Source organism: Sphingobacterium sp. InxBP1 (genome assembly GCF_026191775.1).
In the GTDB taxonomy this organism is placed as follows: domain Bacteria; phylum Bacteroidota; class Bacteroidia; order Sphingobacteriales; family Sphingobacteriaceae; genus Sphingobacterium; species Sphingobacterium thalpophilum.
On record NZ_JAINDX010000040.1, the window covers coordinates 230,686 to 287,290 of the forward strand.

The window sequence follows — 56,605 nt, forward strand, 5'->3', positions numbered from 1 at the left end:
TTCCCCGCTTTTTAGCGAGAGAGGTGTGTTTCCCCGACCGTAGCTCAGATCTTCAAATAGGAGCTGATGATCCACCTCATCGCTGTTCATACAGCTGAAGATTAATTTACCCGTGAAGGTTTTGGTATTTTTATCTATTTCGTAGCGGCAGATGATTTTAATTTTTGGATGTGTGGGGCCGCCCTTAAACTCGCGATAAAAGCCATTAGGACCATGTACTTCAAACTGATACTTTCCATTTTCGAAAGATTGTATATTCCATTGGTCGGTGATGCGGTCACCGGGACACACCGCATAGCAGCGGGAGGTTCCGGTTTCACCGTTATAAGGGGCAGCATGATATACAGTGAAGGGAGAGCCCGCGGCTCGATCACCGAACATATCATTTCGTACTTCGAACGCAATCTGATAGTTTCCTTCTGGGCGGTATTCACCATCCGCATACAATTCGTAAGGGAGCAAGCAGGAGTCACGAAGCCCCGGTTCCTGTCTTGGAAAATAAGGCGAACTGGTAGGGTTTTTCTCTATTTGCTGGACCTCCGCTGAGGATAAAGGTTTGAAGCCCATTGGAAGTCCTTTATATTTGGCTTGGTGGATTCCTCTTATAAAATGTTCGCGGTCCAATACTAATGGTTTGTTGATCAGCTCGCCGTGGTAAGGTCTGAAGGCTGAGGTGAGGTCGCCGCAGACTGCCCTTCGCCAGGCGCTGATGTTGGTCTCCCTGACTTCTTTCTTGATTTTATGGCTAATGAATTTTTCGAGAAATTGTAAGCTGGAGGTGTGATCGAATACCTGAGAATTGACCCAGCCACCTCTTGTCCAAGGTGATGCAATAATCATCGGAACCCGATACCCCAGGCCGATCACGCTCTCACGTCCACTTTCCGGATAATATTGTTCATTACGGCGGACAAATTCGACGGTCGGGTCAATCCCCGCGGAGACTTTGCCACTTTCTGGCCGGTACGGATTTGGCGGCGTGAAAGGTGCGAAATGGTCGAAATAGCCATCGTTCTCATCGTAGGTGAGAATAAAGATCGTTTTTTTCCAAATCTCTGGGTTCTGCGTTAGGATATCCATGATTTCACTAACGTACCAGGCGCCAAACCAAGGGGAGTCGGGATGATCTGAGAAAAGCTGGGGTGGCGCCAGCCAGGAGACCATCGGAAGCTTTCCCTCTTCAACATCTTTTCGAAACTGATAAAGGATATCTCCTTTGGGTATCTGTAGCTCCCGCTGCTGATCGCCTTCCTGATAGCGCATGGTCTCCAATTGCATATAATCAGGTTGTGCACTATTGTTGACAAATGCCCGCCGATGGATATCCCTTGTCCGTGCATCGAGTTTTTCGAAGTTGTCCATGCTGTACTGCTCGATTTCAGCAAGTAGCTGTCCCAGTTGCTGCTGTAGTTTTTGCTTCATATCTGCAGTCGTGGCAGTACTTATTTTTTCTTTCAGCTGTTTCTTTTTTTCGTGCAGCAGCTGACGATAGCGTGGGCTGTATTTTACCTCATATTGCGGAAAGTATTCCATAGGATTACATCCAAAATTGGCCAGCCAGCTATTGGCCTCACCGCTATAACCGGCGCTGCTGGATGAAATTTCGTTCTGATAGATTTTCCAGTCCACTCCGAGCTCAGACAGGCGTTCGGGAAAGGTTTTCCAGTTGGCTTTTCCACTAAATTCAGAATCACCATTCCATACCAGCGCCTTTCCGTTTAAATTTTCGCGGATATTTGCTGTCCAGAAATACAATCTGTTGGGGTTGGTACCTGTGATGCTGGAACAAAAATGCTGATCGCAGATGGTGAAAGAATCGGCAAGTGAATAGTAGAAGGGTATATCTTCCCGGGTATAATAGCCCATCGTTAAGGGGAGGTCTGCAAACTCTTTAAAGCCAGAATGTTTGACATCTAACCATTTATCCATTTTACCCTCATTGCGGGCGTCGGTCTGATCCGTCCAGTTATGAGGAAGACATCCCATCCAGGTGATTTTTGAATCTTTGATATCTAGCCGGAAGGGGGCGTATGTTTCACCAGTTTTTTGCGTCTGGAACCAGACTTTATTGCGGTTTGGCTGCCGGATGGCTCTGGGATCGTTGAATCCACGAACTCCCCGGAGGGTACCAAAAGCATGATCAAAAGATCTGTTTTCCTGCATCAGCAGTACAACATGTTCGGCATCATAAAAGGAGCTTCCTAAGGCAGGGTTGATTGCCATTGCCTTGGCAACGGCCGGCGGAATGACATGAGAAAGCGAGGCTCCCCCGGCAAGCATCGCCGCTTTCTTTAAAAAATCTCTTCTGGTATCCATGTTATTTGCTTGTTAATCCTCGTTCAGGCCTGTATCCGACAATTAGTGTCTGGGTATAAGGCTTAATAGTTGACCTATCCCAGACGCTAACCGGAATCATTTTGGAGTCGTTAGTCCTTGATAGACTTTATGAAGTCAGGAATCTGATCCATGTAGTCCTGTTCTTTTAACTTTTTAACAAATGCAGTGCCGATGATCGCTCCGGCAGTATAGGTACTAGCCTTTTGGAATGTCGCTTTATCCGAAATACCGAATCCGACAATTAGCGGGCTTTTGAGCTGCAGATCATGTATACGCTTAAAGTAGGCATGGGTATCTTCACCTACATCCAGGGTTTTGCCAGTCGTGGCATTGGCCGAGAGCAGATAGATAAAACTACGGGAAAGACTGTCTATTTTTTTGATACGTTCGGTTGAAGTCTGCGGCGTGACAATAAAGATATTGGCAATGCCATTTTTTTCGAAAGTCTCTTTATACAGTTCCTCATATTCATACATGGGCAGATCAGGAATAATAACGCCGTCCACACCGACGTTCTTGCATTCTGCGCAAAAATTGTCCATTCCGAACTGCAGCACAGGGTTTACATACCCCATCAAAAAGACGGGGATGTGTACGTGCTGACGGAGCTCGCGCAGTTCTTCAAATAGCCTTTTAAGTGTCATGCCATTTTCCAGCGCCACCTGTGAACTGTGCTGGATGACGGGGCCGTCTGCGACCGGATCAGAGTAAGGAAATCCAATTTCCAAAAAATCTGCCCCAGCTTCCTCCAGTTTTTTAGCTATACGGACTGTACTTCCCAGCTCGGGGTAGCCTGCGGTAAAATATATCGATAATAAGGGGTTGCCCGCTTTTTTTTCAATCGTTCTCATGCGTTTAAAAATCAAAGTATTTCATATAGTTGTCCAGATCCTTGTCACCTCGTCCTGACAGGCATATGACCACCGTCTCGTCTCCTTTGAACGGAATCTTCGCCAGATAAGCCAGCGCGTGGGCGCTTTCAATCGCAGGGATGATACCTTCCAGTCGCGTAAGTTCGAGACCTGCCTGCATGGCTTCGTCGTCGGTGATGCTGACGTAATTCCCCCTGCCCGAGCGGAATAACCAGGCATGTTGTGGACCGATGCCCGGATAATCCAGTCCTGCAGAAATGGAATAGGGCTCAACGACCTGGCCATCTTCAGTCTGCATCAATATGGACCTGCTTCCATGGAGCACACCTTCTTTTCCCAGTGCGGTTGTCGCAGCAGATTCTCCCGAATGAACACCGTGACCAGCGGCTTCAACGGCGTAAAGCTGAACAGATTCCTCATCCAAAAAATGGTAGAACATACCCGCAGCATTGGATCCACCACCGACGCAGGCCAGCACCATATCGGGAGTTGCCTTTCCCGTTTTTTCAAGCAGTTGCTTTTTTGTTTCCTCAGAAATGATGGACTGAAAGCGAGCGACCATATCCGGATAGGGGTGTGGTCCGACGACCGACCCGATGATGTAATGGGTATCAATAGGATTGTTTATCCAGTCGCGCAGCGCTTCGTTGGTTGCATCTTTCAGCGTTTTCGAACCGGAGGTTGCTGCGATAACTTCTGCGCCCATCATCTTCATGCGCGCAACGTTGGGCGCCTGGCGCTGTATGTCAATTTCACCCATATAGACAGCACATTGGATGCCTTTGAGCGCACATACCGTTGCGGTGGCTACACCATGCTGTCCTGCTCCTGTCTCCGCAATAATGCGTTTTTTGCCCAAACGCTCAGCCAGAAGAATCTGGCCAATGGTATTGTTGATCTTATGTGCTCCGGTATGGTTGAGGTCCTCGCGCTTTAAATAAATAGTCGTCCCATATTTTTCAGACAGGCGCTTGGCATGATATAATGGTGAAGGGCGACCAACGTAATCGCGGAGCAATTGGTTAAATTCTTCCTGAAAGCTTTTCTCTTCGATAATCTTGAGATATTCTTCGCGAAGCTCCTCCACATTCGGGTAGAGCATCTCAGGGATATAGGCACCTCCAAATGGCCCATAATATCCTTTCTCATTAACTTGATATATACTCATCTTTTAATATTGTTTATGCTTTGGGTTAATAGATTGATATCTTTTAATCCGGGTTCTACTTCGAATTTTGAATTGAGATCCAGGGCGTACAGACGTGGATCGTCGACTTGTAAGGCTTCTCCGATATTGTCTGGTCCTAATCCGCCACTGAGGAAATAGGGACAGTCTAATTTATACTGGTTTAACAGCGACCAGTCGAAGGGTATACCCGTGCCACCATAGGCGCTGCTTTTTGTGTCAAATAAAAAATAATCCACGACATCGCGGTAGGATTCCAGCTGATTCCAGTCAAAGCTATGATCGACTCCGAATGCTTTTATGACAATGGCCGATGTCTCCGCTTTCAGGGCCTGGCAGAACTCTGCTGTTTCATTCCCGTGTAGCTGAACGGCATCCAGCTTGAAATTATGAATTGTATCAACGAGCTCCGGCAGATCAGTGTTCACAAAGACCCCCACTTTCGCGGGCTGCACGAGGTTGCGGATATATTCCCTTTGTGCTGTGCCGACATAACGTTTGGACTTCTCGTAAAATATAAAGCCGATATAATCAACCCCAAGTGCGGTTACTTCTGCAATGTTGTCCGGATATTTCATCCCACACACTTTTACTTTAACTGCCATGCTTATTGCTTAATGATTTTTTGAAAACTTCGGAGCGCTTTTCCGGACATCAGGGCTTCTTCCGCTTCGTAAAAGCAGTCGCCAAACGTCTTTTCGGGGTGAAATGTTTTAATGGCAAATGCGGCATTGGTCAATACCACATTGTTTTGCACATCCGTACCTTGATTATTCAGTATGGACAAAAATATCTGTGCTGCATCCGCAACGCTGTCACCTCCAGCCAGATCCTCTGGGAGGATTGGTGAAAAACCGAGTTCTTCCATACTGTAATAATTTTCACCTTGGTTGGTGATGACTTTAAAATCACCGGTCATGGATATCTCGTCATAGCCATCCAGGGCATGTATAATTGCGTATTGCTTGTCGGTATGCTGGTACAGATAACCATATAGGCGTGCAAGCTCTAAGCTGAATACGCCAACAGACTGAAATTTTGGATTGGCTGGGTTGGTTAAGGGTCCTAACATATTAAAAAACGTCTTCACCCCCAAGGCCCGGCGGATGGGAGCAACGGTTTTCATGGCGGGGTGAAACAGCGGAGCATGGAGGAAGCATATATTGGCTTCGTCGAGCTGGCGGGTCAGTTCTTCCTTGTCGTTGCTGAACTGATAACCCAGATGTTCCATGACATTTGATGAGCCACAGCTGGATGATACACCGATATTTCCATGTTTGGCAACCTTATAACCTGCACCGGCTGTAACGAAAGAAGCGATTGTAGAGATATTGAACGTATTTTTGCCGTCGCCGCCAGTACCGCAGAGGTCAATCAGATCGTAACCGTCAAAGTCCAGTTTGAGACATAAGTCGTACATCGCGTCTCGAAATCCAGCGAGTTCTTCCACGCGGATACTGCGCATACCATATGCGGTCATGAATGCTGCAATCTGATGACTGTCATATTTACCTCTGGCAATGTTGGTCAGGATTTCGTAAGCTTCCTGCCGCGAAAAAGTTTTGTATTCAAACAAATGGGCTAAAATTTCTTTCATATTTATTTTAAATAAAAAGGGCTTACCTTATTCAGGCAAGCCCACCATATCTTGATGTATATCAAATAATGCAATAGGAGTTTGCCACAACGTTATTCGTCGTGCCACCACCAAGCTTTATTCAATACGGTCAGTATCATTTTTCTTTTTTTGTTTTTACAAATATGGTTGATACAATTGTAAAATGCAAGTCTTTTTATTGAAAAAAAACTAAAAAATCAGCATTCGACTTAAAATTGTTGTTAAAACATTCTAAAGGACACGGGGGCACAAGGTTATCGAACGGTAAATTTGTGCTGAGGGTCCGTGTAAATGCGGTCAATAAAAAACGAAATGGGCTCTATTGTCACCTTTGGACACCAGGGTGAAAGAAGCTATTTTTTTATCTTGGACAACCGCTGCGAAAACAAAGCGTTTCAGATACCGGACAAAATAAACTTGTCGTGGGTCTATTCCTTCGAGGTCGATATCATTGGTTTCCTTACGTCCAGCCCGGGTAAAGCTGATATATTCCAGTTTACTGTTATCTTTACTCTGTATATTGATCCGAATCTCGTCTATGCTGGCCAAGAGATACTCCTGCATGTCCGCATCCATATTTTTGGAGGTTAACAGATCTTGGCTCAAAATGATGTCGCTTGCGACATCTTGGTCATTTAGGCGATGTACAAAGTTCTTCAGCACAGCTACATTGGGATCCTTATCCGCACTTTGCTGTGCAAATAATGAGCAGCAGAACAGGGTTATACAGGCTAAAAGCCATGCCTTTATCTTGAATTTCATGCATATAAGACTTGTATGCCATCCAATGGATTAATCAGCAGACAAGGATTTGTGTTTGTATTAATCGACAATGGCTCTTTCGAATGGGTATTTTTACATCTGAGCAATAAAAAACGCCTTTTACTAAAGGCGTTTTTTATTGCTTAATATTCATCTTCATTGAAGAAGAAATCATCTTTTGTTGGATAGTCGGGCCAAATTTCTTCAATATTTTCATATGGCTCACCGTCATCCTCAAGAGATTGTAAGTTTTCAATCACCTCAACTGGTGCACCCGAACGAATAGCGTAATCGATTAATTCATCTTTTGTTGCTGGCCATGGTGCATCTTCTAGATGCGAAGCTAATTCTAATGTCCAATACATATAAAAACAATTTAAGTTCTCTATTTTCGCAAAGCTATCAATTAATTTAACTTAAGCAAGTAAATCAGCTGTTATTTTTCTGTAAATAATGTAAATTGTTGGATATTAGATAGATAATATTTTAAATATTCTCAAAGTCACTACCTTTTTCCTTTAAGGCATTCAGTCGTGGCGAGACGGATTTGATATCCGGATTGGCGTAATCATTCTCTATTAGCCCGTCGCGCATGCGTACAATACGGTGGGCATGAAGTGCGATATCCTCCTCATGTGTAACCAGAATAATGGTGTTTCCTTTGGAGTGGATTTCTTCGAGCAGCCCCATAATTTCGATGGATGTCTTCGTGTCAAGGTTTCCGGTAGGCTCGTCAGCCAATATAATGGATGGATCGTTGATCAGTGCACGCGCAACGGCCACGCGCTGCCGCTGGCCACCCGACAGTTCATTGGGTCTATGGTCCATACGATGTCCCAAACCTACGCTCTCTAAGGCCGCCGTGGCTTTTTGCTCACGGTTAATTTTGTTATATCCGGCATAGATCAGCGGCAAGGCAACATTCTCCAATGCCGTGCTTTTGGGCAGCAAATTGAAGGTTTGAAAAACAAAGCCTATTTCTTTGTTTCTGACCTCGGCGAGCTCATCGTCTGACATATCGCTTACGTTTATACCGTTGAGGATATACTCTCCTCTGCTAGGCGTGTCCAGACAGCCCAATATATTCATAAGTGTGGATTTCCCTGATCCTGATGGGCCCATTAATGCAACAAATTCTCCCTTGTGAATATTGAGCGTCACGGAGCTAAGTGCATGGATGGTTTCTGAACCTATCTGATATTCACGTGCAATATCCTTGATTTCGATTAATATCTTTCCTGACATATTTTTTGGACGTTCTCTGGTTTTTGAAAATACGATTTATTCTTCATAATCCAATAAGAATGCATTTTGTCGTAAACAATTTTCTCGAGTTCGGAGGCATTGTTGTCATCAAAATCTTTGGTCTCGATGGGACTGAAAACATGAACGTTGACAATTCCGGGACGCGAACCTCGTTCGGCTCCGTCATCGAAGAAAATATCCCAGGCATTTTCGATAATAATCGGTACTATGGGCACATCATTTTGGATGGCGATGCGAAATGCACCAGATTTAAACGCATGTAGCTGAGGTGGAAATCCGTCATCAATCTTTCCTTCAGGAAATATGACCACGCTACGGCCCTGTTGAACCAGTTCATTAGCGCGCTGAAAGGCCTTAAATGAGGAGACTTTGCTTCTTCGGGTAACCGGAATATCGATGGTTTTGAAGAAGATGCGTGTAACTGGATTTTTGAGCAGTGAAGCTTTGCCAATAAATGAAAACGGAATCGGGCACAAGTAGGTTAAGGCGGTGATATCCAGAACTGATGTATGATTCGGGCAGAGTACCATGGACCTGTCCCAGCTAAACTGCGATTCGTAGGTGACTTTAAAAAATACTCCTGCTAATGCAGAACCGCTGATCGAGATCCAGCGGCGCATACGTGCTATCGCGGCGTAATTTTTTTTTGGTTCCAGCGCTAAAAAATAGAGGTACGGGAAAAATAGGATAAAAACAAGCAGAACGGCTATAAAATACCAGTAACGATGGAGTTTTTTAAGCAATAGAACCATACAATTCGACTAATTTTGACCTAAAGTAAAAAAAGAAAATGGATATTAATACCCATTTTCTTTTTTTAGTCGATTGTAAAGCCGTATTTTTTGTAAATCTGTTTGGCCACGGAGGAGGCCATAAATTTAAGGAAGTCGTCTGCTGCCTGCTTATGAGGGGCATTTTTGAGTTTTGCCGCCACATAGGTTGCTGTTGTATTTTGCGCATCAGGGATGGTAATACCCTCGACAGGATGACCAATGAGTTTTTGATAGACAACCTCGGAGGTCCACACGGGGGCTACGTCTGCCTGATTGTATAGGATGCGCATGGGGCTTTCCCGATGGTGAATTTTTGTCAGATAAGTGCGACCATCCTGAACTTTGTCCTCCATGATTTTCTTTACGAGTTGTTCGCCGCCCGCTTTTTTGTAGGATGCTTTGATCTGTTCTCCTATACCTTCCCATAAGGGATTTGGCATGCTGATTCGCACATTAGGCTTACCTAGATCGTTCAATGTTTGGATATTTGCGGGGTTGCCCCGGGGGACCATCAGGCAGATGTTGTTGTAACAGTATATCTGCGTATGGCTGAAATAGTCGGCCATTTCCTGTATGGCCCTCTTACTGGCGGTATAGATGTCAGGCTTATGGGTAATGCGTAGATTACCGATGGTAACTGAGCCGCCTTTGATCTGTTTGGCAAGGATTCCCGGAGGCAGGGTTTCGACAAATATACGCTCATACTTCGGATATTCTTTTCTAAAAGCGGTTAGGAGATCATCCACTACCATAAATTGGTTGCCGGCAAAAAAGATCGTGAGCTGTGGATTTTCAATATCACCATAGAGATCGGGAACATTATCGATTCCCGGCACAGTAAAGTTGAGTGCGGATTTGGGAGGATTGTTCCATGGTGGATCAAAACGATGTTCCTGTGCACGCAACTGGAGGCTGGCCAAGAGGGCCAGAAGCAGGCTGGATAGTACAAATTTTCTCATGCTATTATGGTTTAACAATGATCCAACCCTCATTTGCACGGAGAATAAGTTCGCCATTGCCACTGGGGACATATGCAATAAAATCAAATAATTCCTCCTTTGCGATATGTTTCTCTTGCAATGTGTTCAGGCATTGCGCTACGATGACGCCTTTTCTGACCAGTTCCTTTAGGGGCTGTTCGTATTGGCTATTCTTTTTTAGGTAGGCTTCTGTTCCTCCCGAAAAGGCAACCAGTTCAATCTGCAACCGACCTTTCAAACGAGGATCTTTCAAAACGTTGTTGATGTTACGAATAGCTTTCTCAATGGTTTTGGGGTCATTGCTGTCCAGCTGATAAATTGCTTTGTATATTTGTTCCTTGGCAACAGCGCCGGTATATTGCTGATTAGCAATCAGTAATTTGTCACTTTGGGCTTTTGCCCTGAAGGTTGTTATCGCCAGCAGGATACAGGCAATGGTGAAGTGTTTTTTCATTTTCTTAAAAATTATAAGGTCCATGTTTATGTTGTTCTAAACTAATGTTATCGGCATAGGGAGGGTAGGGGCTATCCTTTGGTTTTTTGCCGAGGTCAGGATAATCCAGTTCTTTATTCGTTTTTTTTGGACGGTCAAAGGAATTGATGTAGGCGGCTACATCATAAGCTTCGGCATCGCTGAGCTGGGGAGCGTCGTAGGTGGCTCCCAAAGGCATATTGGCTTTAATAAAACGTGCAGCGGTGAGCAGTCTCGCCATTCCTGCGCCGTCATTATAGCTGTCTTTTCCCCAAAGCGGGGGATATATATATCCTTTTCCCCCAGCTTGCGGAACTCCTTGTCCGTCCTTTCCATGGCAGCTGATGCATTTTCCTTCAAATACGAGTTTTCCGTGTTTGAGGTCGGCTGCCCGATCTGGAATATCGAGCTGCACAAATCCCTGTCCGGGCAATCTGCCTTTATTGAGTGTATTGGCACTGATGTTTTTGATATAGGTAACAATTGCGCGCATTTCCCTGCTGTTTTCCGGGATTGCGCGGCCATTCATGCTGCGTTCAAAACAGCCATTGATACGTTCCTCCAGGGATTCAACTTTATTTTCGCGGCCAATATAAGTCGGAAATACGTTGGTCAGCCCTACATAAGGTGCTGCAAAGGCTTTTGTTCCGCCATTGAGATGGCAGCTCGCACAAGCCAGTTTGTTTCCGATCTTCACTTGGCCATCATAAAAATAGTCATAAGTATTTTTTATTAACTTTTCGCCATACTTGGCCATTTCACCTTCCGGATTGTCTTTGAATGTTATCTCTTTGAATTGGGATACATGAGTGATCAGCGAGTCATTGGAAACTGCTGGCGAGTCGATCTTCCTGCTATTGGTGTCATGTTTGAGGGGAAATACACAGAGTGTGGTGCAAGTGATACACAATGCGACAATAATCCAGCTCAACGCCTTTAAGTAATTTGTTAGTTTTTTGTATTCCATTTCATCTGTTCGTTTGTACAAATCTACCGGCATGCCGGCATTGGATAAAGCGAACTTTACTTATGAGATATAACCAAATGTTATACCTTGAAATTCTGACGCAGGCAGAACTGAAGAAACTGGTTGGGCGTACCTGCCAGTCCGCCATAGAGGTGGGTAAAATAGAAATAGCGATCTATGGTCAACTCGGGGATGTCGACGATACACAATTGATTGTTCAATACCTCCTTCTGCACCGTGTGTATGGAAAGAAAAGCGAAGCTATTGCGACGCAGCAGGTAAGCTTTGATGCTCTCTGTTGAGGGCAATATCATCTCGATCTGAATTTCAGACAAGTTTATATGCTTATCCTTTAATGCATTTTCAATAATTGTTCTGGTGCCTGATCCTTGTTCACGTAGTACCAGTGGCAGCTGTGTTATGTCAACGAGTGTCGGATCTTTTAGCTGTTTTAACAGGGGATTGCCGCTATTTGTGACCAGCACGAGCTCATCTTTCATAAAAGGGATATACTTTAGGGATCTGTTGTCCGTGGATCCTTCAGTAATGCCCAGATCGAGTGTCTTATCCATAAGCTGCTCTTCGATGCTGCGGCTATTCGACTGAAATGACTGGATACGGTTGTTGGGGTATTGCGTCAGGAAATCGGCTAACAAGGCCGGTAATATATATTGCGAGATTGTGGTACTGGCGCCCAAGACTAGATTTCCCTTGCGGCCGTGCTGTAGCTCCTGTATTTCCTGGCCTGCCTGATTGTACAGGTTGATAATCTGCTGGGCGTATTTGTAAAGGATCTGCCCCGATTCGGTGAGATTGAGATTATTGCCTTTTCTTTCAAAAAGAGGTATGCCGAGCTTCTTTTCCAGTTCCTGGATATTTTTACTGACAGCGGGTTGCGATATGAAAAGTGCTGAAGCTGTCTTGGTAAAATTAAGATGCTGAGCAGCTGTATAAAAGACGAGTAAGCGAAAATCAAAATCCATAGAACGACAAAGGGTTATTTTTGAATTTTAAAAATAACCCTTTGTCGAATGAAAAGCTAAATTATTTGCTTAGTTCTGCGTAATATTTATGAAATAAAGGAATAGTAGAAATCCCCATGAGGTAGTTTTCAATTCCATATTTCTCATTTGGTGAATGCAGGTTATCGCTATCTAGGCCGAAACCTAGAAGCACTGTCTTCAACCCCAGTACCTCTTCAAATAAGGCAACGATCGGGATGGAACCTCCGCCACGCGTTGGGATTGGTTTAACACCGAATGTTTCATGCAGTGCTTTTTCGGCTGCTTTATAGGCTATGCTATCTGTTGGTGTCACGACCGGTTCGCCGCCGTGATGCGGTTTTACTTCTACTTTGACATAATCAGGGGCGATGCCTTCAAAATGTTTTTTAAAGAGTGCTGTAATACGTTCGGATTTTTGGTTCGGAACGAGACGCATCGAGATTTTTGCATAAGCTTTGGAAGGCAATACCGTCTTGGCACCTTCGCCGATATAACCGCCCCATATACCGTTCACTTCCAGCGTCGGACGGATGCCGGTGCGTTCGAGGGTGGTATAGCCTTTTTCACCCCAGATATTTTGAATGCCCAGATCCGATTTATAGGCTTCGATGTCGAATGGCGCTTCATTCAACGCTTTGCGTTCTGCTTCAGTCAGCTCAATGACATCATCGTAAAATCCGGGGATCGCGATGTGATTATTTTCGTCGTGCAAAGAAGCGATCAGTTTGGCCAGCACTGTTGCAGGGTTGGCGACAGCGCCACCGTATACACCTGAGTGTAAGTCTCTGTTTGGTCCTGTTACTTCCACTTCAACATAAGAGAGTCCGCGTAGACCGGTTTCCAGAGAGGGTTGTTCCATGCTGATCATGGAAGTGTCCGAGATGACGATCACATCCGCTTTAAGTCTTTCAGTATTTTCCTTTACAAAGGTGCCCAGATTGGCCGAGCCGACTTCTTCCTCACCTTCGATCATAAACTTGATGTTACATGCCAAAGCATTGTTTTTCATCATATATTCGAAGGCTTTTACGTGCATGTAAAACTGCCCCTTATCATCGGCAGAGCCGCGGGCATAAATTTTTCCATCGCGTATAGTGGGTTCAAAAGGGGGAGTATCCCAGAGTTCATATGGATCGGCCGGCTGCACATCGTAATGTCCGTACGTTAATACGGTGGGTAATGAAGGATCTATAATTTTTTCGCCATAAACGATTGGATTACCAGCGGTTGCACAAACCTCTACGTTGTCAGCACCTGCATCCCGCAGTTTCTGGGCAACGAACTCAGCTGTCTTTTGCACATCCCCCTTAAATTTGGGATCAGCACTTACCGATGGTAAACGCAATAAATCAAACAACTCATCCAAAAAACGTTGCTTGTTTGCTTCTACATATTCTTTAATGTTTTGCATATTGTTTGTATTTGAAACAAATTTACACAAATCGGCATATTTAACTCAATTTGTTGTAACCTTTTCGGGAAAGCCTGTGACTAATGTAAAAATTAAATAAAAGAAATATGGAAAAAGGGTCAGTAGCAGCAGTAGTCTGCATCGGTTTATTTACTTGTATCACGTTATGTGTCTATTTTATCATGCGTTATCGCAGTACTTCGGTAGGTATTCCAAGCGAAAAAAGGACGAAGGAACCTTCGGATTGGCAAAAACCAGGTATTCTGGTCGCGGGTATTGGTCTGGGCCTGTTTATTGTCGGCCTTCTAAACAATCTGAATACGGTGAAGCTCCAGCATTCGATCTCTGTTGGCATTGTTGTCATCTGTGCCGGAGTGGCGATGATTGTTGCCCATAATCTGGATAAAAAACAAGATATTTAACTCACTGATGGATGAAATCTATATTCGAAAAGTACTATCCGGAGATGTGGAATCTTATCGATATTTTATCAATACCTATAAAGATATGGCATTTTCAGTTGCGCTTTCCATCGTGAAGGAAGAACATTTGGCACAAGATGTCGTACAAGACGCTTTTATCAAAGGCTACCAGTCGCTGTCTTCATTTAAAGGTAGGGCAAAATTTAGTACATGGTTATACAGAATTGTTGTACATGTGGCTTTTAACAGTATCCGGCATAAAAAGTTGGAGTTTGTCAATCTAGATCTATCCGATCATGATCAAGCGCACCATGCATCGGTGCTTGATGAGATCATCGCAGGCGAAAGGAAGGAAATGATCAATGATGCCCTGGCCATTTTGCCTTCAAGAGAATCAGTTGCCTTGCGTCTTTTTTATCTGGAAGAACTATCTCTCGACGAAATTGAAGAAATAATGGGATGGACACGTGCGAATGCCAAGGTGATTTTACATCGTGCACGTAAGAATATGCAAATTGTTTTAGGGCAATTAATCCGGAAATCAGAATACTATGGATAAACAAGAAGAAAAATTCAGACAGCTCATGCAGATGGGCAAGGTCGAAATGCCATTTGATGATTTCGAAAGCCGTCTTATGGCGCGTATCAAAGATCTGGATACAGTCAAGGCGCAGGCTAAAAAAAATAAAAAATACGCGATTTTATTTTTTCTATTGGGTACGGTGTTTGGAATAATCCTGAATAATTATCTGATGGGTAAAGTGCAGGTGGCAGACATTACAAGTGCATATAAAAATTATCTGATCATAGGCTGCCAGCTATTGTTTGCCATATTAATATGCTTCTTCTGTCAGCAGTTCTGGCGGTTTCTAGCCATTTACCAAGATAACGACTAAATTCCATACTACGACAATTTTATCAGTCGGTGGTTTTATAGAAAAAAAATTAATTTCATTGTAACAAAATATAGGTTTAATCTACTAATGTTATATTGAATTCATGTACTATCTAACAATTTTATGAAAAGAGTTTTGCAAATTCTCTTCTTTTTCGTCTTTGCAGCCCATGGGCTGGCAGTAGGGCAATCCAGAATTGCCGGAAAAGTAAGTGATGTAAAAGACCAGCTAAAGTTATCCGATGCGACTGTCATGTTGCTGACGGCGAAAGATTCTATTTTGACAAGTTTTACGAGATCTGATGCAGATGGTTCGTTTTCCTTATCCAGGCCAGATACGGGCTCTTACTTGTTGATTGTGAGCTATCCAAAATATGGGGACTTCTATACAGAAATTCTGCCGGGGAGAGATTATTCACAGCTTGCGATTGGGTTGACCAACACGGCGACCCTACTCGAAGAAGTAATCGTCACCGGAAGAATTCCAATAACCATCAAAGGAGACACGACCGAGTATGATGCCGGCAGTTTTAAGGTAGAAAAGAATGCGAAAGTGGAAGACCTGCTGAAAGTGCTGCCGGGTATCACTGTCGATGCTTCGGGCAAAATTACGGCACAGGGCAAGACCGTCAAGAAGGTGCTTGTGGATGGGGAAGAATTTTTTGGTGATGACCCAACCCTGGTGACAAGAAACATTCGTTCGGATATGGTGGACAAAGTGCAGGTGTATGAGAAGAAATCAGAGCAGGCTGAACGGACCGGAGTGGACGATGGGCAGCGGGAGCAAACCATCAATGTCAAGTTAAAGGACGGCTCCAAAAATGGAATGTTTGGTAAAGCCCTTTTCGGCGGCGGAACGGACGATTATTATATGGGGCAGTTGATGTTAAATAAATTCAAAGGATCCCAGAAGATTTCGGTATACGGATTATTTGGAAATAACGGTACAACGAGTATGAACTGGCAGGACGCCCAAAAGTACGGTGGCGATTCAGGTGTGTCTTATGGCGACGATGGATCGGTTTCCATCAGTAGCTTTAGCGACCCTTTTTCCGGACAGGGAGTCATCGGTGTACCCCGTGCCATCAATTCGGGAGCAAATTTTTCCGACAAATTCGACAAGGAAAAACATACGGTCAACATCAACTATAAGTATGGCCGGCTGAGCAGCGATGGAAATGACGAAACCATCAGCAGTGGTCTGATCAATAACCGTTCATTAAAAACGGTGGATACGGAAAATGATCAGCATCGGGCGAATTTAAAATATGATCTCAAGTTCGATTCATTAAATATGCTGACCGTAAGGGGCGGTATTTCCAGAAAAAATCTCTGGTCAGACAATGAGCGGAATGCGTTTCAATTTAAACAGCGTCCGGATAGCCAGGGGGACCTCGATACAACCACGGCGGAGAAGACGCGCGAGATCATCAAAAATAATATCAATGAACTTAACTTTAGCGCCTATTATACCCATAAGTTCAGAAAAAAAGGGCGCTCCTTTACTCTGGATGGGCAGTTGAATAGAAATGAGACAAACGGTACGGGACATTTGACATCGGAGCTACATAAATATGATCTGGGACAAACCGTTTCGACGGACCAACGTAAAGTGCGGGATAATCAAAGCGAGGTCTGGGGAGCTTCCATTTCTTATACGGAGCCCTTGTCGAAGGTCTGGAATCTTGTATTAGGGACAGGGATAGAGCAGAGTAACAGTTCGTCTTCGGTTCAATCTCTCAACAAGGACGGCAATGGAAACTATACGGATTTAGACTCCCTGTTTAGTAATGATTACGATTTTGACAGAAATAGTAGCAGATATAAGCTGGCTATTGTCCATACCACGGAAAAATTCAAGTTTACTGTGGCAAATAATTTTAATCACGATAAGCTCAAACAATTCAACAATTATACGAGTCAGGGTCTTTCGAGGAGCTACTTTACGTACAACCCTAATGTGAGCGCAGGCTATTCCTTTACCAAAACAAAAGGACTTTGGATGAATTACACGGGTAAAAATCAGCTGCCATCGATGAGCCAGATTCAGCCTATCCTTGACAATTCGGATCAGATCAACCGGTATTTAGGAAATGAAAACCTGAAACCATCCTTTAGGAATTCATTAAATCTGAATTATAACTCATTTCGTGTGCTGACGGGCAATTATCTCTATGTGGGCGGAAATGTATCCCTGGAAAAGAATCCAATTACCCAAAATATTGATACCCTGGACGGTATCAATACATATACCTGGAACAACGTGAACGGAAAGACGAATACTTCGGTCAATATCTGGTCTGGGGTGTATTTTAAACTGAGCAAGAAATTAGGATTGTCCAACTCGCCGCAGTTCTACTTGAATATGAGTGATAATTACAATATGTTCAATCAACAGCTGAACAAGGTAAACACGACGAATTTTAATTTTACTTATAACTTCAAGAGAGACACGAAGACGGGGCTCAATTTTGATCTCAACCTTAGTCCGCAATACCGCATTATGAAATCCAGCCTGGAACCCACGACCAATAGTAACGGATTTGTGTTCGGTTCAAATGGTAGTGTGGAATATTTCATTACCAAAACGTTCAAGCTGTATACAAACTATAGCTATACTTACGAAGCGGCGACCAAAGCTTTTGACCAAAAATTTGAGCAGTTTTTATTGCATCCGGGAGTAAGCAAAAAGTTCCTCAAAAACGAGTCGTTGGTATTGGATTTTACGGTCAACGATGTGCTTGATCAGAACAAAGGTTTTAGCCGTTCGGCCTCGACTTCCGTTTTTACACAGCGCCGGTATGATACGATACGCAGGTATTATATGCTTAAACTATCCTGGGATTTTACGAAAATGTTTTTATAGAATAAATCGAAGCACAATGTTAAAATATATCTTTTTTTTCTTTTTATGCTGTTCGGCACTTGGGCTCAAGGCGCAATATACCTTATTTGGCCGTTCCGGAAGTATTACCTACGATAAAACCATGTACATGAAAAACATTGTCAGCAAGAAATTCATTGCCAAGGCTGATAATAATTCAAAGGTTTTTTTCGAACAGATCTTACCCAAGCTACCGGAAAACGCCGTCTTAAAGAAAACCCTGAAGTTTAATGGTCAGGAAACCTTGTTTGAACCGATCAAAAACGACCAACTGGATGAGATGGTCAAACAGTATATCATGATATTCGCTCTGGATTTCGACGCGACTACCCTGTCAAATCTGTCGGATCGTTCTTTTCTGCGATATAATGATATCGTCGGAGAAAAGATCATTGTCGAAGACACGATGAAGCGGATCAAATGGAAGATTACCGATGAATACCGGGAAATTGCGGGGTACAACTGCCGCAGGGCTAATGGTATTACGCCCGACTCTGTGTATGTCATCGGATATTACTGCAATGAGATACCGATTAGTGGTGGTCCTGAATCCATCAATGGATTGCCGGGAATGATCCTAGGCCTAGTCGTACCCAGCCAGCACGTTTCCTATTTTGCCACAAAGGTCGAACTGAGCAATGCGGTGACGATGGATAAGAAGAAGTTTGACAACAGCAAGGTGAAGCGGATGACCAGAAAGGCGATGACCGATCAGCTAACGAGTGTACTTTCACAGCACATGAACAAGGAAACGGTGCAATTTATTATGGAGCTTGGCAATTTGTAAGCTGGGGTTGCAAACCATAAAATAGTGTGTGTTTCACATAAAAAAGGCCTTTCTTCCGAAAGGCCTTTTTTATGTGAACTCAGGAAAGATTATTTTCCGCTGTTTTTCTTAGCAGTAACCTCGTTACGGATTTCTTGTGCTAAGGTTTTGATTTCTTGTAATCCTTTACGTACACGTGTACCAGCAGCAGAATTACCATTGTTGAAGAACTTGTCTGCATCAGCTTCGATAGAAGCTACTAACTCTTTTAATTTTACGTAGTTTTCCATTTTTTTATAATTATAATTTTAGTTTTTATGGTTTTTTCTAAACACTCCTTAAATATACAAAAACGAATCAAATAGAAAATATATTTCGTTTTTTTTTATCGAAAAAGCTCAAAAAAAACTATTCAACAATCTTAAGTTCGTCAATAATGTTAGTTGCGCCGGCAAATTTATCGATGATAAATAAGACATAGCGGATATCAACTGAAATTGTACGTTGTAGCTTGTGATCGAAGATCACATCTCCGGCCATTGCTTCAATATTCCCATCAAAAGCTAGGCCAATTAATTCGCCGTTGCCATTTATAACGGGTGAGCCCGAGTTTCCGCCAGTTATGTCATTGTCACTGAGGAAGTTTACTGGTAAATAGCCCTTTTTGTCAGCGTAACGGCCATAGTCCTTATTATTGTACAGATCAATCAATCGCTGTGGCAAATCGAACTCTTCATCGCCTTTTTTGTACTTGGCAATTGTTCCTTTAAGTGTGGTGTAATAGTTTTTGTCAGCATCGTTTCGGGGATCCTTTGGTAAGCCTTTGATCGTGCCGTAGGATAAGCGCAACGTACTATTGGCATCTGGATAGAACTTGCCTTTAGGGTTTGAAGCCAGTACTCCAGCTACATATTTACGGTAAGCTGCCTCAAATTTATCATGTTGCGCTTTTAATGCCGGATCTTCTTCACGATATTTCGCGATCAGTGCTGAAGATAGTTTATAAAGAGGATCGTTGGCCAGGGCGGTAGCATTTGGATTCTCGAGGTAATTGTTTAAACGTTCTGCAGATGCAAAAATACTGTTCTTCACCGCCTCTTTGATATATGCGGTAAAATCATTGTTGTTTTTCGCCGCCAGTTCAGCAATATATGGTGCGATTTTGCCCGCCTTTTTGGCGTACAGATTCAACTCATCGATCAGTACCTGCTCTTCCAAAGGCAAATACATTTTTTCGTAACCAGCGTCGATAGCTGCTTTTAATCTTGGAAGAATCTCCTTTCTTCTTGACTCGTCACCAGCAGTATATACTTCCAATCCTGAACCTATGGAGTAAGGCAATGCAGCGATCGCACTTGAACGCAACATTCCCATTAGGTAGTTATCGTGTCTGGCATTCTCGTTTGTCGCAGCGTAATAAGCATTGATGGTTTTGATCACATCACCATACTCGGCTTTGTTAGCCGCTTTGTTTGCCCATTTGTCGAATTTAGCTTCTTCCTTAGCTTTTGTATCGGCCGTTTTATGCAGGCTTAGCGCATCGATCATTCCTTGACGGTTTTTCCAATAATTGGCTACCTGTGAGTATTTGGAAGCGTAGTTCAGCTTCACAGCCTGATCTTGGTCCATAAATTTTTTCATGGCATCCATACCCGTTTTAGAGGCTTCAACCCATGCTGGATAAGCAAACTTAACATTCTGGTTGATACCCCCTGAAGGCATCCAACGGTTGGTACGGCCAGGATAACCTAAGATCATGGCAAAATCGCCTTCCTGTATGCCTTTTAGGCTGACAGGTAAGAAGTGTTTAGGTTTTAACGGCACGTTGTCTTGCGAGTATTCGGCAGGGTTACCATTTTTATCTGCGTAAACGCGGAAAATTGAAAAATCACCGGTATGACGTGGCCATTCCCAGTTGTCCGTATCTCCTCCAAATTTACCGATGCTGTTGGGTGGCGTACCTACTAAGCGCACATCATTGTAATCTTGATAAACGAAATAGTAATATTCATTGCCTTGGTAGAAGGATTTTACTTCTACAACATATTTGCCGTTTTCGCTGTTTTCCTTTTGGATTTTAGCGATCTCGGCAGCGATGATCTTGTTGCGTTCATCTTCTGGCATGTTGTTGTTTACTAAACCGAGAATGCGTTTGGAGACATCATCCATACGGACAAAAAAGCGAACTGACAACGACTTGGGTTTTAATTCCTCGCTTTTTGTTTTTGCCCAGAAACCGTTTGTGAGGTGGTCGTTTTCTGGGGTGGAAAGTTCGGCAATTGCGCCGTAACCACAGTGATGGTTTGTAAATACCAGTCCCTGATCAGAAACAATCTCAGCAGTACAACCACCGCCAAATTGTACGATAGCGTCTTTTAAGCTGGAATTGTTAATGCTGTAGATCTCTTCGGCAGTTAAACGAAGACCTTTTTTCTGCATATCAGCCTCATTTAGACGCTTGAGATACATTAAAAACCACATTCCCTCATCGGCAAATGCAGCGAAGCTTGTTGTAATCAGCAACAAGCACATCCATAATTTTTTCATATCAACCTGATAAAAAGTTTGTTTGTACCCTACAAAAATGCTTTAATTCTATTAAAAACCAAAATATTAGACTTTATTATGTGCTATTTCCCAATTTTTATGTCAATTAAAAGTAAATGTGTGTGCTAAAGCATCCCGAGGAAAGTCAAGTGGACTCTTTTCCTTATCTTTGTCAGATGCAGCAATCATTTGAAAATTTTAAATTCAATAGACAGATCTTAAATGCGATCGCGGAGGCAGGATATGAACAACCCACCGAGATCCAGCAAAAGGCTATTACGCCAATATTAGCAGGACAGGATGTGATGGGCATAGCGCAAACAGGAACGGGAAAAACTGCTGCATTTGTGCTGCCTATGCTAATGAAGCTGAAGTATGCGCAGGGGAATGACCCGCGCGCTTTGATTTTAACACCTACACGGGAGCTGGCGATGCAGATCGAGCAAAACATTCAGCTGTTTTCGACCTACCTTGATTTACGCTCCGTTGTTTTATACGGTGGACTGGGACCGAAAACCCAGATAGAAGCATTGGAAAAAGGAGTGGATATTATCGTCGCGACTCCCGGCCGGTTCTTGGACCTGTATCTTGAGGGACATATCGTTGTCAAATCGCTTAAGTTTTTGGTCTTGGATGAGGCCGACAAAATGATGGATATGGGATTTATCAGTAAAATCCATCGCGTATTGGAAATCGTTCCACGCAAGCGGCAGAATCTGTTGTTTTCAGCGACAATGAGCGAGCTGGTGCGTAAGATCGCCGGTGATTTTTTGGCCTTCCCTACGGTCATCGAAGTGTCGGAGCAGGCGACACCGGCCAAAACCGTCAGTCAGGCCCTGTATTTTGTACCTAATCTAAAAACGAAGCTAAACCTGCTGCAATACCTCTTGAAAGACGATGAGGCTTTCACACGGTTGATTATTTTCTGTAAAACAAAGCAGGTTGCGGATAATGTTTTTCATTTCCTGGAACGTAAATATGGCCAGGAGGCCGTTCGGGTAATTCACGCCAACAAAGGGCAGAATACGCGGATCAATTCAATCAATGCGTTTAAGGAAGGAAATATCCGGATTTTAGTCGCTACGGATGTGGCAGCGCGTGGGTTGGACGTCTCGAATGTGAGTCATGTGATCAACTTTGAAGTACCTATCGTTATTGAAGATTACGTACATCGTATTGGTCGTACCGGACGCGCATTCAATGAAGGGGATGCGATCACTTTTTGTAATGATGCCGAAAAGTACTACATCCGGAAGATTGAGAAACTGATCAAGCAGCGTATTCCTGTGTATCCAATTCCTGAGGATGTTGTTGTTGAGAAAACTCCGTTTCAGGAGAAACAGGATATTGCCCGCGAGATTGACAATCAAAAGCGAAAAGATGATCCGGACTATCAGGGTGCCTTCCACGAAAAGAAATTTGTCATCAAACAGAAAGAAGTGCGGGAAGCACAGCGTTCATCGGGCTTTAAGCCCAAAGCAAAAAGTAAAGGGAAGTCTTCTGGAAGCAGGTCGTCAGGTACGAACCGTAATTCTAAAAAGCGTTAGTGCTGCATGCGGTTTACTCCTTTAAATATCGCAAGCGCGTGTTTGGTGGCTTGGTTTGTCATGGAAAATCGAGATGACGAAAAGGCACTGTTTACCTGGGGCGCCTTTTTAGTACTTCTGGTGCTTTTGCTGGCGGTCGACATCTTGTTCAGGGTTCTGATCAAAGACAATAAAAAAATGTGGATATTGCAATTGGCGTTTTTGGTCTTGGCCAGCATAGCGTGTCTGATCGTCAAGGCAACATTCAGTTAATAAATTAGAAAGTAATAAAAGAGAGAGTGCACGACTCATATACTAAAATGAAGAAAGCAGAAATAAAACTACAAGTAGAGCTGGATGAGAACCACGTTCCAGAGAATATTATGTGGTCGTCCACGGATGGAGACAATGCTGAGGAATTGCCCGCAAAAGCGATGTTCCTGGCTTTATGGGATGCACATTACAAAAACTCCATGCGTATCGACCTTTGGACCAAAGATATGCCTTACGATGAGATGAAGAGATTCTTCTATGAGACCTTACAGACGTTGGGAGATTCATTCATCCGTGCTTCGGGCGGTGATCCCATGGCGGAAAAGGTTATTGGCGATTTACGTGATTATTGTGCGCATTTTGCGGATAAGATGGAAGTATTAATGCCAAAACAATAAGTGATAACTATCTTAAGAAATCCGAATTATGCAATATTTTTTGGTAAAATCAGAGCCCTTTAAATATAGCTGGGAGCAGTTCAATAAAGATGGGCAAACCTTTTGGGATGGGGTGCGGAACTATCAGGCCCGAAATAACCTGAAGGCCATGAAAGAAGGGGATCTCGTTCTTTTCTATCACAGCAACGAAGGAAAAGCGGTGGTTGGGGTTGCTAAAGTCGTGAAGGAATTCTATCAGGATCCGACCACTGACGATGAGCGTTGGGTTGTTGTTGATCTTGCTCCGGTCGAAACGCTAAAAAATCCCGTGACACTGGAAGCGATCAAAGCGGACGAGCAATTGCAGGATATTGCCTTGGTCAGACAGGGACGGCTGTCAGTCATGACGCTGAAGCCCGAAGAGTTCGATAGGATCCTGGCTTTGGGCAACCAATAGATACGACAACGATAAGGCAAAGCTTTTACACAACGAGCTGGCCGTATAAAAAGTAAGGGACAAACCTTGATTTGTCCCTTACTTTTTATTGTTATATTACTAAAAAGCTAGTTCTTTTGACTGAATAAACTGACCAACGCTTTTAACTTTTTGGCATTCTCGGGTTTAAGTTTACCGGCGAGAATTAAACGCAGCTCCCTGCGTTGAAGAGCGTCTTCGTAAGCTTTGAGTTCTGACTCCGTCTCCGGAACCAGGGCAGGCACTGCTTTGGGATTATTATCGGCGTCAACCGCAACAAAGGTATAGTAGGCCTCATTGGTTTTTACCCGTGTGCCCTCGGGTAAATTAGAAGCGAAGATTTCCATCCTGACCTCCAATGAACTGTTAAAGGCGCGTGTTACCTGAGCTTGGATGGTCACGACCTCTCCCAGTTTGATGGATCGCTTGAAAGAAACATTGTCCACAGAAACCGTTACCACTACATTGCTACAATGCTTTTGCGCGGCAATGGCTGAGCAGATATCCATCCAGTAGAGCAGACGGCCTCCCATTAGATTGCCGAACGTATTGGTATCATTTGGCAGGACTAATTCGTTCATCTCGGTGTAGGACTCTCGCGCAAATTTCTCTAATATCGTTTTTGCCATTATCTTCTATATTCGTTGTACTGTTTGTCAATTATCTCTAAAGATTTACGAAAAGGAGTTGGAACATAGCCCAATTCTTCTTTGGATTTATTGCCATCAAATCCCGTCTGACGAGGTCTGTTATCGGCTTGCCCGATACTCGCCGCACTGATTTCTGAGATCAATGTCGTATCCAGCTTCCAATAATCTGCGATCCGATACACGGCCTCGCTTATGGACATCAGCTCGGAACCTGAAATATGAAAAATTCCCTGTGCCTTTCTTTCGATGGCCAGCTGACAGGCGTAGGCCAGATCATCTACAAAAGTAGGCATTCTCCATTGATCGTTTACTACTTTTATAGCCTCCCCCTGAGATAATTTACCTTTGGCCCACAACACTAAATTGGAACGATTGGGATCGGCATTGATACCGTATACCAAAATGGTGCGCAGGATGGCAAAACGGCAATGTGTCTTTAATAAGATTTGCTCAGAAGCATATTTACTTTTTCCGTATTCACTTTGCGGATTGGGAATATCATCTTCTATGTAAAGGCTACCCTTCCTACCATCAAATACAAAGTCCGTCGAAAGATGGATCAGCTGCGTATTATTTTTTGCGCAATAGCTGGCCAAGGTCTCAACCAGATCCACATTAAGCCGCTGACAGGCTGTTTTGTCAGCTTCGCAAGCTTCTACACTGGTCATAGCAGCCGTATGGATGATAGCATCAAAAACATGGGCCGATAAAAAGTGATCCACGCTGTCTTTATCTAATAAATCAACCTGGCTGAAATCATAGCCCTCCTGGTTGGGGTTCCTATTGGCACTTTTTGAAATAGCGACCACTTCATATTGAGGGGCTTTGGACAGTAGATCTACCACCTTCTGGCCCAAGAATCCATTGGAACCGGTAACGAGAATCTTTTTCATACAAGTTGCTTTAGTTGGTCCAGATAAAATCCATTTTGGCGGATTGTTTCATGATATTGTTAATCACATCCTTTTCCAGATCGAGAATGGCCTTTAATGCTTCATAATCAATCTTTTCCGCGTCATCCGTCGGCATATGATAGTCGGGATGGCCTCCGGTGTGGAAAAATAAAACCGGGATATTCTTTTTGTAAAAAGAAGTTTGGTCCGAACCGCCATTACCATCTTTGCTTAGATTGAATTTAATCGGCGCCTGAATATCATTGAATATGGTCGGCCATTGGCTGCTCGTGCCATAGCCGATGACAGCAAGGCCATTGGCGGGATTGTACCGCCCGATCATATCCATATTGAGCATTGCTGTGATTTTTTCCAGCGGAAGGGTAGGGTGTTCGGTAAAGTATTTAGACCCGACCAAACCCAGTTCTTCAGCCCCGAATGCGATAAACAATAGATTATAAGGTTCCTTTACATTATTGCTGCTAAAATAACGGGCTAGTTCTAGCAAACCTGCTGTACCTGAAGCGTTATCATCAGCGCCGTTATGTATTTTTCCTACACCTAGAGAATCTTTCGAACTGCCTTGACCACCCATGCCCAAATGGTCATAATGCGCACCTACAACAATTGTCAGCTCGGCTCCATTGTCAAGATAGCCAATAATATTATCGGCATTGCGGATGCTGTCCGCGACTTTCACCTTCCAAACCTTCGCTTTGAAAGACTGGCGGTAACCTTTTTCTCCTCTTGGCTGCAATTTATATTTCTTAAATTCCTTTTCAATATAATCTGCTGCTTTAAATACCTCTTTGCTACCTGTACCCCTGCCTTTCATCTTATCATCGGCTAGGTAATAAATATGCTTTTTTAAATTCGGGATTTCAATCTGCTGTGCATGCACCGACTTGAATAGGATAAAGCAGCAGATGCTTAGGAACATACTTATGTTTTTCATTTTTTTGATTTGACATTTAGTAGATAGACTTGCACTTGTACGCCTGCGACCGAGCCTGTGTACTACATTACGTAAGAAAAAAGAAAAGCCTTGAGATTAACAAGGCTTTTATAAGATCGTAATCGTTAATCTTCGACGATTTCACTATGAATACTTGGTTTCTCTTCTTTTTCTGTTTTGAAATACCGCTTTTGGAACAAAAGGATCAGCACTACGCCTACCGATATAGCGGAATCTGCCACGTTAAACACTGGCCTAAAGAACAGAAACTCTTCGCCGCCCCAGAAAGGAACCCATGTCGGGAAGGTACCTTCAATTAGTGGAAAGTAAAGCATATCCACAACCTTTCCATGAAGAAAGGAGGAATAACCACCTCCGGCTGGGAACAAGGTGGCTTTATCGTACCAGGTACTTTCACTAAAAATGACCCCATAGAAAGCCGAATCGATAATGTTGCCCAAAGCGCCAGCAAGAATGAGCGCGACATTTAAGATAAAGCCGCGGTTATACTTATTCTTGATCATATAGTGCAGTCCATATCCGATACCGGCTACGGCTAATATCCGGAATACGGTTAGAAAAAGTTTTCCATAGTCACCTCCAAATTCCATTCCATAGGCCATCCCATTGTTCTCAATGAAATGGATCTGGAAGAATTTGCCCAGAATATGATGGCTCTGCCCAATTGTCATTGAGAGTTTGACCCATATTTTTGACAGCTGGTCGATTAAAAGAATCGCGACAATCAGTGCGACTGGTTTAGTATAACCCTTCATTGTGTTATAAAAATGGTCTTTGCCTAAGCAAAGACCATATGATTTTTATCAAATTAATATTGTTTGTTTTTCGCTTCGATGCTCAACGTTGTGTGTGGAACAGCTTTTAAACGCTCTTTTTGAATCAGTTTTCCTGTTTCTCTGCAGATACCATAAGTCTTGTTCTCGATGCGTACCAATGCCGCCTCAAGGTTGTCAATAAACTTCTTCTGACGTGCAGCCAGCTGATTGGTCTGTTCTTTTTCCAAGGTTGCGGACCCGTCTTCCAACGTTTTGTAAGTACCTGCGGTATCGTCTGTGCCATTCGCATTGCTGTTGTTGAGCGTTGCGGTCAACGAGGAAAGCTCTTCTTTTGCTATTCTAAGCTTGTCCAAGATAATCTCTTTAAATTCTTGTAATTCTGAATCGCTATAGCGTGTTTTCTCGTTGTTGTTTGCCATAATTTAATTTTTTTGGATTAATGCCTTAAGTTCTTTGCCATCGATTTCGATGGTCTCTCCTTCAGTTAGTGAATCTTCAAATACCAATGTATCGGCTAGAATTTCGGTGCAAATATACGATAAATTTTCGTTGGCTGCATCTGTCACTTCGGGCACCATTGTTAACTTTACATGAATTCTATCTGTGACTTCAAACCCTTTTTCTTTCCTCAGATTTTGCAGGCGGTTGATCAGCTCACGCGATAAACCTTCTTTCTTCAATTCTTCGGTGATATGAATATCTAATGCTACGGTCAACTTACCCAAGTTTGCTACCTGCCATCCTTCCACATCTTCTGCTATGATTTCTACATCGCTCAATAAGATCGTATACGGCGTGTCCGCTAAAGCTAACTCGCCAGTTGATTCCAATGTGCTTATTTGATCTGCCGTCAACGATTGGATAGATGAAGAGACTAACTTCATATCCTTACCAACTTTCGCGCCAAGAGCTTTAAAATTCGGTTTTATTTTTTTCTTAATGATACCTGTGGTGTCGGAAATAAACTCGATATCTTTAATATTTGTTTCAGAAAGTATCAAATCTTTTACTTTTTCAACTTTCTCCTGAAAGGCACTGTCGAGGACCGGAACAAGAATTTTGTTTAACGGCTGACGTACATTGATTGATGTTTTCTTCCGTAAAGACAATGTCAGGGACGAAATGTCCTGGGCCAGCGCCATGCGTTCTTCGAGATCCTTGTCTACTAAAGCTTCGTTGTATACTGGGAAGTTGGATAGGTGAACAGATTCGACCTGCTCTTTGCCTGTCGCTGCATTTAGATCCAAAAATAGCCTGTCAGAAAAGAATGGTGATATCGGTGACATCAACTTCGCGATGGTATCAAGACAGGTATAAAGCGTCTGGTATGCAGAGATTTTATCTTCGCTATATTCGCCTTTCCAGAAACGACGGCGGCAGAGACGAACATACCAGTTGCTTAGATGTTCGTCAACAAAATTCTGGATCGCCCTGGCAGCTTTGGTAGGCTCGTAGTCCGCGAGGTATTCATCCACCTCTTTGGTTAGTGAATTTAATAAGGAGATAATCCAGCGGTCGATCTCGGGACGATTCTCTAAGGCAATATCTGGTTCGGTGTAAGCGAATTTATCGATGTTGGCATAGAGTGCGAAAAATGCATATGTATTATATAAGGTACCGAAAAACTTACGGCGCACTTCGTCCAGGCCTTCCATGTTGAACTTCAAATTATCCCATGGTGCAGCATTGCTGATCATATACCAGCGCGTTGCATCCGCACTATACTGATCGATCGTTGCAAATGGATCTACGCCATTCCCCAGACGTTTGGACATTTTGTTGCCATTCTTGTCGAGCACCAGACCATTGGAAACAACGTTTTTGAAAGAAACCGATTTGTACATCATGGTCGATATCGCGTGGAGGGTAAAAAACCAACCACGTGTCTGGTCAACTCCCTCAGCGATAAAATCTGCTGGATAAGCGTGGTCAAATCCTGCTTTAAAAGGAAACTCCTCGCCTTTGGCCAGTTTCTCGTGATCCAGACCCCATTGCGCATACGGCATTGCGCCTGAATCAAACCAAACGTCAATTAGATCCGGTTCGCGGAATAATTTTTGGCCAGCATCCGAAACCAGAATAATATCGTCAACATAAGGGCGGTGCAGATCCAGATGTTCGGTATCGAACTTATCCAGATATGCTTTATTTTTTGCTTTCTCTTCCTCCGATAACACATCCGAAGTCAGGGAAGCTTCTAATAGCGATCTAAGCTCGGGCAGTGAACCGACACAGATTTCTTCATTTTCGTCTTCCGAACGCCAGATCGGCAACGGAGTCCCCCAATAACGCGAGCGGGAGAGGTTCCAGTCCACCAGGTTTTCCAGCCAATTGCCAAAACGGCCGGTCCCTGTAGCTTCAGGCTTCCAGTTGATCGTTTTATTTAATGCCACCAGATCTTCTTTTACGGCGGTGGTACGGATAAACCAGCTATCTAACGGATAATAAAGTACAGGCTTGTCGGTACGCCAGCAATGTGGGTATGTGTGTTCATATTTCTTCACATCAAAAGCCTTGTTGTCTTCCTTCAGCTTGATCGAAATAAGGACATCGGTGGGTTTAAAATCCTCCTTTGCGCGCTCTTCTGCACTGTAATATTCTTCTTTGACAAAGCGTCCTGCAAAGTCGGTAATTTCCTTCACAAAACGGCCGGTACGGTCTACGGTTGGGACATCTTTACCATTTTCGTCTTTCACCAAAATCCCCGGTACACCATGTTCTTTGGCTACTCTAAAGTCATCAGCACCATAAGTAGGTGCCGCGTGAACGATACCTGTTCCGTCTTCGGTGGTCACAAAATCCCCCGGAATGACACGGAACGCATTTTTTTGCAGATCTTCATTGGTAATGTATGGCAGCAATTGTTCGTAACGCAAACCGACTAGTTCTTCACCAACAAACTCAGCGGCTACTTCCCAGGGGATGATTTTGTCGCCCAGTTTATAGTCCTGGAAGGACGCATTTTCGCCTTCGGCTTTAAAATGTTTGCTGATAAGATCCTTTGCCAATATCACGGATACAGGTGCTCCGGTATACTTATTGAAGGTCCTGACTTTTACGTAGTTTATTTTCTTGCCTACGACCAATGCCGTATTGGAAGGCAGGGTCCATGGGGTGGTTGTCCAGGCGATGAATGCGACGTCCTCGTCTTCATCATCGACCAACTTTCCGATCGCTGGATGGAGCTGCGACTTGATCAGTCTAAATTCCGCAATGATCGTCGTGTCTTTGACGTCTTTGTAAGTACCCGGTTGGTTAAGTTCATGAGAACTTAAGCCGGTGCCGGCAGCAGGTGAATACGGCTGAATAGTATAGCCCTTGTACAAAAGCCCTTTTTTATACAGTTCTTTTAACAGATACCACAAGGTTTCGATATACTCATTTTTATAAGTGATATACGGATGCTCAAGATCGACCCAGTAACCCATTTTTGTGGTCAGGTCGTTCCATACATCTGTATATTTCATGACTTCCTTGCGGCAGGCATTGTTATATTCTTCTACTGTAATCTTTTTGCCGATATCTTCCTTGGTAATGCCGAGAGCCTTTTCCACAGCCAGCTCAATCGGTAGACCATGGGTATCCCAACCTCCCTTGCGTTTTACCTGGTAGCCTTTCAATGTCTTGTAACGACAGAAAATATCTTTAATGGTACGCGCCATCACGTGGTGGATGCCCGGCATCCCATTTGCAGAAGGCGGGCCTTCATAAAATGTATAGGATTTGCTTTCGGGGCGATTATGGATACTTTTTTCGAATATTTTTTCCTGTTCCCAACGGGTCAAAATCTCTTTGCCGATTTCTGGCAAATTTAACTGCTTATATTCTTTGTACATCAGACTCTTGTATGCTTCTTTTCTAAAGGTCGCTAATTTAGTGATTTATGATGGAAAAAGAAAGAGGCCTTTGTTGCGCTAATATCATTAAATGGCAGTGAAGATCATTTTTCGAATGAACACCATGAATTATGTGAAGGATCAAAACAGCTAATGTTTGCAAAAAAAAAAGACCGCTAAGTGCGGCCTCTTATTTGTTGAAACGGTATACGTCTTATTTAGGCAGAAAAGCTGCTTCCACAGCCGCAGGTACTTGTCGCGTTGGGGTTGTTAAATGTAAATCCTCTCGCATCGAGTCCTGATCTGAAATCAATTTCCATGCCCGCTAAATATAAGCCATGAGCTTTATTCATGAAGATTCGAATACCTTCGATCTCATACTCGTTGTCTCCGTCTTTTTTCTGGTCAAAGCCAAGAACATAATTCATGCCGGAGCAACCACCGCCTTCTACGCCCACACGTAGGCCAAAATCATCAGAAATTTCTTGTTGATCCTTTAATTTATGGAGTTCCTTGATTGCGCCCGGCGTTAAGGAGATCGGAGCAATTGCTGTCTGTTCTGTACTCATCTTGATCATTGTTTTAGCCAATTCATAACAAAAATACATATTTTTTATGGCAATTGGTTGTATAAGAATTTTTTGACATTTTCAAAACATTCGTTCTAACCCTTTTCATGAACCTATTGCTATATTTTCCGGGAGATATACAGCTGATTAGCCGATTCGCATCAATATGGGGGTTTTCATTGAGAACATTTAATAAAATATGGGTTTTTGTCGATATTCTTTATGGAATATGCTATCTTTGAGGCATTAAAATAAAATACAAAATTTACTTTACAACATTTAAAAACAATGGAAAGAGATCAAGCCATTTTTAATTTGATAGCTGATGAGCTGAAACGCCAAGAGGAAGGTATTGAATTAATTGCTTCTGAAAACTTTGTGTCAAAGCAAGTGATGGAAGCTGCTGGTTCAGTGTTGACAAATAAATATGCAGAAGGCCTGCCAGGAAAGCGCTATTATGGTGGCTGTGAAGTTGTGGATGAGATTGAGAGTATTGCGATCGACCGTGCAAAACAGCTTTTCGGCGCTGAATGGGTAAACGTGCAGCCTCACTCTGGCGCTCAGGCGAATGCTGCTGTATTTTTGGCGACTATCAAACCGGGCGATAAAATCCTGGGCCTTGATCTATCTCATGGAGGTCACCTGACACATGGTTCTCCCGCAAACCTTTCCGGGAAGATCTACCAGCCATTATTTTATGGTGTAAAAGAAGATACAGGTTTGATCGATTACGAGCAGCTGGAAGAAACTGCCCTTCGTGAAAAACCGAAAATGATCATTTGTGGTGCTTCGGCTTACTCGCGTGACTGGGACTATGCGCGCATCCGTAAAGTTGCCGATGAGATCGGTGCGATCTTAATGGCAGACATTTCTCACCCTGCGGGTTTGATCGCGCGTGGCTTATTGAACGATCCGCTTCCGCATTGTCACATCGTCACGACCACCACACACAAAACGTTGCGCGGTCCACGTGGTGGTATGATCATGGTCGGTAAGGACTTCGAAAACCCATGGGGCATCAAAACACCAAAAGGTGAAATCCGCACAATGACCCAATTGCTGGATTTAGCGGTTTTCCCAGGTACTCAGGGCGGACCTCTGGAGCATACCATCGCTGCAAAAGCTATTGCTTATGGCGAAGCGCTATCGGACGACTATATGGAGTATATTGTTCAGGTGAAGAAAAATGCTGCGGCTTTAGCGAAGTTTTTCGTAGACAGAGATTATAAAATTATCTCTGGTGGTACTGACAATCACCTGATGCTAGTCGATTTGCGCAACAAGGATATTTCAGGTAAAGAAGCAGAAGCGGTGTTGGGTAAAGCGGGTATCACCACCAACAAGAATATGGTACCTTTCGACACACGTTCACCGTTCGTGACCTCGGGTGTTCGTTTTGGTACGGCTGCGATTACAACACGCGGTATCAAAGAAAATGAAATTGTTCAGATCGGTGAGCTGATTGATGAAGCACTGAAAAATGCTTCGGATGACGCTGCATTGGATAAAATCCATGGTAAGGTAAAAGCGATGATGGCGCAGTTTCCGTTATATAAATAAATATTTATTATATCAGATACATAGCAGCGGAGTCGCCGAACAGGAGACTCCGCTTTTTTTTTGCCTGCTGGGACCTTATCGTGTAAGGTGTTGATAAGTATATGTACTGGAACGGGAGAAGACAGTACTGGATTTATCGATAAAGTAAACGGGCAGGAGGGGGAGGCAAAAGATAAATCGCGAGAATAGTCATCATCAGCTGTGGTTATCTGGGGGCTGATGATCGGTGGAAGAATGGACTGTAAATGTTAAAAAATCTTAAAATAAAATGTAAAAATTTGATTACTCAATAATTTTACGGTAATTTGGAATAACATTAATTGATTGTTTTACAATAAGAAAGGATAACTATACGACAAACATTTACATTTTAAAACAGAACTGATAATTTTATTTGCGAACTGCTAAAAAAGTAAGTGACGTATGAGACTTTTGAAAAGTAAGAGTGATCAAGAATTGATCCAAATGTATGTCGATGGCCATGAGTCCGGCCTTGAGGCATTGTTGAATCGTTATAAATCGAAAATTTATACCTCTATATATATGAAAGTGAAAGACGAATATCTTGCTGAAGATATTTTCCAGGAGACTTTCATCAAAATCATCAACACATTAAAATCCGGTAAATATAATGAAGAAGGGAAATTTCTGCCATGGGCTATACGTATTGCTCATAACATGATTGTTGACTTCTTCAGGAAAGCAAAGCGCGCCCCCAGTATTGTTAATGCGGACGGCTTTGATATCTTTGAGGTACTTGAATTCAGCGATGAGAGCACCGAGTCAAAGATGCTGAAACAACAGGTGGATGTGGATCTGAAGAAGATGATCCAGAAGCTGCCGGATGACCAGAAGGAGGTTCTAATCATGCGTCATTTCTGTGACATGAGCTTCAAGGATATAGCCGAAATCACCGAGGTGAGTATCAATACGGCTCTGGGCAGGATGCGCTATGCGCTGAGCAACCTGCGAAAAATGATCGAGGGAACCGATCTTACCCTCCAGATGGGTTATTAAGAATACCATAAGGAAGGTGCATATCATGCACTTTCCTTCTACACACCTCTGGTGTTTGCTGCTGACCAGCGGCAGTTTCCTAAGCCATATTTCTACTGTTGACACCGGGTTCTTCCATATGAAGTATCAATATTCTGTATAAAAGCTAGTATAAGATCGCCATATTCCGTAAATTTATAATGTTAAAATGTCATCTCAGTATGCGCCGAGGGGTGGTTTTGACCGCTTTTTTGCGCCGAGTGCAGGGCGGATGAGTTAAATTGTCAGGAATGTACGTCGTGGAACGTACTTTGATGTATAAAGGTGTACTTGATATAAAAAAATATAATTAGAAACTATGTACTGGATTTTATTTATTGGAATCATGGTGGTGAGCCTGATCGTCCAAACAAGATTTAGAAACAAATTTAAAAAGTATTCAGAGATGCCGTTATCGAACGGTATGTCGGGTGCTGAAATAGCACAAAAGATGCTTCATGATAATGGTATATATGATGTGCAGGTGTTGTCTATTCCAGACCGTCTTGGCGACCATTATAATCCTTCAGACAAAACGGTTAACCTTAGTCCGGAGGTGTATAGCGGGCGTAGTGTAGCTGCGGCGGCAGTAGCAGCCCACGAATGCGGGCACGCGGTACAACATGCAAAAGCTTACAAATGGCTGGGTTTTCGTTCGGCGATGGTACCCATGGTCAACGTTGCATCTAAGCTGACTTCATGGGTGTTGATGATCGGTGTGATGCTGTTTGCTTTTGGGGGCAATCCCTGGTTACTCGCGGTGGGAGTCGGTGCGCTGGCCATTACAACCATATTTTCATTTATCACCCTACCGGTGGAATTTGATGCATCCAATCGCGCTTTGGCCTGGTTGAATCATGCCGGCGTTACATACAATGGAGAGGAACATGAAGGTGCCAAAGACGCTTTAAAATGGGCTGCAATGACTTATGTGGTCGCTGCGCTAAGTGCGTTGGTAACCCTGTTGTACTATGCTTCTATTTTGTTTGGTGGCCGCAGAAGTGACTAAGTATTGGGGGCATTCACTCATAAGGTGTGAAAAAATGCGATTATTTTGAATAGTCGCATTTTTTATAGGGTGTTAATGAGGTTACTACAGACAATTTTTTTAACTTTGCTGTTTATATAGAATAAGACTCAGATTTTATGTTTTCAAATCTTCAAGATAAGCTAGATAGGGCCTTTAAGGTATTAAAAGGACAAGGTAGTATTACCGAGATCAACGTTGCTGAAACGATGAAAGAAATTCGCAAAGCATTGCTGGATGCCGACGTGAATTATAAAACTGCCAAAACTTTTACGGATGATGTAAAACAGAAAGCTTTAGGTCAAAATGTATTGACCAGTATTTCTCCCGGGCAATTGCTGACAAAAATCATGAATGATGAGCTGACAGAACTGATGGGGGGATCTGTTACAGAGTTGGAAACCGGAAAAAATCCGACCGTTATTCTGATTGCAGGATTGAACGGTGCGGGTAAGACTACGTTTTCTGGTAAATTGGCATTGTACCTGAAAGATAAGAAAAATAAAAAGCCCTTGCTGGTTGCTGGCGACGTATATCGTCCTGCTGCGATCGATCAGCTGGAAGTTTTAGCTGAACAGGTTGGTGTCCCGGTATATGTGAATAGGGAATCCACTGATCCGATTGCTATTGCTAAAGCTGGTGTAGAGGAAGCGAAACGAAATGGCAATAATATTGTCATTATCGATACGGCAGGTCGTTTGGCGGTTGATGAGCCATTGATGGTGGAAATTACTGCTGTCAAAGAAGCGACAAAGCCGGATGAAATTCTGTTTGTTGTCGACTCCATGACCGGTCAGGATGCTGTCAATACTGCCAAGACGTTCAATGACCGTCTGGATTTTACCGGGGTAGTCTTGACCAAGCTGGACGGTGATACTCGTGGTGGTGCGGCTTTATCCATTAAATCTGTCGTCAATAAGCCGATAAAGTTTATCGGTACAGGCGAGAAAATGGATGCGCTGGACGTATTTCACCCTGACCGTATGGCATCCCGTATTTTAGGGATGGGTGATGTTGTATCCTTGGTAGAACGCGCGCAGCAGCAATTTGACGAAAAACAAGCGGCTGAACTTCAGAAGAAGATCCGCAAAAATAAATTTGATTTTAACGATTTTAAATCCCAGATACAGCAGATCAAAAAGATGGGTAACATGAAGGATCTGATGGGGATGATCCCTGGAGTGGGCAAAGCGATGAAGGATATTGAGGTGGACGACAATGCATTTAAGCCTATTGAAGCCATTATTGATTCCATGACACCTTTTGAACGCGAGAATCCGGATGTCATCGATCAAAAGCGTCGTATGCGGATTGCCAAAGGATCGGGTACAGATATCAATGAGGTAAACAAGTTGCTGAAGCAATTTGGTGATATGCGCAAAGTGATGAAACAGATGTCAAATCCGGCGATGGCGGCTAAGCTAATGCGCAATATGCCTAAAATGCCCGGACGCATGTAAAACATGTAAAAGCAACAAAACTACCATTTTCAATAGGGCATTGTATCATGATATAATGCCCTATTTTTCTGATAAATATTTCGTAATTTCAAGTTCCTCACTCGAGTAAAGGAAATAATTGTTAAATTTGTATTCATTATGGATGACCCCGCGCAATTATCGGAATACGGCAAAATCCTTATCATTCTATTGGTAGGGGCGCTGTTAGTCTGTGCGACCATTTTTCTAGCACGCCTAATCTCTCCAAAAAAAAATAATCCCATCAAATCCGGTACTTATGAATGCGGTGAAGAACCCATTGGATCGTCCTGGGTACAGTTTAACCCGAGATTTTATGTCATTGCGCTTGTTTTTCTGCTCTTTGATGTGGAGCTTATTTTTATTTTTCCGTGGGCAACTGTATTTGGTCAGTCAGATTATATCGCTGCAGATGGACGCTGGGGGTGGTTTACGTTGGTTGAAATGGCCATGTTTATTGGGATTTTGGTTCTCGGACTAGTGTTTGTCTGGAAAAAAGGAGATCTGGAATGGGTAAAGCCACAGGTATCCTTACCCAAAGTCCGCGTTGGTATTCCACAAAGTGCCTATGATGCTTTAAATAAAATGGAATATGCGGTAAAGGATCTTGCGCAGGCGGATGCTGAATTGAATACGTCAGTGGGAGAAGAAATAATTGCCCGTCCAAAGGCTGCTTTTAAACCAAGATTTAAGAAACCGGAGTAAGCATGAGTTTAGATAGTCAATTACAAAATAACGGTGTCGTTGTAGCTAAGCTGGATGATCTACTTAACTGGGCACGACTTTCTTCGATGTGGCCCATGAGTTTTGGTATTGCCTGTTGTGCGATAGAAATGATGGGAGCAATGGCGTCGACTTATGATCTGGACCGAATGGGAGTTTTTCCACGGCCATCGCCACGACAGTCAGATGTCATCATCATTGCTGGGACAGTAACCTTCAAAATGGCAGACCGCATCAAGAAGCTGTACGAACAGATGCCTGATCCAAAATATGTGATCTCCATGGGGTCCTGTTCCAACTGTGGGGGACCGTACTGGCAACATGGTTATCATGTCGTCAAGGGCGTCGACAAAGTTATTCCGGTGGATGTGTATGTACAGGGATGTCCACCACGGCCGGAAGCGCTGATCGGCGCATTTATTGAACTGCAGAAAAAGATAGATAAGGAGAGTTTGTTGGGGGAACAGCTGTTCATTCAATCAACAAGCGTAGAAAAACAATAATAGAAGATTTTAGAATCAATTATGGCAAAAGATTTTTATGGTGAACTGCAATTAGGTATTCTAGGCGGCGGACAGCTGGGCAGGATGCTGATTCAGGAAGCCATTAATTACAATGTAAACGTTCATGTGCTGGACCCCGATAAGAATGCGCCCTGCCGCAAACTGTGCAACAAATTTGAATGTGGTTCATTGGGGGATTTTGAGACCGTCTACAATTTCGGTAAAGATCTGGATATGATCACTATTGAGATTGAAAAGGTGAATGTCGATGCGCTGGAAAAACTGGAGGAGGAAGGTGTGGTGGTGTATCCTCAGTCCCGTATCATTCGGTTGATTCAGGATAAGGGATTGCAGAAACAATTTTTCAAACAGAATGATATTCCGACCTCGGCATTTCAGCTGATATCAAATCGTGATAACCTTGTCAATACTTCATTGCGTCTACCGTATATCCAAAAGCTGCGTAAGGATGGTTACGATGGCAAAGGTGTCAAGAAGATCGTCACCGAGGCGGATATTCAGAACGCGTTCGAAGAGCCTAGTCTGATTGAAGAGTGGGTGGATTTCGAAAAAGAGATTGCCGTTATTGTCGCCCGCAATGACCGAGGTGATGTGTCTACATTTCCGATGGTGGAAATGGAGTTCAATCCTCAGGCAAATCTGGTGGAGTTTCTGATCGCTCCCTCGCTGTATGGTGTTGATGTACAGCAACGGGCGGAAGCGATTGCGAAAAAGATCGCTGAGGATCTGCAGATTGTGGGCTTATTGGCCGTTGAGATGTTTTTAACAAAAAATGGCGATATCCTGGTCAACGAGCTGGCACCGCGGCCACATAACAGCGGGCACCAGACGATTGAAGGAAATTATGTTTCTCAATTTGGACAGCATCTGAGAGCGATATTCAATCTGCCATTGGGGGATACCAGATGCCGGACCAATGCGGTGATGATCAACCTTCTGGGTGAAGAAGGGTATGAGGGCCTTGCTAAATATGATGGTGTGGAGGAAGCGCTGGCGATTGAGGGAGTCTATATCCATCTCTATGGCAAGAAGTATACGAAGCCGTTCCGTAAGATGGGGCATGTTTGCATTGTTAATGATGATCGCGAGAAGGCCATTTCGAATGCGAGAAAAGTACAGGAAATATTAAAAGTTAAAGCTTAATTAAAACTATGTCAATCAATAATAAGGCCCAGGTAGGCATTATCATGGGAAGTAAATCTGATCTTCCGGTGATGCAGGATGCTATCGATGTCCTGAAAGTTCTTGGGGTAACATTCGAAGTGACGATTGTCTCTGCCCACCGTACACCGCAACGCATGTTTGATTATGCGCAGAATGCAGCGTCCCGCGGGCTGAAGGTAATTATTGCTGGCGCCGGTGGTGCTGCCCATTTACCAGGGATGGTGGCGTCGATTACGCATTTGCCAGTTATAGGAGTTCCTGTAAAGTCCTCTAATTCAATCGACGGCTGGGATTCTGTCCTGTCGATTCTCCAGATGCCCAATGGCATTCCGGTGGCGACCGTAGCTTTAAACGCAGCTAAAAATGCAGGCATATTGGCTGCACAGATATTGGCAACGCATGATGCGGAAATAAGCAAAAATATTATCGCTTTTAAAGAAGAATTGGCCCGTAAGGTCATCGAAACGGCGGTAGAAGTTGAAGATACGCAGTTCTAAACTTATCTACGAAATAAAACGGGGAGCTCAAAGCTCCCCGTTTTATTTCGTAAGATTGGCCTGAACATAATCATAGCTTTTTTTAAGACTTTCCATTTTATTGGGCATATAAATGTCGTCCTGTTCAACAAAAGCATATTTTAGTCCAGCTTTAGCCTTTTCCTGGACAATCTCAGGGAAGCTGATACTTCCGGTTCCAACCTCCGTATATCTGATGTCTTTGAAAATCTGTTCGACCGGTAGGTTACCATCTTTCGGCCATTCGATGGGATTTGATTTGGTTTTGTCCATGTCTTTGACGTGCCAGAGTTTAAACCGGTTTGGAAACTTTTCGAAGAGTGATATGGGGTTTTTCCCCGCTTTTTCGGCCCAAAAGAGATCGAGTTCAAAATCAACCAGTTCGGGCTCGGTAAAAGCGATCATGACCTCTTCGCCCATGGTGTTGTTGCCCAGATCCCTGAACTCCCAGAAGTGATTGTGATAAGCTACCTTTAATCCGAGCTTTTTGGCCTGTTCGCCCGCCTTATTGAGCTGTTCGGCCGCGTAAAGATAATCATCTTTTTTAAGCGCATTGAGATCAAACATCGGCGTTACAGGTGCTATCACATACTCTTGTCCAAGCTCTTTTGCTGCATCAAAATAGATCGACAGATCTTCCTTGTCGGTATGTGTTCTGCTTAAATATTTGGACATATCGTAGTGCCCGGAATAGGTTTTCAGCCCGTTATCATCCAGAATCTTTTTCAGCTCTTTGTACGGCAGCTTCCAGAATTGCTTGGCCGTGGGGTCAATGCCATAGAGTTCAACATGTTTGTAACCAATCTTGGCTATTTGCTCCAGAGACCCTTTAGGATCCTTATCCATTAGATCGCGGATCGAATACAATTGTACCCCGATATTTTGCAATGGATTGTCACTGACAGCTGCAGCTTTATTTTGACAAGCGATAAAGTTGGGCATCAGATAAGCTGCTGAAAGACCTATTCCAGCTTGCTTTAAAAAATTACGGCGAGAATTGTTCATCATATAACTGATTATTGTTAGTGTACAATGTACAATTATTTTGTAAAAAAACAATAAAACCTATCCGAATATTTTCCGAAAGGCAGGGCGGGGTAAGTTTAATGAATAAAAAAAGGCCTGAACACATCAGACCTTTTGTATTGCTTATGCACGGGCTGTTTACACCGTCATGATATCTTTTTCTTTCAGTTCAGCCAATTTGTCGACCTTTACGATAAATGCATCGGTCAATTTTTGTACTTCTCCCTCTGCAGATTTGATTTCGTCTTCCGAAGCACCGTCATTTTTCAATTTTTTAACGGATTCGTTGGTCTCCTTACGGATGTTACGAATAGCTACACGGCCTCTTTCAGTCTCTTCTTTTACTTTTTTTACGAGTTCGCGTCTTCTTTCTTCGGTAAGAGGGGGGACGTTCAAACGGATGACAATACCGTCGTTTTGCGGGTTGAGTCCCAAGTTGGCGTCTGTAATAGCTTTTTCAATTGCGTTGATGAGCGATTTTTCCCAAGGCTGGATGACAATTGTCCTTGCATCAGTTGTATTGATGTTGGCCACTTGAGAAAGTGGGGTGGCGCTACCATAATAATCGACTGAAATACCATCTAGCATAGACGGTGAAGCTTTACCGGCACGAATTTTTGTTAATTCTGATTCGGTGTAAGCAACTGCTTTGGACATCTTGTCTTTACAATCGTCCAATTCAATTGAAATTAGTTCGTTCATATAAGATTACGTTTTTTACAGATTTAATTTATTTTACAACAGTTCCGATATGTTCTCCATTGGCAAGTTTCAGCAAGTTGCCCGGCTTGTTCATGTCAAATACGATGATTGGTAAATTGTTCTCCTGGCACAATGTAAAGGCTGTCATATCCATGACATTTAGTCCTTTCTCATAGACCTCCGTGAATGATATTTCTTCGAATTTTGTCGCGTTAGGGTCTTTTTCAGGATCTGCAGTATAGATGCCGTCTACGCGTGTACCTTTCAATACCGCATCGGCGTTGATTTCGATGGCGCGCAACGAAGCGGCTGTATCGGTCGTGAAATACGGGTTTCCAGTACCGGCACCGAAAATAACAATACGGCCTTTTTCGAGGTGACGTACCGCCCGTCTACGAATAAATGGTTCGCAGATCTGTTCCATTTTAATTGCTGTTAGCAAACGTGTCTTTTTTCCGACTTTTTCAAGGGCATCCTGCAGTGCCATGCTATTGATTACAGTGGCAAGCATGCCCATATAGTCAGCCTGAACACGGTCCATACCTGATTTCTCTGCACTTAAACCGCGGTAAATATTACCTCCACCGATAACAATTGCAATTTCTAAACCCTGATCGTGAATTTCTTTGATATCATTAGCGTATTGTGATACACGGTTAATATCGATACCATAGCTTTGGTCACCCATTAAGGATTCACCGCTAAGTTTTAATAAGATACGTTTGTATTTCATAATTGTTTTTTTGGAAATTTTCCAAAGGTCAAAGATAAAATATTTTTTTTATCCCTTACGCCCTAAAGTGATATTTATTGTGCTTTTGTTGTCTGGTTGATGACCTCCTGATAATAGTGCTCGTATAGTGGCATAATATTGGACAGCTGGAATTTTTTAGCATGATTTAGTGCTGCTTCCTTGAATTTTTCCAGCCGCTCATGATCTTCCAGGATGTAGATTGCATTTTTGGCCATATCATTGACATCTCCCACATCGCTGAGAAATCCAGTTACGCCATTTTCATTCAATTCGGGCAGTCCACCGGTGTTGGACGAGACCACGGGCACTTGGCAGGCCATCGCTTCCAGCGCGGCCAGCCCAAAACTCTCCGAACTGGAGGGCATCAGGAAGAGGTCTGAGACAGATAATATTTCTTCTACGGCATCCTGCTTGCCCAGAAAACGTACATCTGTGCAAACATCAAGCTCTCTGGACAGCTCTTCTGCGTTTCTACGTTCGGGACCATCGCCCACCATCAGCAGCTTGGATGGTATGACTTCGTTGACCTTTTTAAAGATCCGGATGACATCCTCTGTATTCTTTACTTTCCTAAAGTTGGATGTATGTACCAATATGCGTTCATTGCCCGGAGCGATCGCTTTTTTGAAATGCGATCGGTCTTTGTTGCTAAATCGGTCGAGATCGATGAAGTTGGGGATCACTTTGATATCACGGGAGATATCAAAATATTGGAGTGTCTGATCCTTGAGATTCTGCGAAACGGCCGTCACGCCATCCGACTGGTTGATGGAAAATGTAACCACAGGACTAAAGCTTTTGTCTTTACCGACCAAGGTAATATCTGTACCATGCAGTGTCGTCACAACGGGAATGTTTATCCCGTAGGTGGTCAACAATATCTGTTTTGCCATGAATGCTGCGGAAGCATGGGGGATAGCGTAATGTACGTGGATCAGATCGAGCTTCTCGAAACGTACGACGTCGACCAATTTGCTGGCGAGCGCTGACTCATAAGGCAAAAAGTCAAAAAGCGGATATTGGGAGACGGCGACTTCGTGGTAATAAAGGTTTTCGGAAAAGAAATCCAGGCGCGCGGGCTGCCGGTAGGTTATAAAATGGATCTCATGTCCGCTGGCTGCTAGCGCTTTCCCTAATTCGGTTGCTACAACGCCGCTGCCACCGAAGGTGGGATAACAAACAATTCCTATTTTCATCTATTTAGTTTTTAATGCCTGATCCATTATCTTTCAATGGGTCTGGGTGGCATGCCCTGTTATTATTCAATACTGTGTTGCCGAAAGGAGAAAATCATGCCTTTGGCGGTTTTGAAATATCTAATTTTTCGTGCCGCTAATTTCGGTTATTTATGCTTAAAATAACAAAAAGCAATTGCCATAGTTTTGTGAATTTTTTGCGTACTTAAAAAGCATTATCTTTAAGTAGACATTTAAGTGGTATATGGATTATTTCATCAGCGATATTTCTGGACAGCAGTTCCCTTTGGAACAGCGCTTGTCGGGGGCATCCATTAGGCAGCCTCTTTTTAAACTAATCAAAAAAGAGCATCCGGATTTCGGAAGGGACAAGTACATGGCGATCTCCGAACTCAATGCGTTCAAAGAAGCTTACATCACCGAGTTTCTAAAAGATGAGTCCGGGCAGCTGAGTTTGCTGGACCAGCAGGTGATACAGAGCTTTGCTGCTCTACAGGCGCCGGTGATCATGATGAGCCAGAATGGACAGGAAGATAAAGACCGGGAACGTGCTCGAAATGACTACATGGTGAATCTCAAAGCCGAACTGGAGATACGGGAACTACATGAAAAGATCGATCATTTGATCATCAGAAAAGAACAGGAACTGATTGAAGTGCAACGTGAACAGGTGGAAAAACTGAGTTTTTTGCTGAGAAAAATGACAGAAATGGAAGCGGAATTTAAGAAAAGATGAATATAGAAGGAATAATAAGTGAACTGACGTTTAAGTTTTCGAGATCAGGAGGAGCTGGGGGACAGCATGTCAACAAGGTTTCGTCTAAAGTGCTGCTGCAATGGAACGTGAGGCAGTCTGCTAGCTTTTCGGAGGAAGAGAAGACTTTGATCATGATGAAACTTTCGAACCGCATCACTAAAGAGGGGATCTTGCAGCTGGAGTCTAATACAGACCGTTCGCAGCAGCGAAATAAGGAAATAGCCGTCGAACGCTTTGTGCGGCTACTGAAAGGTGCGCTCGTTACCGAAAAGGCACGAAAAAAGACTAAAATTCCCTATTCCAGTGTTTTAAAGAGACTGGACCGCAAGAAACAGCAATCCCAGCTGAAAGCCTCCCGGAGGAAAAAATTTGATGACTAATGGTGCTATAGAAGGCGTTAGTTGTAAATTAAATGACAGTAAATCAGTGTATTGTATTTTGAACTAAAATAGTAGTTGTAAAACTAAATTTTTAGTTTTACAATTGTATTGTAATCGATTACAACAGTACTGTTATTTATTAAAGAGTTATGGAAGAATTTAAAGAGCTGACCAAAGCGGAAGAACAGATTATGCATGAGCTCTGGGGGATGGGGCGGGGATTTGTCAAAGATATCATTGAACGATTGCCCGAGCCTAAACCAGCTTACAATACAGTGTCAACGATAGTGCGCATTCTCGAAACCAAGGGTTTTGTGGCGCACGAGTCTTTTGGCAAAAGCCACCAGTATTTGCCAAAGATTTCAAAAGAGGAATATAAAAAAGGAATTACGGGCAAGCTGCTGAACAATTACTTTGATAATTCGCCAAAACGTATGTTATCGTATTTTTTGGAAGAGAATAAGCTGGATATGAAGGAACTGGATGATATCTTATCCATTATTCAGCGCAATAAAAGTTAACAGCAATCCCCTTTTATAAACTTTTGATTATGATTTACTTATTGATTGTCAATATATCATTGACCATCAGCTTTATGTTCTATTGGCTGATTTTTCGAAAACTGACGTTTTTCCAGTGGAACCGGATGTATCTGATCGGGATGCTATTTTTTTCGCTGTTGGCACCTATCGGCATTTTTATTGAACTTCCGGATAGCGAAATGGTGGAATATAGGATTCCCATGGTGGATTTGGACGGTTATCTGCACAATGCTATCAATGGATCGAAGACTCAGCCTGTTTATCTGCTGGAGATACTGACTTATGTTTATTGGATGGGCGTGGGGATGAGCTGTGTGTGGTTGCTTATACGTATCGTTTGTGTACTGGGGGAATTGCGCAATGGCCAGGGATATCATAGTTTTTCATTTTTCAACAGAATCATCATTGGTCATGCTCTAGCGCATCATAAGAGTATCGAAAGGCATGAGCTGGTTCATGTGGAACAGGGCCATTCCTACGATTTGCTTCTGTTGGAGCTGTTGAAAATTTTCAACTGGTTTAATCCGATTTTATATTTTTTTCAAAAGGAGTTAAAGTTTCAGCATGAATGTATCGCTGACGAAATCTGTTCGTCAGACAAGGTTGCTTATGCTGAACTGTTAGTGGCTCATGCGTTGCGGACAAATCAGCTGCCACTCAGGCATGAGTTTTCAAATCAATCATTTTTAAAGAAACGAATCATGATGTTATTTAAGAATAGATCAGCGGGAAAGCATAAATTGTTATATATCGCTATTCTACCGATGGTGCTGGTCATTGCCGGTTCGACGCTTATTTTAAATACAAGCAGGGCCAAGGGCCTCGTGAGCGATGTAGAGAGCTCCATTAACCAGGTCGAGGTACCGGTAGCTACACAGGCGACTGCAGGTTTTGAAGGGACGGAGGCGGCTGCAGGTTCCATAGCGCGGAAGCTTGATGGAGCGTTAGATAATGTAAAGAGTTCGCTCAAGGATAAAATAGCTAAGAGAGGCCCTGTTGACAAGCCAGCACAGCATGATACCATAGCTGCTGATCCTATAATTTTTACTCAGTTGGAGGTAATCCCAGAACCTATAGGCGGGATGAAAGAGTTTATGATATGGGTCTCCAACAATTATGATTATCCCAAAGCTGCTTTGGAAAGAGGTGTGAAAGGTATCATTGAAATCTCCTTTATCGTGGAAAAGGACGGTAGCTTGTCTCATGTCAAAGTGAGGAAAGATCTAGGATATGGCACGGGCAAGGCCGCATTAAGGTTGATACGTAGCGCCAGCAAATGGAGACCGGGAATGCAGAACGGCAGAAAAGTACGTGTCGCATACACTTTACCTATCAGGTTAAACTTGGTACAGGAAAAAGATAAATGATGGGAATAAAAGGGTAAAAGTGGGCAAGGGGCGTACGAATAACTTTTAAACAAAATTTAGATGTCGAAGATTGTAAGGTGTTTTATATTATATGTCGCGGTATTTTTATCTGTATTATCGTCCTGCAAATCTTACCGCGTCGTTCCACAGGGCTACGTGATCGAAGGGGACGAGTATTTTGTCAATATCGATAAGGGGCTGACGGTATTTCTGGGGGATGATATCCTTCAGGAGAATAACTGGAACCAGAACAGAAGTCCATTGAACGTGTCAAAGGTAGGGCGTAGGTTTAGCAAACTGCTCAAACAATTACATTATTCTGATACAGCCTATAGTGTGCTATTTACGGCACATCTCCAAGGTAAATATGACTATGATCTATTGGCGGTGGTAAACAATTACCCAAATGTCAAAGGACGGAAGAATCACCTGTTGGATCTGAGCGTTCTCCAGCGGGAGGAAAATAAGGAGGGACGTTATTTTTATTCGGTGTCTACCTCAAATGATCGAAAGGTATTGCATTTTGTGATTCCTTTTAATGATAGGCTCTGGCAGGAAAAGATGGTCAGCCTGATCTTTCTGCTTCCGGCAGATTTCAATGACCTGAATTGGGCAAAAGATATCGTGATGTCTAATGTTGCGATGTATCGCAACCGCTATGTGTTTAGCCCTAGCCGGACGGAAATACTGTGTCCGGATGACGGAAGCCGGTCGCATTTGGATTATAAGATTTCGGATAAAAAAATCAATCGGGAAGACTATATGCTGATGAAAGCTTACGGCAATGTTAACGGAAAGAGAACGCTGGTGGTTTACCGACTCATGAATCCCAAGGATTTTAGTGGGTCATTTGTCGTCTGCAAAGGGGATTATGAAATACTATATACCACGCTAGACGGTAGGGTCGTCTGGCAGGCCAAGGTGAATACGGAACGGGATATCGTATTTTAGCGGCATTGCCGGAAGTCGGCGAAGTAGCCCTGGATCTAGTAATCCAGGGCTTTTAATTTATTCTTAAGCTGCAAAACTTCGTTCTGCAGCTGTTCTATTTTCTCCAGCAGGTGACTGGCGACCTGAATTCCCTGAGGGTTTACTTCCAATTCGTAATATAAATTTGAAAAACGCTCAAGTTTTTTGAGCTCTTCTTCGTCAATGTATTGTTCTTCCTGCTGCATGATGATATGGATAAGTCCATATTCTTCCATTGTCTGCAGGAAAGTGGTTTCCACTTTCCTGGATTGACAGAAGTCGATGACTTTTATCAGAGTCGTTTCCATAGACTAATGTTTTAAATCCTTTAATTGTTGAAATAATGCCCTCTCCTGATCTGATAAATTGCTAGGCATTTTGATATTCAATGTCACGTAGAGATCGCCGAACTCGCCTTCTTTGCGATATACGGGAAATCCTTTTCCTCTCAGTCGCATTCTGGAACCGTTTTGGCTTTCGGGTTTTATTTTCAGTTTGATTTTGCCTCCATAGGTATCCAATGTAGCCTCGCCCCCTAGTATTGCGGTATACAGATCCACATCCAGAGAAGTATACAGATCACTGCCCTGGCGTCTGAAGTTTGGGTCTGGCGTAATGTTCATCGTGATGTAAAGGTCTCCTTTTGGGCCTCCATTGATTCCCTCGGCCCCGTAGCCTTTTAATTTGATCTTCTGGCCATCTTCCACACCTGCATGAATAGTGATACGGATGCTTTTACCATTTATACTAAAGGTCTGCTGATGGGTAGTATAGGCTTGTTGCTGGGACAGCGTCAATTCGGCATTAAAATCCTGACCCCTGAACGTGCTCTGCCTGCCGCCGCCACGCCGGCTGCCAAACATCTGTTCAAAGAAATCGGAAAATTGGCCATCATCGAAGTTGCCTGTATATTCGTAGGAGCCACTTCCGCCAAAGGGATTGCCACCGGAGCCAAATGGATTGCCGCCAGAAGATTGGGCATTACGATATTGCTGCTGCGCTTTTTCGTATTCTTCGCCATGCTGCCAATGTTCGCCGTACTGATCGTATTTTTTGCGCTTCTCAGGATCAGACAGCACTTCATTTGCTTCATTGATTTCCTGAAAACGTTGCTTCGCCTCGTTGTCATTGGGATTGACATCCGGATGATATTTACGTGCTAATTTTCGGTATGCTTTTTTGATATCATCCGCCGAAGCAGTTTTATCAATGCCAAGCACTTTATAGTAGTCTACAAACGCCATAAATTAAACCTCTTTTATCTTAAAGATAACAATAAGTGCAAAGAAATGTTTCTGTTTTTCGACAACTTGGATCATATACGGGACAAGTGTGTTCCGGTACACAAAAGCCGCTAGAGCTTTTTTCAGCGGAAGATGAATAAGATTACATGCTGATATTCTTTATTCCCTATTCTTTATGATTATCAATTACCAACCTGCTGTCTCTATTGGCGATCTCCCATGCCGTATAGAAGACCAGCTTCTCCCGCTTCACCATCAATGGAAAATCGATTTTGTCATAGGTATCAGCCGGAGTGTGATAATCGGGATGTAAGCCTGAAAAATAGAAAATCGACGGGATACCTTTTTTTGCAAAATTATAGTGGTCCGAACGGTAGTATAAGCGCATTGGATCTTTTGGATTATCATACATGTAATCTATTTCCAGCTTGGTATGTCTATCATTTTCATTTTTGTTGATTTGGTAGAGCTCCGAACTTAATTTGTCCGAACCTATAGCATGTATATAGTCATGGTTTCCATGAAGGTGCTTATCATCCACACGGCCGATCATGTCGATATTGATACAGGCTACCGTACTGGACAGTGGGAATATCGGATTCTCGGTATAGAATTTGGAGCCTAGCAGACCTTTCTCCTCAGCAGCATAGGTAATAAACAGGATACTCCGTCTTGGTCCTTTGCCAGCCGCCTTAGCACTGGCGAAGGTACGCGCCAGTTCGAGTACTGCGGTGGTACCCGAAGCGTTATCATCGGCACCAAAGAATATGTTCCCTTTGGAGTCTTTGCCGTCATGGTCGTAGTGGCCTCCGATGACAAGGAGTTCATCCTTCTTGTCCGTCCCTTCGAGGTAACCCAGTACATTAGGATCCGACAATGTTGCTGCGTTGGTGCCAAATTCTGCTTTAAAAGTAGTAGTGATAGCAAAGGAGCTGGGCTGGCCAGAGCGGTTAATCTTGCCAACTACGGCGGCGAGATTCGTTCGTGCAAGATTGAGAATGTAATTGGCCATGTGATCAGTTATATTGACCACCGGTATCATCGGTGAGGTTTCGGGTGCAGGCTGGTCTACAGCCAGATTATAACGGCCTTCAGTCGCCCGGTCTCCCGCTTGTTCCAATAATTCGCCAAGTTGGCTATTGATGGCCAGCACAAGTTTTGGTTTCTTTTTTAAAATCTCTTTGATCTTTTTATTTCGGCTTGTAGACCATTCGGAAGGTGTCTTTTTGCCGGTGATCCAAGAATTCCCTTTGTCATCGGTAGGTTCATTCTCATTAAGTAACAGGACAATTTTATTGGCAAGGTCCAGTCCCGCAATGTCTGAGTACTTGGGATCGTCTATGCCGTAGCCAATGAAGAGAATTTCATGGCTTTCAAAAAGTTTGTTTTCGTTATTGCCGATCACAAAGATGTCCTTCCCGTGTTGAAAGGGCTTATCATTGATCTTAAATTGCCTAACTTTAAAACTATTGTGAATCAGTTGCAGCGGCTGGAAATACGATCCATTGACAGGGGCCGAAAGGCCATATTTTTTGAACTCGTTCGCTATATAATCTGCCGCCAGCTGGCCCCCTTTCTGCCCGGTTCCACGTCCTTCAAAATCTACGGAAGCGAGTGTCCGCAGGTGTTTCTGTGTCGATTCAACTGTAATTTCATTGGCGTAGCTGGTATTTACGTCCTGCGCCTTTGCACAGCTCATCAGGGAGAATGCAATCCAAAATAGGTTGTATATCTTCTTCATCTGTCTATTTTCATATCGCTTCTGGACTCTTTGGGGCTGATAGCCTCAGATCAATCCATATGCACTGTTTATTTTCTCATATATAGGTGACATGCAGCGTCACATCGCTTGTCAGGCTTTAGCCACTTCTAAATTTGCTGACCGGCAACTTAACCGTAATCGGTATGACAGCTATCAGTTCGTACACAATATAACTAAAAAAAGCGGATGAAAAGTATATTTGGTCTTTCATCCGCTTCTTAAAATATGTTAATTTGTTATCAGCTACAAGCAATTTTGTTGACACGGTTTGCGTGACGTCCACCTTCGAAGGCCGTTGTCATAAATGTTGAAGTGATTTTCTTCGCTAGATCCAGATCGATAAAGCGTGCAGGAATACAGACAACATTTGCATCGTTGTGCTGGCGGGCCAAAGCCGCAATTTCCTCCAGCCAGCAGATGGCTGCACGAATATTCTGATGTTTATTGGCCGTGATGGCAACACCGTTGGCACTGCCACAGATCAAGACACCCGCGTCAGCTGTTTTGTTTTCCACAGCAGAAGCAACTGGGTGCGCAAAGTCTGGATAATCAACTGAATCCGCAGTGTTGGTACCAAAATCCGTTACTTCATACCCTAATTCTTTCAAAAAGTCTACCAATGCGGTCTTATATTCAAAACCAGCGTGATCACTTCCAATTGCAATTTTCTTTACGGTGCTCATTTTTATTGTATTTTATTTTTCTTGTGCTAATTTTTTTCTTTTGACATCGGCTGATACCATGATACTGACTTCGTAGAGCAGGAACATAGGTGCTGCGACTGTAAGCATGGTGATAATATCTGCCGAAGGTGTAATGACTGCTGCGATGACGAGGATAATAACCGTAGCATAACGGCGGCTGGCACGCATAAATTCAGGTGTCATAATTCCTATCTTGGAAAGGATAAATACAAGGATCGGAAGCAAGAACACGATTCCACAGCCTAAAGTCAGCGTTGCAATGGTAGAGAGATAGTTGTCGATGGTAATCTGATTGACGATCTCATCGCTCAAAGACACGTTTGCCAAAAAGTTGATGGACAATGGTACGACAATAAAGTATCCGAAAAGCGCGCCTAGGAGGAACAGCACGGTAGAGTAGAAAACGAATCCGCGTGCAGAGCGTCTCTCGATATCTGTCAAAGCAGGTTTTACAAATAACCAGATTTCAAATAGGAGATAGGGGAAGCCCATCATCAAAGCCATCAATAGACAGGAGTTGATCTGAAGCATAAATTGGCCCGCCAATTCTGTATTGATGATATTGAACGGTATTTTCTTAACACAGAAGTCAGCCAGATTAAAAGCATCTGCGGCTTTGCACATCATACGGTAGGTCCAAAAATCCAGATTTTTTGGCCCCATAATGATGTCGTTGAATACAAAATCATAGAATGTAAAAGCAATGCCCGCAAAAATACAGATGGCAATTGCTGAACGGACCAAATGCCATCTCAATACTTCAAGATGGTCAAAGAAAGACATCTCCGCTTCTATATTCTTCCCTTTATTTTTGATAGCTTGTATTAGATCTTTCGAATTTGGTGTACTCATAAAAATTGTTTGAAAACAAAAATACCATTCTTATTGTAAAGAATGGTATTTTTTATACGTGTAAAGATAATTTTATTTAATCTTCTACAGGATATTCTGTTAGGTCAAATGTTTCCATAAACTTCGTCGTGAAATTGCCGGCTCTGAAGTTAGGATCACGCATCAATCTCAGGTGTAAAGGAATGGTTGTTTTGATTCCTTCGATCACAAACTCGCTCAACGCACGTTCCATGGTGCAGATCGCTTCTTCACGGGTCTGTGCGACACAGATCAGCTTCGCAATCATGGAGTCGTAATTGGGTGGGATCGTATAGCCTGAGTAGACGTGTGTGTCTACCCGTACACCATGACCGCCCGGTGAGTGGAAATTGGTGATTTTACCCGGTGAAGGGCGGAAGTTGTTGAATGGATCTTCGGCGTTGATCCGGCATTCGATTGCATGCATTTGCGGCTCGTAATTCTTTCCCGAGATCGGTATTCCGGCTGCAACCTTAATTTGTTCTTTGATTAAGTCGAAGTTGATCACTTCTTCGGTTACAGGGTGCTCCACCTGGATACGGGTGTTCATCTCCATAAAGTAGAAGTTACGGTGTTTGTCAACCAGAAATTCGATTGTACCGGCACCCTCGTAGTTCACGGCTTGAGCACCTTTAATTGCTGCTTCACCCATTGCAGCTCTTAGTTCGGGGGTCATGAATGGCGAAGGCGACTCCTCGATCAATTTTTGATGACGGCGTTGGATAGAGCAATCGCGTTCAGATAAATGACATACCGTGCCGAACTGGTCACCGACAATCTGGAACTCGATGTGACGTGGTTCTTCGACATATTTTTCAAGGTAAATACCATCATTGCCGAATGCAGCAGCAGCTTCTACACGGGCAGAATCCCAAGCTGGCTCAAATTCTTCGTCTTTCCAGATGATGCGCATACCACGGCCACCACCACCGGCAGTCGCTTTGATAATTACAGGGTAGCCGATCTCTTTGGCGAGAGCGATACCTTCCTTTACATTGGAAATCAGACCTTCAGATCCTGGGACGGTGGGTACACCGGCCTTCTTCATCGTATCTTTAGCCTGTGATTTATCACCCATTTTTTCAATCTGCTCAGCAGTGGCACCAATAAACTTGATACCATATTCTGCACAGATTGCGGAGAATCGTGCATTCTCTGATAGGAAACCATATCCCGGGTGAATCGCATCTGCATTTGTAAGTTCAGCTGCGGATATAATATTCGGAATGTTTAAGTAAGAATCTTTACTTGGAGGGGGGCCAATACAAACTGCCTCGTCCGCAAATCTAACGTGTAAGCTATCTCTGTCAGCGGTCGAGTATACTGCCACACTTTTGATACCCATCTCGCGGCAGGTACGAATAATGCGCAGGGCGATTTCACCCCTGTTTGCAATTAATATTTTTTTAAACATTGTCTTGAATTATGAAATTTGCTAAAATGTAGCCCTTTGTAGGCTACATGATATTCATTTACGTTATTGTAAACTACTTAGGCTCGACTAAGAATAATGGTTGATCGAACTCAACAGGTTGAGCATCGTCTACCAAAATCTTAACGATTTTACCAGAAACTTCAGATTCAATTTCGTTGAACAATTTCATTGCTTCAACAATACATAATACAGATCCTGTATTGATATCGTCACCAACATTGACGAAAGAAGGCTTGCCGGGACCAGCAGAACGGTAAAAGGTACCGATCATAGGTGATTTGATGGTAATAAGGTTCGCTTCGTTATTAGCCGGAGCAGGAGCGGCAGGCGTTGCCGCAGGTGCTGGAGCTGCAGCTTGCGCTACCTGAGGTGCTGCAACTGGAGCCACGGCGGGAACTGTTGCGGTTACATAAGTAGGCTCCTGATTTGTCTTTATTGTAATTTTAAAATCTTGCTCTTCAATCGAGACTTCATTCACACCTGATTTTGAAACGAATTTAATCAAGTCCTGAATTTGTTTGATATCCATACCCATAGTATTGTAGGTTTTGTTTGTTTCTAAAAATTCTAACTGTCAAAAGTAATAAATTATGCGAAAAAATGGGATAATTAATATGCCCATTTTAAATAGATGGATCCCCAGGTAAAGCCACCTCCAAAAGCGGCCAGGATTAAGTTGTCTCCTTTTTTCAGTTGGGATTCCCATTCCCATAGACATAGGGGAATAGTTCCACTGGTTGTATTTCCATACTTTTGGATATTGACCATGACTTTTTCTTCCGGAAGCCCCACACGTTCAGCTGTAGCGTCAATGATACGTTTGTTGGCCTGATGTGGAACCAGCCAGGCAATGTCTTCAGATTTCAGGTTATTTTTTACCATCACTTCATGCGCGACATCCGCCATATTAGTGACGGCAAATTTGAAAACTGTACGCCCTTCCTGATAGGCGTAATGTAGACCGGCATCTACGGTTGCATGTGTGGCTGGATTGAGTGAGCCGCCACCTTTAATGTTGAGGTATTGGCCTCCGGAGCCATCTGTCTTTAGAATGGCGTCTTGAATACCCAAACCTTCTTCATTCGGTTCCAGCAAGACGCAGCCACATCCATCTCCAAAAAGGATACAGGTATTGCGGTCCTGATAGTTGATCACGGACGACATTTTGTCGGCGCCCACTACAAGAACTTTTTTATGAGTACCGGCGGTGATAAACTGAGTTCCCGTATTCAGACCGAACAAGAAGCCGGAGCAGGCTGCCTGCAAGTCAAATCCCCAGGCGTTGGTGGCACCGATTTTATCCGCAAGGATGTTGGCTGTAGCCGGAAATAGCATATCCGGTGTACTGGTACAAAAAATAATTAAATCGATCTCTGTCGCATCAATTCCCCTCTTCTTCAACAACCCCTGAACGGCTGGCACAGCAAGATCAGATGTAGCAAGCCCTTCGCCCTTTAAGATGCGTCTCTCTTTGATTCCAGTTCGCGATACAATCCACTCATCGTTGGTATCGACCATAGTTTCCAATTCTTTGTTGGTCAGGATGTAATCCGGAACGTAACCATGTACAGCCGTAATTGCGGCGTGAATCTTTGACATAAATATTCTAATTGAAAATGGATCTGATGCTGTCAATGAATTTAGACTCGATCATATCTCTTGAAAATAAAACCATATTTTTAATGGCCTCTGGCGTTGAAATGCCATGACCAATAATGACAGGAGCATTGACTCCCAAGATTGGACTTCCACCGTATTGTTCGTAGTTGAATCGGTCAAAGAAATCATCTTTAAAACCTTTTTTGAGGGTCACTACATAAAATGATTCTGCCAGTTTTAACACGACGTTGCCTGTAAATCCATCACAGACATAAACGTCGGCATGATCACTGAACAGATCACGGCCTTCAGCATTTCCGATAAAGTTAATCTTGTCGTTGGCTTTAAGTAGGGGGTAGGTAGAGGTTGTTAGGATGTTTCCTTTTTCTTCTTCTTCTCCGATATTCAATAATCCTACTTTAGGATTGGATACGTTGAATACATGTTGGGCAAAAAGACTTCCTAAAATTGCAAATTGGTTCAGCATCTCGGGTTTGCAGTCTGCATTTGCGCCGACATCCAGCAAGATTCCGAAACCAGATTTCAATTTTGGGACAATTGTCGCTATGGCAGGGCGGAGCACCCCGGGAATAGCTTTGACGCTAAACATCGAACCTACAAGCATGGCTCCGGTATTGCCAGCAGATGCGAATGAGTCGATTTCTTTGTTTTTTAAATATTCAAATCCCTTCGCAATGCTTGAGTTGGGCTTTTGTGTAATTGCTTTGGTAGGATGTTCACCCATTGCAATGGCTTCTGGAGCGTCCACATATTCGAAGTCAGATGAATTTCCTCCGGCTTGATCGATAAGTTGTTTAGTCTCTTCAGTATTACCAAAAAGGACTATTTTTTGGTCTCCAGTAAGCTGTTTTTGTGCCTCGATAGCACCTGTTATCGTCGCTTTAGGAGCATAATCTCCTCCTAAAATATCTAAACCAATCTTCATCCGTTATTATTTAGTAAATCAATAATACGCAAAAAACATCCCAAAATGAAGCAAATTTCTAAAATATTGCTTGTTTGGGATGTTTTGGTGTTATGAAAGGTTTACCTTAGACAACAGCTGTATTTTCAATGATTAATTTACCGTTGTAGTACAGATTGCCGTCTACAGTGTATGCGCGGTGAGGTAAATGAACCGCGCCAGTTTCTTTACATACTGTCAAGCTCGGTCTTTCGGCTTTATAATGTGTTCTTCTCTTGTCTCTTCTTGATTTAGAAGTTTTACGTTTTGGATGTGCCATCTCGTATTTTTGTTTTTAGTTATTTTTAATATTTCTCAATGCTTCCCAACGTGGGTCGATAATTTCTTCTTCATTGTGTTCTTCTGAACCCGGCTCACTGCTAAATAAAGCCAGCATTTCAGGATCACACTGTATGCCTTGCCCTTGCTCTTCACATTTGACGATATAGGGGACAGCCAGGTTGATATACTCATACAGCAACTCGGCGATATCCAATTCATGATCGTTTTTTGACAGGATCAGCACCTCTTCGGTATTGTCTGTCCAGTCTTCGTCCGTGAATTTGACCAATATGCGTTCCTGAATTGAAACAGGTGACATAAATTCTCTAAGGCAGGTGTCGCAGGTCAACTGAATCTCGCCCTGGATATCGAAGTGCAAAATCAATAGATTTTCCTGTTTTTGCAATTCCACTTCTACCTTAAGATTGCCATCTTTTACAATCGAATGTTCGTAGCAGTCAAAGAACTTTTTAGTAATGTCAAACTCAAAATTGTGCTTTCCAGCGTTGAGCC

At 43.2% G+C, this 56,605-nt stretch carries 60 protein-coding genes (2 of these 60 running past the window's edge); 22 read left to right on the forward strand and 38 right to left on the reverse strand.

Translation table 11 applies throughout. The features are described from left to right. The 14 genes from K7A41_RS05315 to K7A41_RS05380 all read right to left on the reverse strand — a co-directional run. Window positions 1-2,316, reverse strand: partial view of a phosphocholine-specific phospholipase C gene (locus K7A41_RS05315; RefSeq protein ID WP_265712867.1) — the 5' portion only. The gene continues 153 nt to the left of window position 1, outside the view; 2,316 of the gene's 2,469 nt are visible here — the first part of the coding sequence; the start codon lies at window positions 2,314-2,316; its stop codon lies beyond the left edge, outside the window. 110 nt (window positions 2,317-2,426) lie between these two features. Continuing rightward, entirely contained in the window at window positions 2,427-3,188 is a 762-nt protein-coding gene (gene trpA / locus K7A41_RS05320) for a tryptophan synthase subunit alpha (RefSeq protein ID WP_028072579.1), read from the reverse strand. 4 nt (window positions 3,189-3,192) lie between these two features. After that, window positions 3,193-4,377, reverse strand: a complete 1,185-nt coding sequence (trpB, locus tag K7A41_RS05325; RefSeq protein ID WP_028072580.1) for a tryptophan synthase subunit beta — start codon at window positions 4,375-4,377, stop codon at window positions 3,193-3,195. Continuing rightward, window positions 4,374-5,000 carry a phosphoribosylanthranilate isomerase gene (locus K7A41_RS05330; RefSeq protein WP_265712868.1) on the reverse strand — a complete coding sequence of 209 codons (627 nt, stop codon included), beginning with the start codon at window positions 4,998-5,000 and terminating at the stop codon, window positions 4,374-4,376. The genes trpB and K7A41_RS05330 overlap by 4 nt, the downstream gene beginning before the upstream one ends. Window positions 5,001-5,002: 2 nt before the next feature. Continuing rightward, window positions 5,003-5,992 carry an anthranilate phosphoribosyltransferase gene (trpD, locus tag K7A41_RS05335; protein ID WP_265712869.1) on the reverse strand — a complete coding sequence of 330 codons (990 nt, stop codon included), beginning with the start codon at window positions 5,990-5,992 and terminating at the stop codon, window positions 5,003-5,005. Between the two features lie 318 nt (window positions 5,993-6,310). Next, on the reverse strand, window positions 6,311-6,775 hold the full coding sequence (locus tag K7A41_RS05340; RefSeq protein ID WP_265712870.1) for a hypothetical protein: 465 nt from the start codon (window positions 6,773-6,775) through the stop codon (window positions 6,311-6,313). Between the two features lie 143 nt (window positions 6,776-6,918). After that, window positions 6,919-7,140, reverse strand: a complete 222-nt coding sequence (locus tag K7A41_RS05345; protein ID WP_028072584.1) for a DUF2795 domain-containing protein — start codon at window positions 7,138-7,140, stop codon at window positions 6,919-6,921. A 121-nt stretch (window positions 7,141-7,261) separates the two neighbouring features. Beyond that, on the reverse strand, window positions 7,262-8,020 hold the full coding sequence (locus tag K7A41_RS05350) for an ABC transporter ATP-binding protein (protein WP_028072585.1): 759 nt from the start codon (window positions 8,018-8,020) through the stop codon (window positions 7,262-7,264). After that, on the reverse strand, window positions 8,002-8,793 hold the full coding sequence (locus K7A41_RS05355; RefSeq protein WP_265712871.1) for a lysophospholipid acyltransferase family protein: 792 nt from the start codon (window positions 8,791-8,793) through the stop codon (window positions 8,002-8,004). The genes K7A41_RS05350 and K7A41_RS05355 overlap by 19 nt, the downstream gene beginning before the upstream one ends. Before the next feature lie 65 nt (window positions 8,794-8,858). Further along, entirely contained in the window at window positions 8,859-9,773 is a 915-nt protein-coding gene (locus K7A41_RS05360; RefSeq protein ID WP_265712872.1) for a substrate-binding domain-containing protein, read from the reverse strand. A gap of 4 nt (window positions 9,774-9,777) precedes the next feature. Continuing rightward, window positions 9,778-10,248: a DsrE family protein gene (locus K7A41_RS05365; protein WP_265712873.1), complete on the reverse strand. Its 471-nt coding sequence runs from the start codon at window positions 10,246-10,248 to the stop codon at window positions 9,778-9,780. Window positions 10,249-10,252: 4 nt separating this feature from the next. Next, window positions 10,253-11,233 carry a c-type cytochrome gene (locus K7A41_RS05370; RefSeq protein WP_265712874.1) on the reverse strand — a complete coding sequence of 327 codons (981 nt, stop codon included), beginning with the start codon at window positions 11,231-11,233 and terminating at the stop codon, window positions 10,253-10,255. Window positions 11,234-11,313: 80 nt separating this feature from the next. After that, window positions 11,314-12,216: a LysR family transcriptional regulator gene (locus K7A41_RS05375; protein ID WP_265712875.1), complete on the reverse strand. Its 903-nt coding sequence runs from the start codon at window positions 12,214-12,216 to the stop codon at window positions 11,314-11,316. A 61-nt stretch (window positions 12,217-12,277) separates the two neighbouring features. Next, window positions 12,278-13,648 carry a dipeptidase gene (locus K7A41_RS05380; protein ID WP_028072590.1) on the reverse strand — a complete coding sequence of 457 codons (1,371 nt, stop codon included), beginning with the start codon at window positions 13,646-13,648 and terminating at the stop codon, window positions 12,278-12,280. A 107-nt stretch (window positions 13,649-13,755) separates the two neighbouring features. On the opposite strand from K7A41_RS05380, the gene K7A41_RS05385 reads away from it, so the two are divergent. The 5 genes from K7A41_RS05385 to K7A41_RS05405 all read left to right on the forward strand — a co-directional run bounded on the left by K7A41_RS05385 (window position 13,756) and on the right by K7A41_RS05405 (window position 18,636). Next, window positions 13,756-14,070 (forward strand): hypothetical protein, encoded by a 315-nt coding sequence (locus tag K7A41_RS05385; protein ID WP_138096666.1) that lies wholly within the window; start codon window positions 13,756-13,758, stop codon window positions 14,068-14,070. Window positions 14,071-14,077: 7 nt separating this feature from the next. Beyond that, on the forward strand, window positions 14,078-14,629 hold the full coding sequence (locus K7A41_RS05390) for an RNA polymerase sigma factor (protein ID WP_028072592.1): 552 nt from the start codon (window positions 14,078-14,080) through the stop codon (window positions 14,627-14,629). Continuing rightward, window positions 14,622-14,966: a hypothetical protein gene (locus K7A41_RS05395; protein ID WP_028072593.1), complete on the forward strand. Its 345-nt coding sequence runs from the start codon at window positions 14,622-14,624 to the stop codon at window positions 14,964-14,966. The genes K7A41_RS05390 and K7A41_RS05395 overlap by 8 nt, the downstream gene beginning before the upstream one ends. A 123-nt stretch (window positions 14,967-15,089) precedes the next feature. Continuing rightward, window positions 15,090-17,831: an outer membrane beta-barrel protein gene (locus tag K7A41_RS05400; RefSeq protein ID WP_265712876.1), complete on the forward strand. Its 2,742-nt coding sequence runs from the start codon at window positions 15,090-15,092 to the stop codon at window positions 17,829-17,831. A 16-nt stretch (window positions 17,832-17,847) separates the two neighbouring features. Further along, on the forward strand, window positions 17,848-18,636 hold the full coding sequence (locus tag K7A41_RS05405; protein ID WP_051607393.1) for a GLPGLI family protein: 789 nt from the start codon (window positions 17,848-17,850) through the stop codon (window positions 18,634-18,636). An 89-nt stretch (window positions 18,637-18,725) separates the two neighbouring features. On the opposite strand, the gene K7A41_RS05410 is transcribed toward K7A41_RS05405, so the two are convergent. Both K7A41_RS05410 and K7A41_RS05415 read right to left on the reverse strand, forming a co-directional pair. Beyond that, on the reverse strand, window positions 18,726-18,905 hold the full coding sequence (locus K7A41_RS05410) for a histone H1 (RefSeq protein ID WP_028072595.1): 180 nt from the start codon (window positions 18,903-18,905) through the stop codon (window positions 18,726-18,728). Window positions 18,906-19,023: 118 nt separating this feature from the next. Beyond that, a complete protein-coding gene (locus K7A41_RS05415; protein WP_028072596.1) occupies window positions 19,024-21,162 on the reverse strand; it encodes a S46 family peptidase in 2,139 nt (712 codons plus the stop codon). 176 nt (window positions 21,163-21,338) lie between these two features. Between K7A41_RS05415 and K7A41_RS05420 the strand changes: the two genes are divergently transcribed. From K7A41_RS05420 to K7A41_RS05435, 4 genes are read left to right on the forward strand one after another with little or no spacing between them, the layout of a single operon-like run. Then, complete coding sequence (locus K7A41_RS05420) at window positions 21,339-22,709, forward strand: DEAD/DEAH box helicase (protein ID WP_037534713.1); 1,371 nt, start codon at window positions 21,339-21,341, stop codon at window positions 22,707-22,709. 6 nt (window positions 22,710-22,715) lie between these two features. Next, window positions 22,716-22,961, forward strand: a complete 246-nt coding sequence (locus K7A41_RS05425) for a hypothetical protein (RefSeq protein WP_265712877.1) — start codon at window positions 22,716-22,718, stop codon at window positions 22,959-22,961. Window positions 22,962-23,008: 47 nt separating this feature from the next. After that, window positions 23,009-23,359: a gliding motility protein GldC gene (gene gldC, locus K7A41_RS05430; protein WP_028072598.1), complete on the forward strand. Its 351-nt coding sequence runs from the start codon at window positions 23,009-23,011 to the stop codon at window positions 23,357-23,359. 28 nt (window positions 23,360-23,387) lie between these two features. After that, the gene (locus K7A41_RS05435; RefSeq protein ID WP_028072599.1) at window positions 23,388-23,795 is read left to right on the forward strand and encodes an EVE domain-containing protein; all 408 of its coding nucleotides are present in this window, start codon (window positions 23,388-23,390) and stop codon (window positions 23,793-23,795) included. A 107-nt stretch (window positions 23,796-23,902) separates the two neighbouring features. Here K7A41_RS05435 and K7A41_RS05440 read toward each other — a convergent pair whose 3' ends face one another. From K7A41_RS05440 to K7A41_RS05470, 7 genes are all read right to left on the reverse strand, one after another. Continuing rightward, window positions 23,903-24,442 carry an acyl-CoA thioesterase gene (locus tag K7A41_RS05440; RefSeq protein ID WP_037534715.1) on the reverse strand — a complete coding sequence of 180 codons (540 nt, stop codon included), beginning with the start codon at window positions 24,440-24,442 and terminating at the stop codon, window positions 23,903-23,905. After that, window positions 24,442-25,356, reverse strand: a complete 915-nt coding sequence (locus K7A41_RS05445) for an SDR family oxidoreductase (RefSeq protein ID WP_265712878.1) — start codon at window positions 25,354-25,356, stop codon at window positions 24,442-24,444. Before K7A41_RS05445 ends, K7A41_RS05440 begins: the two co-directional genes overlap by 1 nt. Window positions 25,357-25,366: 10 nt before the next feature. Beyond that, on the reverse strand, window positions 25,367-26,311 hold the full coding sequence (locus K7A41_RS05450; RefSeq protein ID WP_028072602.1) for a M20/M25/M40 family metallo-hydrolase: 945 nt from the start codon (window positions 26,309-26,311) through the stop codon (window positions 25,367-25,369). A gap of 125 nt (window positions 26,312-26,436) precedes the next feature. Continuing rightward, complete coding sequence (locus K7A41_RS05455) at window positions 26,437-27,087, reverse strand: lipoprotein signal peptidase (RefSeq protein WP_028072603.1); 651 nt, start codon at window positions 27,085-27,087, stop codon at window positions 26,437-26,439. Window positions 27,088-27,140: 53 nt separating this feature from the next. After that, window positions 27,141-27,527, reverse strand: coding sequence for a TraR/DksA family transcriptional regulator (locus K7A41_RS05460; protein ID WP_028072604.1), 387 nt, complete (start codon window positions 27,525-27,527; stop codon window positions 27,141-27,143). Between the two features lie 3 nt (window positions 27,528-27,530). Continuing rightward, on the reverse strand, window positions 27,531-30,944 hold the full coding sequence (gene ileS / locus K7A41_RS05465) for an isoleucine--tRNA ligase (protein WP_265712879.1): 3,414 nt from the start codon (window positions 30,942-30,944) through the stop codon (window positions 27,531-27,533). 218 nt (window positions 30,945-31,162) lie between these two features. Beyond that, window positions 31,163-31,513, reverse strand: coding sequence for a HesB/IscA family protein (locus K7A41_RS05470; protein WP_028072606.1), 351 nt, complete (start codon window positions 31,511-31,513; stop codon window positions 31,163-31,165). A 288-nt stretch (window positions 31,514-31,801) separates the two neighbouring features. Between K7A41_RS05470 and glyA the strand changes: the two genes are divergently transcribed. From glyA to purE, 8 genes are all read left to right on the forward strand, one after another. Then, window positions 31,802-33,073 carry a serine hydroxymethyltransferase gene (glyA, locus tag K7A41_RS05475; protein WP_265712880.1) on the forward strand — a complete coding sequence of 424 codons (1,272 nt, stop codon included), beginning with the start codon at window positions 31,802-31,804 and terminating at the stop codon, window positions 33,071-33,073. A 423-nt stretch (window positions 33,074-33,496) separates the two neighbouring features. After that, complete coding sequence (locus K7A41_RS05480; RefSeq protein WP_028072608.1) at window positions 33,497-34,090, forward strand: RNA polymerase sigma factor; 594 nt, start codon at window positions 33,497-33,499, stop codon at window positions 34,088-34,090. Window positions 34,091-34,427: 337 nt separating this feature from the next. Continuing rightward, a complete protein-coding gene (locus tag K7A41_RS05485) occupies window positions 34,428-35,117 on the forward strand; it encodes a zinc metallopeptidase (protein ID WP_028072609.1) in 690 nt (229 codons plus the stop codon). Window positions 35,118-35,254: 137 nt separating this feature from the next. Further along, entirely contained in the window at window positions 35,255-36,595 is a 1,341-nt protein-coding gene (ffh, locus tag K7A41_RS05490; RefSeq protein WP_028072610.1) for a signal recognition particle protein, read from the forward strand. Between the two features lie 138 nt (window positions 36,596-36,733). Beyond that, window positions 36,734-37,318: an NADH-quinone oxidoreductase subunit A gene (locus K7A41_RS05495; protein WP_265712881.1), complete on the forward strand. Its 585-nt coding sequence runs from the start codon at window positions 36,734-36,736 to the stop codon at window positions 37,316-37,318. Between the two features lie 2 nt (window positions 37,319-37,320). Then, window positions 37,321-37,839 carry an NADH-quinone oxidoreductase subunit B gene (locus K7A41_RS05500; protein ID WP_265712882.1) on the forward strand — a complete coding sequence of 173 codons (519 nt, stop codon included), beginning with the start codon at window positions 37,321-37,323 and terminating at the stop codon, window positions 37,837-37,839. A 21-nt stretch (window positions 37,840-37,860) separates the two neighbouring features. Then, the gene (locus K7A41_RS05505; RefSeq protein WP_265712883.1) at window positions 37,861-39,003 is read left to right on the forward strand and encodes a 5-(carboxyamino)imidazole ribonucleotide synthase; all 1,143 of its coding nucleotides are present in this window, start codon (window positions 37,861-37,863) and stop codon (window positions 39,001-39,003) included. Window positions 39,004-39,011: 8 nt separating this feature from the next. Beyond that, complete coding sequence (purE, locus tag K7A41_RS05510) at window positions 39,012-39,521, forward strand: 5-(carboxyamino)imidazole ribonucleotide mutase (RefSeq protein WP_028072614.1); 510 nt, start codon at window positions 39,012-39,014, stop codon at window positions 39,519-39,521. Window positions 39,522-39,563: 42 nt separating this feature from the next. On the opposite strand, the gene K7A41_RS05515 is transcribed toward purE, so the two are convergent. The 4 genes from K7A41_RS05515 to bshA all read right to left on the reverse strand — a co-directional run bounded on the left by K7A41_RS05515 (window position 39,564) and on the right by bshA (window position 43,217). After that, window positions 39,564-40,547, reverse strand: a complete 984-nt coding sequence (locus K7A41_RS05515; protein WP_265712884.1) for a sugar phosphate isomerase/epimerase family protein — start codon at window positions 40,545-40,547, stop codon at window positions 39,564-39,566. Window positions 40,548-40,703: 156 nt separating this feature from the next. Continuing rightward, on the reverse strand, window positions 40,704-41,267 hold the full coding sequence (frr, locus tag K7A41_RS05520) for a ribosome recycling factor (protein WP_028072616.1): 564 nt from the start codon (window positions 41,265-41,267) through the stop codon (window positions 40,704-40,706). A gap of 28 nt (window positions 41,268-41,295) precedes the next feature. Further along, window positions 41,296-42,000, reverse strand: coding sequence for a UMP kinase (gene pyrH / locus K7A41_RS05525; RefSeq protein WP_028072617.1), 705 nt, complete (start codon window positions 41,998-42,000; stop codon window positions 41,296-41,298). A 74-nt stretch (window positions 42,001-42,074) separates the two neighbouring features. Continuing rightward, window positions 42,075-43,217, reverse strand: a complete 1,143-nt coding sequence (bshA, locus tag K7A41_RS05530) for an N-acetyl-alpha-D-glucosaminyl L-malate synthase BshA (protein WP_028072618.1) — start codon at window positions 43,215-43,217, stop codon at window positions 42,075-42,077. Window positions 43,218-43,461: 244 nt separating this feature from the next. Here bshA and K7A41_RS05535 point away from each other — a divergent pair, with 244 nt between their 5' ends. From K7A41_RS05535 to K7A41_RS05555, 5 genes are all read left to right on the forward strand, one after another. After that, entirely contained in the window at window positions 43,462-43,953 is a 492-nt protein-coding gene (locus tag K7A41_RS05535) for a DUF1003 domain-containing protein (protein ID WP_265712885.1), read from the forward strand. Continuing rightward, complete coding sequence (arfB, locus tag K7A41_RS05540) at window positions 43,950-44,354, forward strand: alternative ribosome rescue aminoacyl-tRNA hydrolase ArfB (RefSeq protein ID WP_265712886.1); 405 nt, start codon at window positions 43,950-43,952, stop codon at window positions 44,352-44,354. Before K7A41_RS05535 ends, arfB begins: the two co-directional genes overlap by 4 nt. A gap of 149 nt (window positions 44,355-44,503) precedes the next feature. Beyond that, on the forward strand, window positions 44,504-44,875 hold the full coding sequence (locus tag K7A41_RS05545; RefSeq protein WP_265712887.1) for a BlaI/MecI/CopY family transcriptional regulator: 372 nt from the start codon (window positions 44,504-44,506) through the stop codon (window positions 44,873-44,875). Between the two features lie 29 nt (window positions 44,876-44,904). Then, window positions 44,905-46,263, forward strand: coding sequence for a M56 family metallopeptidase (locus tag K7A41_RS05550; protein WP_265712888.1), 1,359 nt, complete (start codon window positions 44,905-44,907; stop codon window positions 46,261-46,263). A gap of 60 nt (window positions 46,264-46,323) precedes the next feature. Further along, a complete protein-coding gene (locus K7A41_RS05555; protein WP_265712889.1) occupies window positions 46,324-47,214 on the forward strand; it encodes a hypothetical protein in 891 nt (296 codons plus the stop codon). Window positions 47,215-47,249: 35 nt separating this feature from the next. On the opposite strand, the gene K7A41_RS05560 is transcribed toward K7A41_RS05555, so the two are convergent. The 11 genes from K7A41_RS05560 to K7A41_RS05610 all read right to left on the reverse strand — a co-directional run. Continuing rightward, window positions 47,250-47,540 (reverse strand): chaperone modulator CbpM, encoded by a 291-nt coding sequence (locus K7A41_RS05560; RefSeq protein ID WP_265712890.1) that lies wholly within the window; start codon window positions 47,538-47,540, stop codon window positions 47,250-47,252. Between the two features lie 3 nt (window positions 47,541-47,543). Continuing rightward, entirely contained in the window at window positions 47,544-48,476 is a 933-nt protein-coding gene (locus K7A41_RS05565) for a J domain-containing protein (RefSeq protein ID WP_265712891.1), read from the reverse strand. 166 nt (window positions 48,477-48,642) lie between these two features. Beyond that, window positions 48,643-50,217, reverse strand: a complete 1,575-nt coding sequence (locus K7A41_RS05570) for a M28 family peptidase (RefSeq protein ID WP_265712892.1) — start codon at window positions 50,215-50,217, stop codon at window positions 48,643-48,645. 260 nt (window positions 50,218-50,477) lie between these two features. After that, complete coding sequence (rpiB, locus tag K7A41_RS05575; protein ID WP_265712893.1) at window positions 50,478-50,921, reverse strand: ribose 5-phosphate isomerase B; 444 nt, start codon at window positions 50,919-50,921, stop codon at window positions 50,478-50,480. A gap of 12 nt (window positions 50,922-50,933) precedes the next feature. Further along, window positions 50,934-51,794, reverse strand: a complete 861-nt coding sequence (gene tatC / locus K7A41_RS05580; protein ID WP_028072628.1) for a twin-arginine translocase subunit TatC — start codon at window positions 51,792-51,794, stop codon at window positions 50,934-50,936. 76 nt (window positions 51,795-51,870) lie between these two features. Next, window positions 51,871-53,226, reverse strand: coding sequence for an acetyl-CoA carboxylase biotin carboxylase subunit (gene accC, locus K7A41_RS05585; protein WP_028072629.1), 1,356 nt, complete (start codon window positions 53,224-53,226; stop codon window positions 51,871-51,873). Between the two features lie 73 nt (window positions 53,227-53,299). Continuing rightward, window positions 53,300-53,782 carry an acetyl-CoA carboxylase biotin carboxyl carrier protein gene (gene accB / locus K7A41_RS05590; protein ID WP_028072630.1) on the reverse strand — a complete coding sequence of 161 codons (483 nt, stop codon included), beginning with the start codon at window positions 53,780-53,782 and terminating at the stop codon, window positions 53,300-53,302. A gap of 74 nt (window positions 53,783-53,856) precedes the next feature. Next, a complete protein-coding gene (locus K7A41_RS05595; RefSeq protein ID WP_028072631.1) occupies window positions 53,857-54,846 on the reverse strand; it encodes a beta-ketoacyl-ACP synthase III in 990 nt (329 codons plus the stop codon). A gap of 7 nt (window positions 54,847-54,853) precedes the next feature. Next, on the reverse strand, window positions 54,854-55,792 hold the full coding sequence (gene plsX / locus K7A41_RS05600; protein ID WP_028072632.1) for a phosphate acyltransferase PlsX: 939 nt from the start codon (window positions 55,790-55,792) through the stop codon (window positions 54,854-54,856). A gap of 106 nt (window positions 55,793-55,898) precedes the next feature. After that, window positions 55,899-56,090 carry a 50S ribosomal protein L32 gene (gene rpmF, locus K7A41_RS05605; protein WP_081818039.1) on the reverse strand — a complete coding sequence of 64 codons (192 nt, stop codon included), beginning with the start codon at window positions 56,088-56,090 and terminating at the stop codon, window positions 55,899-55,901. Between the two features lie 15 nt (window positions 56,091-56,105). Next, on the reverse strand, window positions 56,106-56,605 hold the 3' portion of the coding sequence (locus K7A41_RS05610) for a YceD family protein (protein ID WP_028072633.1). It continues 37 nt past the right edge of the window; 500 of the gene's 537 nt are visible here — the last part of the coding sequence; its start codon lies beyond the right edge, outside the window — the gene reads right to left on this strand; it ends in the stop codon at window positions 56,106-56,108.

Excerpts from the sequence above, each read along its gene's own strand:
- trpA (WP_028072579.1), bottom strand. The coding sequence starts at position 3,188 with ATGAGAACGATTGAAAAAAAAGCGGGCAACCCCTTATTATCGATATAT.
- trpB (WP_028072580.1), bottom strand. The coding sequence starts at position 4,377 with ATGAGTATATATCAAGTTAATGAGAAAGGATATTATGGGCCATTTGGA.
- K7A41_RS05330 (WP_265712868.1), bottom strand. The coding sequence starts at position 5,000 with ATGGCAGTTAAAGTAAAAGTGTGTGGGATGAAATATCCGGACAACATT.
- trpD (WP_265712869.1), bottom strand. The coding sequence starts at position 5,992 with ATGAAAGAAATTTTAGCCCATTTGTTTGAATACAAAACTTTTTCGCGG.
- K7A41_RS05340 (WP_265712870.1), bottom strand. The coding sequence starts at position 6,775 with ATGAAATTCAAGATAAAGGCATGGCTTTTAGCCTGTATAACCCTGTTC.
- K7A41_RS05345 (WP_028072584.1), bottom strand. The coding sequence starts at position 7,140 with ATGTATTGGACATTAGAATTAGCTTCGCATCTAGAAGATGCACCATGG.
- K7A41_RS05350 (WP_028072585.1), bottom strand. The coding sequence starts at position 8,020 with ATGTCAGGAAAGATATTAATCGAAATCAAGGATATTGCACGTGAATAT.
- K7A41_RS05355 (WP_265712871.1), bottom strand. The coding sequence starts at position 8,793 with ATGGTTCTATTGCTTAAAAAACTCCATCGTTACTGGTATTTTATAGCC.
- K7A41_RS05360 (WP_265712872.1), bottom strand. The coding sequence starts at position 9,773 with ATGAGAAAATTTGTACTATCCAGCCTGCTTCTGGCCCTCTTGGCCAGC.
- K7A41_RS05365 (WP_265712873.1), bottom strand. The coding sequence starts at position 10,248 with ATGAAAAAACACTTCACCATTGCCTGTATCCTGCTGGCGATAACAACC.
- K7A41_RS05370 (WP_265712874.1), bottom strand. The coding sequence starts at position 11,233 with ATGGAATACAAAAAACTAACAAATTACTTAAAGGCGTTGAGCTGGATT.
- K7A41_RS05375 (WP_265712875.1), bottom strand. The coding sequence starts at position 12,216 with ATGGATTTTGATTTTCGCTTACTCGTCTTTTATACAGCTGCTCAGCAT.
- K7A41_RS05380 (WP_028072590.1), bottom strand. The coding sequence starts at position 13,648 with ATGCAAAACATTAAAGAATATGTAGAAGCAAACAAGCAACGTTTTTTG.
- K7A41_RS05385 (WP_138096666.1), top strand. The coding sequence starts at position 13,756 with ATGGAAAAAGGGTCAGTAGCAGCAGTAGTCTGCATCGGTTTATTTACT.
- K7A41_RS05390 (WP_028072592.1), top strand. The coding sequence starts at position 14,078 with ATGGATGAAATCTATATTCGAAAAGTACTATCCGGAGATGTGGAATCT.
- K7A41_RS05395 (WP_028072593.1), top strand. The coding sequence starts at position 14,622 with ATGGATAAACAAGAAGAAAAATTCAGACAGCTCATGCAGATGGGCAAG.
- K7A41_RS05400 (WP_265712876.1), top strand. The coding sequence starts at position 15,090 with ATGAAAAGAGTTTTGCAAATTCTCTTCTTTTTCGTCTTTGCAGCCCAT.
- K7A41_RS05405 (WP_051607393.1), top strand. The coding sequence starts at position 17,848 with ATGTTAAAATATATCTTTTTTTTCTTTTTATGCTGTTCGGCACTTGGG.
- K7A41_RS05410 (WP_028072595.1), bottom strand. The coding sequence starts at position 18,905 with ATGGAAAACTACGTAAAATTAAAAGAGTTAGTAGCTTCTATCGAAGCT.
- K7A41_RS05415 (WP_028072596.1), bottom strand. The coding sequence starts at position 21,162 with ATGAAAAAATTATGGATGTGCTTGTTGCTGATTACAACAAGCTTCGCT.
- K7A41_RS05420 (WP_037534713.1), top strand. The coding sequence starts at position 21,339 with ATGCAGCAATCATTTGAAAATTTTAAATTCAATAGACAGATCTTAAAT.
- K7A41_RS05425 (WP_265712877.1), top strand. The coding sequence starts at position 22,716 with ATGCGGTTTACTCCTTTAAATATCGCAAGCGCGTGTTTGGTGGCTTGG.
- gldC (WP_028072598.1), top strand. The coding sequence starts at position 23,009 with ATGAAGAAAGCAGAAATAAAACTACAAGTAGAGCTGGATGAGAACCAC.
- K7A41_RS05435 (WP_028072599.1), top strand. The coding sequence starts at position 23,388 with ATGCAATATTTTTTGGTAAAATCAGAGCCCTTTAAATATAGCTGGGAG.
- K7A41_RS05440 (WP_037534715.1), bottom strand. The coding sequence starts at position 24,442 with ATGGCAAAAACGATATTAGAGAAATTTGCGCGAGAGTCCTACACCGAG.
- K7A41_RS05445 (WP_265712878.1), bottom strand. The coding sequence starts at position 25,356 with ATGAAAAAGATTCTCGTTACCGGTTCCAATGGATTCTTGGGCCAGAAG.
- K7A41_RS05450 (WP_028072602.1), bottom strand. The coding sequence starts at position 26,311 with ATGAAAAACATAAGTATGTTCCTAAGCATCTGCTGCTTTATCCTATTC.
- K7A41_RS05455 (WP_028072603.1), bottom strand. The coding sequence starts at position 27,087 with ATGAAGGGTTATACTAAACCAGTCGCACTGATTGTCGCGATTCTTTTA.
- K7A41_RS05460 (WP_028072604.1), bottom strand. The coding sequence starts at position 27,527 with ATGGCAAACAACAACGAGAAAACACGCTATAGCGATTCAGAATTACAA.
- ileS (WP_265712879.1), bottom strand. The coding sequence starts at position 30,944 with ATGTACAAAGAATATAAGCAGTTAAATTTGCCAGAAATCGGCAAAGAG.
- K7A41_RS05470 (WP_028072606.1), bottom strand. The coding sequence starts at position 31,513 with ATGAGTACAGAACAGACAGCAATTGCTCCGATCTCCTTAACGCCGGGC.
- glyA (WP_265712880.1), top strand. The coding sequence starts at position 31,802 with ATGGAAAGAGATCAAGCCATTTTTAATTTGATAGCTGATGAGCTGAAA.
- K7A41_RS05480 (WP_028072608.1), top strand. The coding sequence starts at position 33,497 with ATGAGACTTTTGAAAAGTAAGAGTGATCAAGAATTGATCCAAATGTAT.
- K7A41_RS05485 (WP_028072609.1), top strand. The coding sequence starts at position 34,428 with ATGTACTGGATTTTATTTATTGGAATCATGGTGGTGAGCCTGATCGTC.
- ffh (WP_028072610.1), top strand. The coding sequence starts at position 35,255 with ATGTTTTCAAATCTTCAAGATAAGCTAGATAGGGCCTTTAAGGTATTA.
- K7A41_RS05495 (WP_265712881.1), top strand. The coding sequence starts at position 36,734 with ATGGATGACCCCGCGCAATTATCGGAATACGGCAAAATCCTTATCATT.
- K7A41_RS05500 (WP_265712882.1), top strand. The coding sequence starts at position 37,321 with ATGAGTTTAGATAGTCAATTACAAAATAACGGTGTCGTTGTAGCTAAG.
- K7A41_RS05505 (WP_265712883.1), top strand. The coding sequence starts at position 37,861 with ATGGCAAAAGATTTTTATGGTGAACTGCAATTAGGTATTCTAGGCGGC.
- purE (WP_028072614.1), top strand. The coding sequence starts at position 39,012 with ATGTCAATCAATAATAAGGCCCAGGTAGGCATTATCATGGGAAGTAAA.
- K7A41_RS05515 (WP_265712884.1), bottom strand. The coding sequence starts at position 40,547 with ATGATGAACAATTCTCGCCGTAATTTTTTAAAGCAAGCTGGAATAGGT.
- frr (WP_028072616.1), bottom strand. The coding sequence starts at position 41,267 with ATGAACGAACTAATTTCAATTGAATTGGACGATTGTAAAGACAAGATG.
- pyrH (WP_028072617.1), bottom strand. The coding sequence starts at position 42,000 with ATGAAATACAAACGTATCTTATTAAAACTTAGCGGTGAATCCTTAATG.
- bshA (WP_028072618.1), bottom strand. The coding sequence starts at position 43,217 with ATGAAAATAGGAATTGTTTGTTATCCCACCTTCGGTGGCAGCGGCGTT.
- K7A41_RS05535 (WP_265712885.1), top strand. The coding sequence starts at position 43,462 with ATGGATTATTTCATCAGCGATATTTCTGGACAGCAGTTCCCTTTGGAA.
- arfB (WP_265712886.1), top strand. The coding sequence starts at position 43,950 with ATGAATATAGAAGGAATAATAAGTGAACTGACGTTTAAGTTTTCGAGA.
- K7A41_RS05545 (WP_265712887.1), top strand. The coding sequence starts at position 44,504 with ATGGAAGAATTTAAAGAGCTGACCAAAGCGGAAGAACAGATTATGCAT.
- K7A41_RS05550 (WP_265712888.1), top strand. The coding sequence starts at position 44,905 with ATGATTTACTTATTGATTGTCAATATATCATTGACCATCAGCTTTATG.
- K7A41_RS05555 (WP_265712889.1), top strand. The coding sequence starts at position 46,324 with ATGTCGAAGATTGTAAGGTGTTTTATATTATATGTCGCGGTATTTTTA.
- K7A41_RS05560 (WP_265712890.1), bottom strand. The coding sequence starts at position 47,540 with ATGGAAACGACTCTGATAAAAGTCATCGACTTCTGTCAATCCAGGAAA.
- K7A41_RS05565 (WP_265712891.1), bottom strand. The coding sequence starts at position 48,476 with ATGGCGTTTGTAGACTACTATAAAGTGCTTGGCATTGATAAAACTGCT.
- K7A41_RS05570 (WP_265712892.1), bottom strand. The coding sequence starts at position 50,217 with ATGAAGAAGATATACAACCTATTTTGGATTGCATTCTCCCTGATGAGC.
- rpiB (WP_265712893.1), bottom strand. The coding sequence starts at position 50,921 with ATGAGCACCGTAAAGAAAATTGCAATTGGAAGTGATCACGCTGGTTTT.
- tatC (WP_028072628.1), bottom strand. The coding sequence starts at position 51,794 with ATGAGTACACCAAATTCGAAAGATCTAATACAAGCTATCAAAAATAAA.
- accC (WP_028072629.1), bottom strand. The coding sequence starts at position 53,226 with ATGTTTAAAAAAATATTAATTGCAAACAGGGGTGAAATCGCCCTGCGC.
- accB (WP_028072630.1), bottom strand. The coding sequence starts at position 53,782 with ATGGGTATGGATATCAAACAAATTCAGGACTTGATTAAATTCGTTTCA.
- K7A41_RS05595 (WP_028072631.1), bottom strand. The coding sequence starts at position 54,846 with ATGTCAAAGATTCACGCCGCAATTACGGCTGTACATGGTTACGTTCCG.
- plsX (WP_028072632.1), bottom strand. The coding sequence starts at position 55,792 with ATGAAGATTGGTTTAGATATTTTAGGAGGAGATTATGCTCCTAAAGCG.
- rpmF (WP_081818039.1), bottom strand. The coding sequence starts at position 56,090 with ATGGCACATCCAAAACGTAAAACTTCTAAATCAAGAAGAGACAAGAGA.